Origin of the sequence: Kribbella sp. NPDC050124, assembly GCF_044460355.1 — a bacterium.
In the GTDB taxonomy this organism is placed as follows: domain Bacteria; phylum Actinomycetota; class Actinomycetes; order Propionibacteriales; family Kribbellaceae; genus Kribbella.
Map to the genome: position 1 here is coordinate 450,918 of NZ_JBITJU010000004.1, position 54,978 is coordinate 505,895.

Below are 54,978 nucleotides of genomic sequence, written 5' to 3' on the forward strand. Positions count from 1 at the left end.
AACCGATCACGGTCGAACTCGAGCGTCGGGTCGCGATCGGCTTGTTCAGCTACGAGAAGCTGCCCATGGTCGAGGACCTGCGTAGGTCGACCGAACTGTTGGCCGCTAACGACGTCATCGCTGCGTTGGCTGGAGACAAGCTGGCCGAGCGCTCCCTGCTGGACGACGACCGAGACTTCGCTGAGGTCACAATCGACGACCTCGCACCCGCAGACGAGATCCTGGTTCAGGACGCAGACTCGTCCCAGGAGCGAGCAATCGCCGCAGCGTTGTCCGGACGCAACGTCCTGATCGAGGGGCCTCCGGGAACAGGTAAGAGTCAGGCGATCGCCAACATCATCGCCGGAGCAACTGGACGCGGACTGAAGGTCTTGTTCGTCGCTGAAAAGCGTGCCGCCATCGAGGCAGTGACTCAGCGACTGGCCGCTGTCGACCTCGATGGACTGGTGCTCGATCTTCATCAACAGAAGCTCAATAAGCGGCAGTTGGCGCAGCAGCTGACGCAGAGCTTGGATCGAGCCGCGCTTGAGCCTGCAGTTCGCATCGACGAGAGTTCGGCCAGGTACATCGACCGACGGCAGCGAGTCGTCAGATACGCGCAAGAGCTCCATTCCGTCCGGCAGCCGTGGGGATTGTCTGCGTACCGGACTCTTGAAGCGTCCTTTACTCTCACGCCCGGAGTGCAGACAAGACTGCGGTTCCGTGGCAGCGGACTGCGAGTCTTGAGCGCCGAGACGATCGACATTGTCACCCGCGATCTTCGCGAGTACATCGAAGCCGGGGGCGTCCGGGTACAACGTGGGGAGTCGCCCTGGTCACGTGCGATCGTACGGACGACGGAAGACATCGAGAATGTGCTGGCCGAACTCGATGGTCTGACGCGAACCACCTTGCGTCAAAGCACGCGGGACATGGAATGGCTCTTGCAGGAGACTGGTCTCGTCCGTCCATCGGCGGTATCGGAATGGCAGGATGTTCTGGAGCTCCTAGGTTCGATCGAGCGATCGGTCGCCGATTTTGGTGAAGATGTCTTCAAGACCGACCTGCACTCGTTATACCTCGCAACCGCGGACAGATCGGTGCGGAAGGCGGAGGGCGCCAAGCTGTCGTTTGGCACACGCCGCAAGTTGATCAAGCAGGTCCGGTCGATGTCCCGGCGCGGCGTCAAAGCACGGCGTGACCTTCATCGCGAACTCCTGGAGCTTCGCCGCCACCTCGAACGCTGGCGGGAGCTCGCCGGCGATGAGAGCACACCGATGACGGTCAACCGTCTCGGCGAGATCACCTCGCACTATCGCGAACTCCGCGATCAGTTGGCTGCAGTCGCGCTTTGTACTCAGGTCATGGATCTCGACCAGCGGCCCGCCGAGGATGTTGAATCGCAGCTCGCCGAGCTGGATTCGGACCAGGACACGCTGTGGCGGGTGCCGAGGCTGACCGAGCTTCGCGAGGGGTTCGAGGGCATCGGCCTTGGACCGCTGCTCGCGGAGGTCGCAGAGCGCCGTGCCGACGCGGACGAGGCGGCGGCGATCCTGCGCTACGCCTGGATCCACTCCCTGCTCGATCAGTTCAAGATCGATTCTGGTGTGCTCCGGGAGTTCGTGGCGAAGAGCCACGATCGAACAGTCGCCGAATTCGGGGCGGCGGATACCGGACTACGCGACCTCGCGCCACGCAGGGTACGGCGCGAGATCGCGCGGAGGTTGAGCGAGGCCTGCGACGAACACCCTGACCAGAGCCAGCTCGTCCGGGCGCAGGCTGCCCGCAAGACCGGGCATATGGCATTGCGCAAATTGGTGGAGGCGGCGCCTGACGTCCTCCTGGCGGTTCGGCCGTGCTGGGCGATGTCGCCCTTGCTGGTCAGCAAGACGCTACCCGCTGCCCGACTCTTCGACATCGTGATCTTCGACGAGGCGAGCCAGATCCTTCCGCAGGATGCGGTCACCTCAATCGTTCGCGGACGTCGGATCGTGGTGGCCGGCGACGATCGACAGTTGCCTCCATCGTCGTACTTTCAGCGCGTCTTGGCCGGTGCAGACGAGGAGAGCGAGGACGATGATGGTACTGGAGGGCTGACATCGTACGAGTCGATTCTGGCCAGGCTGACCAGCCTGCTGCCGAACCGGCACCTGCTCCGGTGGCACTACCGCAGTCGTGACGAGCGCTTGATCGCCTTCTCGAATCACGAGATCTATAACGATGATCTGGTCACGTTCCCAGGCGTGCTCGAGGGTGCGCCGATTAGCCTGGACGTTGTCGACGGGATCGCGCAGCCGGGACAGGACGGGTCAGCGCCGGCCGAGGTCGACAAGGTGGTCGAGCGGATCCTTGAGCATGCCGAAGATCGTCCCGAAGAGAGCCTCGGCGTCATCGCGATGAGCCAGAAGCATGCCGATCGGATCGACATGGCGCTCCGGCAAGAATTGAAGGACCGGCCCCAGCTGGCAGAGTTCTTCGGTGACACGGCGGGTGTGTCCCGGCGATTCTTCATCAAGAACTTGGAGCGGGTACAAGGCGACGAGCGGGACGCGATCATCTTGTCGATCGGCTACGCGAAGCGTTCCGACGGCAGGGTCTTGCGTAATTTCGGTCCGCTGATCAAGGAAGGTGGACAGCGCCGCCTGAATGTCGCCGTGACTCGGGCCAAACGCCGGATGACTGTCGTGTCGTCATTCTCGGCCGCAGATCTGGCGCCGAAGGAGGAGCCGACCGGCGATGAGCTATTGCGGCGGTTCCTTGAGTTCGCAGCCCTGGGCGGCGACCTTGGCCGGGTCGGTCGCCTGGTGCCCGTCGAGCTGAACGGACTCGAGGCGAGCATCCAGAAGGCCTTGGTGGAGTCAGGCGTGCCCGTCTATCCGCAGTGGGGCTTCTCGGACGGTTACCGCATCGACTTCGCCCTCGGTCATCCGGAACAACCCGGCCGAATGGTGCTCGCAGTCGAGGCCGACGGCGAGAAGTATCACCAGGCCCACAGCGCACGAGACCGTGACAGGCTCCGGCAGTCGCACCTAGAGAATCTGGGCTGGAAGTTCCATCGGCTCTGGTCAACAGCTTGGTTCGCGAACGCGGAGACCGAGCTGGAGAAGATCCTTGAGAGCTGGCGGCTTGCGATGAAGGAGCCGGAACCTGTCGGGTCCCCCGCGCCGGACATCCAGCCGCCGGTGCCGCAACCCGTCTCCCCCAGCCGCTCCCTGGCCAAGCCGTGGATTCAGCCGGGGGCCGACATCACCGACTACACGGAACAACAGCTTGTCGACGTCTTTCGCTGGCTGCTGTCCGACGAACTACACGTCATCAGAGAGGTCCGGATCGAGCAGGCGATGCGGGAGCTTGGGTTCAAGCGCCGAGGCAAGCGAATCGTCGGCCGCCTCACGGAAGCTCTCGAAGTGGTCATCAACGAGGGGAAGGGACACGCATGACGACCCGATCGCTGGACGGCCGGACCATCGAACGCCTCGCAAAGGTCATCATCGATTACGAAGGTCCGTACGAGCGACGCGGCCATGAGCTGGAAAGTCTGCTGCGGCGTTCGGCCTGGGAGGACCCGCCGGAGTACGACGGCACACCGCGAGTTCCGTGGCTGGTCGAGCAGCTGACGGAGCGCAACGGTACAGCCGACGTCGAACATCTTCTCTGCCGAATCTGTGACCCGATCGAGTACGACGCCGGCGCCGAGGTTGCGCAGGTCTTTCATGCGCTCGTCAACGGCATCCTTGAGCCAGAACAGCTCGTGATCTCGTATGTAGGTCATCGGCCGGTCCTGGCACAGCTGTCCGGAGACGGGACACATCCGGTGTTCACCGAGCCGGAAGAGATGGAGCGGCGGTTGCGATCCATCATCGCCGACGATGCCACGGTCACGGGGCTGCTCCGACGACTCGGCGAGACCCGGATATGCGAGGCCAACGGCGCCTACACGTTCGCGATCATTGGTATCGGCAGTTTGGTGGAAGGAATTCTGCACGCCGTCCTGACTGAGCGGGATCAGGAATTCCGGAACCGTGAGATCCTCGTCGGAGGGCGCGACCGGCGGCGGCGTGTCGAACCAGAGCGAGCGTCAATGGAGTTCTTGATCGACCGAGCGAAGGCACTTGGCTTCATCCAACTCGACGCTACCAAGTTCATGCACAACGTGCGCGACTTCCGAAACTTCGTCCACCCGCGGAAGGAACTCGCCGAGCAGCCGGGCTTCGACCGGGACAGCGTGATGTTGTGCTGGGGGCCTGTCCGCGCGCTGCTCAACGACCTAGAGGAAAAGCTGTCCGCGACCGCTCCGGCGGTCGCGGGCTGATCGCTCGCAATCCCACGGAGCATTCCGGATCGGAGTGCTCCGTGGTGATCAGCGTCGTGTATAGCTGACGAACGCGAAGCCGTCGTGTGGGTCACGAGCGGTCTCGAGCCAGGTGTTGGGGGTGAGGGTGGGGAAGGTGACGTCGCCGGTGGGGGACTGGGCGACCTCGGTGAGTTCGAGGCGGTCGGCGTACGGGAGGGCCTGGCGGTAGATCTCACCACCGCCGGCGACGTAGAGGTCACCGTCGTACTTGAGCGCCTCTTCGAGGGTGTGGACGACGTCGACGCCCTCGGCGGTCCAGTCGGGTTGCCGGGTGACGACGACGGTACGGCGGCCGGGCAGCGGGCGGCCGATCGAGTCGTAGGTCTTACGGCCCATCACCAGCGTGTGGCCGAGCGTGAGCGCCTTGAAGTGCTGCAGGTCCTCGCGGATCCGCCACGGCAGGTCGTTGTCCCGCCCGATCACGCCGTTGGCGCCGACCGCGGCGATCAGAATCACGGTCATACCGCGATGGGCGCCTTGATCCCGGGGTGCGGGTCGTAGCCGACCAGCTCGACGTCGGCGATCTCGTAGGCGTCGATCGCGTCCCGCTGGTTCAGCTTCAGGGTCGGCAGCGACCGGGGCTCGCGAGTGAGTTGCAGCCGGGCCTGGTCCAGGTGGTTCAGGTACAGGTGCGCGTCGCCGAGCGTGTGGACGAAGTCGCCGACCTCAAGCCCGGTCTGCTGCGCCACCATGTGCGTGAGCAGCGCGTACGACGCGATGTTGAACGGGACTCCGAGGAAGATGTCGGCCGACCGCTGGTACAGCTGGCAGGACAGCTGGCCACCGGCGACGTAGAACTGGAACATCGTGTGGCAGGGCGGCAACGCCATGTCGTCCACGTCGGCGACGTTCCAGGCGTTCACGATGTGCCGGCGGGAGTCGGGCTTGTTCTTGATCGACTCGATCACGCCGGCGATCTGGTCCACGTGCCGGCCGTCCGGGGTCGGCCAGGACCGCCACTGGTACCCGTAGACCGGGCCGAGCTCACCGTCGGCGTCGGCCCACTCGTCCCAGATCGAGATGTTGTTCTCGTGCAGCCACTTGACGTTGGTCGAGCCGCTGAGGAACCAGATCAGCTCACCGATCACCGAGCGCAGGTGCAGCTTCTTCGTCGTCACCGCCGGGAAGCCCGCGCGGAGGTCGCACCGCGACTGGTGCCCGAACACGCTCAGCGTGCCCGTGCCGGTCCGGTCCGTCTTCTCAACCCCGTTGTCCAGCACGTGCCGAAGAAGCTCCAGGTACTGCTGCATGCCGCCAACTTACAGCCCTGGCAGACTCACGACGTGGAACAGGTGCTCACTCTCGTGGTGCGAGTCGAGAAGAACGCGCGGCCCGCGCAGACGGATGCGCTCGAGACGGCGGCTCGGGCGGTGCTGGCGATCCTTGCCGACGAGCGGTCGGTCGGGGAGGGGGAGTGGGCCGAGGCGATGCACACCTGGCAGGACGACCGGATCCGGAAGGTGGTACGGCGGGCGCGCGGGGCGGAATGGCGTCGGGCCGAGGCGTTGCCGGGGATCACGGTGCACGGCTCGACCGCGGAGGTCCGGGTGTTCCCGCCGGTGCCGCTGGACGCCGTACCGAAGGATCTCGCGAAGCTGCAGGTGACCGGGACGGACTTCGAGGATCCGTCAGAGTTGCCCGGCGTTGCCGCTGATGAGCCGGTCCTGTGGATCAACCCCGGACTGGAGATGTCCAGTGGGAAGGCGATGGCGCAGTGCGGTCACGGTGCGCACCTCACTTGGCTCGCGCTACCTGCGGCCCGCCGGAAGGAGTGGGTGGCGGCGGACTTCGCGTTGGCGGTGCGCACCGCCACCCCTGAGCGCTGGCAGCAACTGTTGAGGAGCGGACTCCCCGTGGTCCAGGACGCCGGCTTCACCGAGGTGGCCCCGGGCTCGCGGACCGTCATCGCGGCTCACCCTTTGCTGACGCGATAGTGCAGGTGGGTGACCCGGTCGCCCTCGACGACCTTCGGGTTGTCCAGCAGGACATGTTCGCCGACGTAGTCGCCGAAGAACTTCACCCCGCTGCCGAACACCACCGGCGCGAGGTTGTAGGCGACCTCGTCGACCAGGCCGGCGGCCAGAGCCTGACCGGTCAGGTTGCCGCCGGTCAGCGCGATGTCACCGTCACCGGCGAGCTCTTTGGCCTTTGCGATCGCGTCCTCGATCCCGTTGACGAACGTGTACGGCGCGTCCGGGAACGGCCAGTCGGTGGGCGCCTCGTGGGTCACCACGACCACGTGGTCGCCGACCGCGGGGACGCCGTTCCAGCCGTTGGTGATGTCGAACAGCCGGCGCCCGATCACGCAGACCCGGATGTTCGGCCAGGTCGCGTTGAGGTAGTCGGCGCTCGCCTGGCTGACGTGGAACGGACGCCCCGGATCGGTGCCGTAGACCTCGACGGGGCCGTTGTAGTACCAGTCGAACAGTGCGCCGACACCGTCCTCGGTGTCCGCGACGAAACCGTCGAGGGAGACGACGGCGGAGGCTATGACGTTGCCCATGACACCTTCTCCTTCTTGACTCGGTAGGTGAGATGCTGCGCGGCCGGTGTGGAGACCAGTCCGATCAGATCCAGCGAGTACGTCGGCGCCGCGTCGGCCGGGAACAACCGGGTCCCGTCACCCAGGACGACGGGCGCCACGTGCAACCGCAGTACGTCGGCCAGCCCGGCGGCGAGCACCTGGTGGCAGATCTGCCCGCCACCCATCACGTAGACGTCCTTGTCGCCGGCCGCCTCCCGGGCCTGGGTGACGGCGTCCTCGACAGAGCCGACGAACCGGAACCGATCGCCCAGCCGGGTCTTCTCCGGCGCGGAGTGGGTCACCACGAAGATCGGCGGATTCACTTCGCCGGTCGGCTTCGCGCCGTACCCCATCTCGTCGTTCCAGCCCTGCGGAGCGTCGATGATGTCGAACAGGTTCCGGCCCTGGATGACCGAACCGGTGGCCGCGAAGGCTTCGTCGAGCACGTTGCGGTCCTCGGCGGTGCCGTGGAAGACCCACTCGTGCAGCGCCTCGCCGCCGTCGCCGAGGCCGTTGTCGAGGCTGACGTTGGGCCCGGTGACGTAGCCGTCCAGGGATACCGAGATGTCGACGACGACCTCGGTCATGATCAGCCCTCCTTCGTGACGAGCTCGGCCAGCCGGTCCATCGAGTCGCGGAGGCCGACCTCCATGCCGGACGCGACGAACTGGTCGCGGCTCTGCACCGAACTGAACACCGACCGGGTATGCAGCCGGACGCCGGTCTCGGTCGGCTCGTAGCTGGCCTTCTCCAGGCAGACGTCGCCCGGCGCGCCTTCCCACTCGAAGGTCTGGATGACGAGCTTGTCCTGCTCGACGGTGTGGAAGACCCCGCGGAAGGCGTACTCACCGGACTCGTCGTGGTGGATGTAGCGGTAGCTGCCGCCGGGGCGCACGTCGTACGTCTCGACCGTCATGTCGAGGCCGCGCGGGCCCAGCCACTCGGTCAGCAGATTCGGGTCGGTGGTGACCTTGAACAGCTGCGCCGGGGTGGCGTCGAACTCCCGGGTCACCTCGACGAACGGGGTGCCTTCGGGGGCGCTGATGGTGGTGGCGTTCATTGCTCCTGCTCCTTCACGGTTTTCAGTACGGCGTCCAGCCGGCGGAACCGGCGTTCGGTCTCGAGCCGGTACTCGTCGATCCAGCTCGTCAGGGCCTCGAGAACGGCCGGCACCAGGTGACAGGGACGGCGTTGGCCGTCCCGGGTCCGGGTGATCAGCCCGGCGGTCTCGAGCACCTGGATGTGCCGCGACACCGCCTGCTTGGTGATCGGGAACGGTTCGGCCAGTTCGTTCACGGTGGCCGGGCCGCGGGACAGCCGCGCGATCATCGCTCGCCGGACCGGGTCGCCGAGCGCGGCGAAGGCCTTGTCAAGCTGGTCGTCGTCAACCGTCATCTTTATCAACCATTTCCTTGATCAACCGATATGTTGAATATAGGGAAGTCGTTGGCCTGGCGTCAAGGGTGCGGGTTTAGCAACTTTGGTTGACAGGGGCGGGTTGTCAACTTAAGTTGCTTACATGACCGAGTTGGTGGATCCCGAGGACCCCGCGGCCGGCCTGGCCGCGGTGGTGGCGTTGCGCCGGCTGGCCGACCGGCTGGAGGACAGCCAGGTGGAGCAGGCGATGCGGGCCGGCTGGAGCTGGTCCGACGTGGCCGAGGTGCTGGGGGTCACCCGGCAGGCCGTTCACAAGAAACACGCCAAGCGGCTGATCGCCGCGGGCGTCGCCCTGAGGAGGCGCTGATGTCGTCCGACGCGAAGGACGTTCGCACCATCCTGGTGCGTGGTGCGCGGGAGGTCGCCCGCAGGGACGGGTCCCGGACCATCGAGGCCGAGCACGTGCTGCTAGCCCTGGCCGCGATGGAGAACAACCCCGCCGCGCGGCTGCTGGCCGACGCCGGGCTGACCGAGGATGTGATCCGGGCGGCTCTCGATCGCGAATGGGAGCACAGCCTGGCAATCGCCGGGATCGCGGTCCGCATCGGCTTGTTGCCCGAAGCAACACCCGACCACAGCCGCGACCCCCAGATCGGCGAGTCGGTCCGCCTCCTCCTCAAACGCGCCCTCGACGCCGAGCCCAAGGTCGGCGGAACCCGAATCGGCTCCGTCCGCATCCTCGCAGGCATCCTCGACTCCGACCGAAACCGAGTAGCCCGAGCCCTGACAACCGCAGGCATAGACCGCGCCGCCCTCCGCACCCGAGCCGCCGAAGCCTTGGCGGAAGGCGTCCGCTGATGCGCAGTCAGCAGGTCAACAATCGACTTGTCGAGTGTGGGTTGGTGGCGGGACCTCTGTTCGTACTCACGTTCTTGATCGAGGGCGCCCTCAAAGGTTCAGGGTATGACCCGATGCGCCACCCGGTGAGCTCGTTGGCGCTCGGCGAGCACGGGTGGGTGCAGACCGCCAACTTCCTGGTCTGCGGTCTGCTGACCATCGCCTGCGCCGTCGGCCTCTGGCGGTCCGGCTTGCGCGCCGGCGCCGTGCTGATCGGGATCTGGGGCCTCGGCCTGGTAGGAGCCGGCATCTTCGTGACCGACCCGGTGAGCGGGTTCCCGGTCGGTACGCCGGACGCCGTGGAGTACACCACGATCGGCGCACTCCACGACGGCTTCTCGCTGCCCGCGTTCCTCGCGCTCGCGCTGGCCCAGGTCGTGCTGTCCGGCGGCCGTGGTTGGAAGTGGCGGGTGTATTCGTTGCTCAGTGCAACCGCTTTCGCCGCGACGTTCGTGCTGGCCGGCACCGGGTTCGACCAGACCGAGTCGCTGGTCGACGTGGCCGGTCTGTTCCAGCGGCTCGCCGTGACGATCGGCTGGGCCTGGCTGTTCGCGCTGGCGTTGCGCGTCCGGCGCCGTACCTAGACCGTCTCGAACCCCGCCATCATCGCCATGTCCTCGTGCTCGAGGTTGTGGCAGTGGATCAGGTATTTGCCTTTGTGGGCGGTGAACTTGACCAGGACGTCGACCACCTCGGCGGGCCGGATGTCCACGGTGTCCTTCCAACCGCCGTCGTACGCGCCGCGCCCGCCACCGCCGCGGCTCAACACCTGGAACGGTGCGAGGTGGACGTGCACCGGGTGGTGGACGTCGGTGACGAAGGTCCAGATCTCGTACTGGTCCAGCTTGACCTGCGCCTGCATCACCCCCGGGTCGAAGGCCTTCCCGTTGATCGTCCAGCCCTTGTGACCACCGGCGTCGCCCCGGCTGAACTTCCACCTCCGCTTCACGATCCCGGCCGGCTTGGGCAGCACGGCGTACGACGAGAGCCTGGCCGGGATGCTGCTGTCGTCGGTGGCCTTCCGGGCGACTCTGAACCGCAGGACGTTCGCGTTGCCGTCCAGCTTGTTGACGATCGTGACCTCGTCACCAGGCTGGTACGGCGAGAAGTCCACGATCACGTCGAAGCGTTCGGCCGGCGCGATCACCAGGGTGTCGTGCTCGATCGGCGCGTCGAGCAGTCCGCCGTCGCTGCCGATCTGGACGAACTTCGCCGGTCCCTTGTCGAACGCGAGCTCGTAGCGGCGCGCGTTGGCCGCGTTGAGAATCCGGAATCGGTAGCGGACCGCGTCCACCTCGTGCACCGGCCACGGTGCCCCGTTGACCAAGGTGACGTCCGCGACAACACCTTCCATGTACGCCGACTCGACGCCGGGTCCATCGGGTCGTTGCGGGTACAAGAACGAGCCGTCCTCGGCGAACGCGCGGTCCGCGATGACGAGCGGGATCTCACGATCGCCCGCAGGCAAAGGCAAACGGTCCTCCTCGTCGTCCCGGACGAGGTGGAAGCCGAACAGACCGCGGTAGACCTGAGGCGCGGTGTAGTCCATCCGGTGGTCGTGGTACCAGAGCGTCGCGGCCCGCTGCGTGTTCGGATACGTGTAGACGCGACTACCTGTCTTCACGTCGCCGCCGGGCATGGCGTGGTGGCCGCCGTGACCTTGGTGGCCGCCGGGCGGCATGATCAGGTCCAGTGGCCAGCCGTCACTCGCAGCCGGGGTGTGTCCGCCATGCAGGTGTACGGCGGTCGGCACGTCGAGCTGGTTCACCTGCTCGATCACAGTGGTCCGCCCACTCCGTACGTCGAACGTGGGCCCTGGCAGCAGGCCGTCGTACCCGAGGATCTCGGTCTTGAGTCCTGGGAGGATCTCCAGACTGGCTTTGCGTTGTACGACGCGGTAGTAGTCGGCGCCGGCCTCGGTACCGATCGGTTTCTTCACAGGTGGGATCGGGAGCGGCACCTGGAACGGTTCGGGGAGCCTGGCCTGGCTGCGCAGGAGCTCGCCGGCTTGCGACGGTGACGGGTCGAGGCCGCAGTTGGTCAAGGTGAGGGCGGCGCCGGTGCCGCCGGCAACGGCCAGGAATCCGCGGCGGGACAGCTTCATCGAGAGGGCTCCTTTCGGCTGCGGCGGGCGGCCGGGCGGAACGACCAGACGGTCATCCACACGACGGTGACGACGATCGCCGTACCGAGCGGGACGTGGACGGCGAAGTTCTGCAGGTAGCCGAAGGTCAGTTGGACGAACTCGGCGAGGAACAGCACGACGGTCAGCAGCAGCGGCCAGATCCGGCCGCCGCCGGCCAGCCAGTACAGGATCGCGGCGACGAACTGGATCATCGAGACCATCCACAGCGTCGACCCGATCGGTCCGTGCACGCTCATCGCGTCGACCTCGCCGGACAGGAAGTACCCGGCCAGGATCGGTTGTGCCACCACCAGGCTCGCGTGCAGAAGCAGGACGATCCGCAGTGTCCACAGGGATGCGCGTGGCCGCCGTACCGTCATCGGGTCACCGCCTGCTGGCGACGGGTCCAAAAGGCGAAGGCGACCACGGTGCCCACGAGGGTGATGCCGAGCGGGATGTGCAGGGCGAGGTCACGGCTGTACCCCATGCCGATCTGGACGCTCTCGCCAGTCAGCACCAGCAGCGACACCAGCGGCGCGGCGAACCGGCCGCCGGTCCGCCACCAGAGCGTTGCTATCAGCAACTGAATGACCGCGATCGACGAGACCGCGAGGCCGAGTGGCTCATGGATCCGGATCGCTCCGCCGGAGCCGTTCAGGTAGACGCCGGCCAGGATCGGCTGCAGGCAGATCGCGATCGCGTGGGTCGCGGCGACCAGTCGGAGGGCGGCAAGGGACTTCATGGAGACAGACAATAGTAGCCTGGCTACATGTAGGACAATCAGGTATTGCCCTGAGTGCTACGTAAGGCGGCCCAAGGGTGCGACGGTGATGCCGGCGCGCTCGCAGACCCAGTGCGGGTCGGGGCCGAGCTCGGGCTCGATCCGCAGCTCGTGGTCGTTCAGGTCGTCGCATGCGGTGCAGCGCGGCCAGCGGACGCCGGAGTCGACCAAGCGGTCCTGGACGTCCTGTGCGACCAGCCCGGCGATGTGCTCAGCGCCGTCCGGCCACTGGTCCAGCCACCACTGCCGGCCGGCCACCGCGTCCTCGAGCACCGACACCATCACCGCATCGTCGAATCCCCGCGCGGCCAGGTCGTGCAGCACCATGGCTCGGGCAGTCAGCAACACCCCAGGCTCGTTCATCGGTTTGATGGCGTGGAAACCCCGTCGTTCACGGCGGAGAGGGAACGCCATCTCCTCCCTTCAGGTTTTGTCGGTCGAGTCGGGTAGTGTTTTCACCGGTTGCGATAGCCAAGTAACCAGTAGTACCAGCAGTAACCGCGGCCGGGCGGGCCGTGGCAGCGCGGGGAGCCTTCTTGCGCAGTAAGGCACGGCTGTGAACCGCGAACCTCAACCCGCAACGGTTGGAATCCCCTGCCTTCAGGTGGTGGGAGGACGTCAACGCCCTTCAGAGTGCCACGCCGTACCGACAAAACCCCACGCCGCAGCGGGTGCGGCGTGGGGTTCTGTGGTGTTCAGTTCGCGGTGCAGGCCGGGTCGATGCGGTTGGCCAGCCGGAGCTCGCGCTCCGCGGCGGTCCGCAGTACGGCGCTGATCCGGGACCGGACCGCGAAGGTGCGGCGCGGGGTGGGCTCGTCGTACGGCTGCTGGGGAGCGTTCGGGAGAGCCGACTGCGCCAGGTTGCGGGTTGCCTCGACGGCGGTGTTGCCGGGCATGAAGTACGTCATGGTTCTGCTCCCTCCTGAGAGCGTGTTCGGTCGGCCGGCGGCCGGGCGGCCGTCGGAGATCGTGGGGGATCGGCCCGGGAACCCGCTGCGGGTCCCAGGTGTTTTGTGTGGTTGTCAGCTACGTGGCGCCGGCCCGCTGCTGGAGCGGACGACCAGCTGAGTGGGCATCAGCACCTGCCGTTCGGTGGTCGCCGGGTCGAGCAGGATCCGGCCGACGGCGCGGCCCTTGTCCCTGATCGGCTGGCGGATCGTGGTCAGTCCGGCCTGCTCGGCGGCCGGGATGTCGTCGAAGCCGACGACGGTCAGGTCCCGGCCGGGCGTCAGCCCGCGGACCTTCATCGCCTCCATCGCGCCGAGCGCCTGGACGTCGCTCAGCCCGACGATCGCGGTCGGCCGATCCTGGGAGTCGAGCACGTACTCGGCGCCCTTGAGGCCGGAGCTGATGGCGTTGTGACCGCCGGACACCAGCCGCAGCCGCGCGTCCGGCATCCCCTTCTGCAGGCCCTGGATCCGCAGCTCGCAGTCGGTGCAGCCGATCTCGTCGAAGTCCACATCGACCGCGGTGTCACCGGCCTGGTCGCCCTTGTCGTCGACCAGTACGACGACGTCGCGGTGACCCAGCCGGGCCAGGTGCTGGCCGAGCTTCGCGGCTGCTTCGACCTCGTCGATCGCGACCCAGGACAGGTCCGGGTGGTCGCCGCGATCGGTCGAGACGGCCGGAATCCCGCGGGCGTGCAGGATGTCCACCGCAGGGTGGCCGCCCGGTACGCAGAAGATCGCCGCCGCGTCGATCGCCGCCTGCTGCACCGCGTTGCTGCCGCCGACGAGGTCGGCCGAGCTCAGTGGCATCAGCAGGAGACTGGTGCTGAACTCCTCGGCGACCTCGGCCAGTCCGGCCAGGAAGCCGACCGCGTACGGATCCGAGAAGGCGTACGCCAGCTTGTCGGTGAACAGCACCCCGATCGCACCGGCCTTGCCGCTGCGGAGTGCCCGCGCGGACGCGTCCGGACCGGCGTAGCCGAGCTCGTGGGCGGTGGCCAGGATCCGCTCGCGGAGCGTGGCGGACAGCTGGTCGGGCTTGTTGTAGGCGTTGGAGACGGTCGACGGGGACACCCCGACGGCCTGGGCGACGGTCTTGAGCGTGACGCCTGCCATGTCTCGTCTCCTCTCGCTTCGGCTGCTGGTGGGGCAGTCTTCTGGATCGTTCTTCTAAATCGTTCTAGAAAAACGATACAGAAGACCCTGGAGGAGTGCAACCGCAATTTCCGGCCAGGCTCCAGGAACATCCCGCCTCGGGCCGGGACAGCCGGACAGGAGGTGTCCGGCCTCGGGCCGCACACAGACCTTCGCCTGAGCGGGGAGCGGGCGACAGGCGGTGAACACCTCCTGTCCGTCGGTACCTGATGCGGGATGATGGCGGGCATGGGGTCGTTGCTGGAGGTCATCGCGCTGCATCCGGCGGACGCGGAGGCGGCGCAAGAGGGTGGGGCGGACCGGCTGGAACTGTGCGCGGCGATGGAGGCCGACGGGTTGTCACCGTCGGTGTCGACGGTCAGCGCGATCCGGCGGTCGACCGATCTGCCGCTCCGGGTGATGCTGCGGCTGTCCGACTCGTTCACCACGAACGGCGCCGAGCTCAACCGGCTGACCGCGATGGCGCAGTCCTATCTGTCGGCGGGCGTGGACGGGTTCGTGTTCGGCTTCCTGACCCCTGACAACCAGGTGGACGTCGACTCGGTGGCGGCATTGGCCAGCACGTTCGCTGGTACGCCGTGGACATTTCACCGGGCGATCGACGCCGTACTGGAGCAACGGCCGGCTTGGCGTGCGCTGCAGACGCTGCCGGGGCTGGACTGTGTGCTGACTGCCGGGTCGTCGCTCGGGGTCGGCCACGGGTTGGATGACCTGTGCAAGCTGGCCAACGAGGAGCCCGCGGTGGCGAAGGTGATGATGGCCGGCGGCTCGTTGCAGCCGGAGCACGTGCCGTGGCTGTATCAGAGCGGCGTACGGCGCTTCCACGTCGGCTCGTCGGTTCGCCAGGACGGCTCGTGGACGAAGGCGTACGTGAACTCGCGGTTCGTCCGAGCCTGGCGCAATCTGCTCGACGCGCAGGACTCGCGCGGATGATCCTCATCGATCCACCGGCCTGGCCCGCGTGGAACAGAGTCTGGTCCCACCTGGTCAGCGACGAGTCGTACGACGAGCTCCACGCCTTCGCCCGCGCCGCCGGCATTCCGGCCCGAGGCTTCGACCGCGACCACTACGACGTCCCCAGCGACCGCTACGAAGACCTCATTGCCGCCGGCGCCACCCCAGTCTCCAGCCGAGAACTCGTCCGCCGCCTGATCTCCGCCGGCCTCCGCCACCGCAAGGGCACGTGAAACGGCCCCCAGTTGCTTGCGGCAACTGAGGGCCGTTGTTCAGTCGAGCAGCTCGGTCACCGTGCCGGCGGCTACGGTGTGGCCGCCTTCTCGGACGGCGAAGCCCAGGCCGGTGTTCATGGCGATCGGCTTCGACAGTTCTACGGTGAGGTCGACGGTGTCGCCGGGCATGACCAGGGTGAGGTCGCCCAGGTCGATGCCGCCGTCGACGTCGGTGGTGCGGAAGTAGAACTGAGGGCGGTAGTCGGGGCCGAAGGGGCTGTGGCGGCCGCCTTCGGCGGTGGACAGGGCGTGCAGTTGGGCGCGGAACTTCCGGTGCGGTTGCACGCTGCCGGGCAGTGCCACGACCTGGCCGCGACGGACCTCGTCGCGCTTCACGCCACGCAGCAGGACGGCCGCGTTGTCGCCCGCCTCCGCGGACTCCAGCGACTTCCCGAACGTCTCCATACCGATCGCTGTACTGGTGACGGTCGGGCCGAGACCGACCACCTCGACCGTGTCGCCGACCTTCAGCGAACCACGCTCGACCGCGCCGGTGACCACGGTGCCGCGGCCGCTGATGGTGAGCACGTTCTCGATCGGCATCAGGAACGGCTCGCCCAGCTCACGGTCCGGGGTCGGCACGTAGGTGTCGACCGCGTCCAGCAGCTCGCCGATCGCGCCGGTCCACTGCGGGTCGCCCTCGAGCGCACGCAGTCCGGAGACGCGCACGACGGGTACGTCGTCGCCCGGGAAGCCGTACTCCGACAGGAGCTCACGGACCTCCAGCTCGACCAGGTCGAGCAGCTCGGGGTCGTCCACGGTGTCCGCCTTGTTCAGCGCGACCACCAGGTACGGAACGCCGACCCGGCGCGCGAGCAGCACGTGCTCCCGCGTCTGCGGCATGGCGCCGTCCTGCGCGGACACGACCAGGATCGCGGCGTCCACCTGGGCGGCGCCGGTGATCATGTTCTTGACGTAGTCGGCGTGCCCGGGCATGTCGACGTGCGCGTAGTGCCGGGTGGCGGTCTCGTACTCGACGTGCGAGATGTTGATGGTGATGCCGCGCGCGACCTCCTCCGGCGCCCGGTCGATGCCGTCGAACGCGACGAACGAGTTGACGCCCGGGTCGCGCTCGGCGAGCACCTTGGTGATGGCGGCGGTCAGGGTGGTCTTGCCGTGGTCGACGTGACCCATCGTGCCGATGTTGAGGTGCGGCTTGGTCCGCACGAACTGGCTCTTGGCCATGAAAAGTCCTTACGTGTCAGAAGATTCGTGTGAGCCAGGACCCTCCGGGCAGCCCTCCGCGGCTGTCACCCGCACGGAGGGGGCCGGTGAGCGACCACCCTCCTCCGCGGGTCCTGCTCAGCAGGAGGAGGGTCGGCTTCGCGCGCCGGTGAAGGTTGCTGAATCGACTGACGTCGCCCACGTGGGAGCGCCCGTCAGGCCGGTGCCTGACAGGTCGTGCTCGAGAACCACGCGGTACATGTCCATCACGGTAAGAAGTAACGCTGCCTCAGGCAACAGAATTCCCGGGCCTCAGTTCAGGGCGAAGAGGCGGGTGCCGTCGGAGAAGACGGGGCGGGCGCCGGCGACTGCGACGGCCGGCTTGTTGCAGGTGACTTCTTCGGACTGGGCGACGGACTCGGCGGTGGGGCCGGCCAGGATCGGGCGGGGCTGGATGCCGGTGGTGCCGATCATCACCGGGGAGCAGCTGCCGTTGGTCTGCGGCATCAGCGTGACCACGCGACCGTCCGGAAGGAGGCCGAACCCGTCCCGCGGGTACTCAGGCTGCTGCAGCTTCGGTGGTACCTCCAGCAAGTGGTGCCACTGCGGCGTCCCGTCCGCCGGGCTCACTGCCGACACGTCGTACGTCTGCGCCTGGCCGGGATCGGTGGCGTTCCGGCACGTCACCAGCGCCAGCGATGCCGGGGTAGCGGCGAGTTGAGCGTCACAGGACGCCGACCCGAGCCGCGGTCGCGGTGTGCCAGGCACCGGCGTCGTCCAGATGATGCGGCCCTCACCAACGTCGATCGCCCACTGGTTGAGTGTGCCGCCGGCAGCACCGGTCCAGATCAGGCCGGAGACCTCACGGGTGTCCGGTACGGCGACCAGGTCGCCGACCCACGCGGACGGGTCCAGCTCGGCACTCAGGTCGAACCGCGTACCCAGGTCGACCTCCCACCGCTGGTCGCCGTTCTTCAGGTCCAGACCGCGTACGACGGCACTGTTGCCACCGCACGCGTCGACGACCACCGCCTGGTCGCCCATCAGCTCGCCCTGCGTCACGTTGCACCGCAACTGGGTCCGCCAATGCGTCGGACTGCTCACGCCATGCGCGACGACGTAGTTGTCCTCCGACACCAGCAGCTGGTTCGCGTCGACCGCGAGTGCCGTGCCGTCGGTGTGGACCTCGGTGAGCACCTTCCCGCTCACCGCATCCAGTACGGCGTACGTCGGCAGGTCGATCCCACTCGGTGCATGGGTCCCGCCGTACGGCAGGTGAGCGGCAAGGGTGCGGCCGTCACTGGAGACCAGCAGACCCTGTGAGCCGCTGGAGGCCGCGTCGTCGACGTCGGCCCGGGAGTACCGCCACCGGATCTGGCCGGTGTTCGCGTCGGACATCACCACGCCGTCCGGGCGCAGTTCGGCGACGCCACCCGCCGTACCGGCGATGGCGCCGGTGGCTGGCACCTCGCGACTCCAGGCGAGTGCGCCGTCAAGCTGGACTGGCTGTTGCTCGGGCTTGGTGGTCGTGGTGGTGCTGACTGTGTTGGCGGTCTCCAGCCGAGCCTGGACGAACGGCTCACCGGCGGACACCACGATCCACGCGAGCAGTGACCCGCACACGACGGTCACGCCGAGGCTGAGCAGGCGCGGTGGAGCCTGTGCGTACGCCGGGGCCAGCCGCAAGCGCCGGGCCAACGCCAAGAGCGCGCCGGCGAGCACCAGGGCGACCGAGGCGAGCAGCAGGTAAGGCCAGCGCTCCGACATCGCCGCACCGGGTTGTGCAGCCGGCCAGCGCCACCAGCACAGGCCGACCGCGATCACACCGACGACAGCGAAGGCCAGTGCGGGCATCGTGACGAGTCGCGGCTGCGCGCGGCGAAACCATGCACACGCCAATCCGGCCGACAACGCCGTACCGGCGATGGGGGCCCAGACCGGGAAGCCGGAGACCTGCTCCGGGTCGGCGGGCCACTTCGCCGCGGCGCCGAGGCCACGGCCGAGCAGTACGGACGAGGCCACGACCGCACCGAGGGCAGCGCCGAGGTACACGATCGGGATCAGCCCGCCGATCGGCCGGGCCGCCTTAGGGACCCAGGACTCGACCTCCCGGGCGATGTTGTCCCGGGCCGCCTGTTCCCAGCCCTCGTGGCCGCGCTGTGTCGCGTACAAGCGGGTCTCGGCCAGGCCCTGCAGGAACGACATCCGGCCGCGGGCGAACTCCCGGTCGCCGATGTGCGCGTACTCCTGCCGGATCCCCTCGGCGTACTCGTCGTACCGCTCGGCGGGCATCCCGAGGATGCGCAGGTCGGCGTCGCAGAGCACCGCGCCGTTCGCGTCGTCAGGAGCGCAGTCGTGCTTGGCGGTCAGCCGGACCAGCCGGCCGATCTCCTCGACCCGTACGGCGTCGACGCCGTACGCCGCCAACTCGAGCTCGGCCAGCTGGGCCGAGACTTCCTCGTTCTCGCCGGGGTCGGCCTTCGGGTCGTAGATCGCGTCGTGGAACCAGGCGGCCAGCCGGACCGTGTCGGCGTCGTCGGCCTGGTCGGCCAGCTCGTCGATGGTGGCCAGCACCTCGCTCAGGTGCCGCTGGTCGTGATAGTGGCGATGTTGCTCTGCGTAACGAGCCAGCAGGTCGTCGCCCAACGGCTGCGCGTGCGGCAGCAGGCGATTCCACTGGTCGCGCAGGTCCATGGCTGGGAGTCTTGCACCCGGCGGGAGCCTGCACCGACCGATCCGGCGCTTACGGATAGTCTCGTGGCCAAAGCGATATCGGCTCGTCACCTGACCAGTGCGATGGGTGCGTGCGGCATCGAATCCCAGCAGTGCAATTGCGGTCCAGGTCACATCGACCCGGCTGGTCAGGCCGATCGGGTGGCCGGCAACGAGAGGGAGGACGGATGCGATTCGGCCTGGTAGGCACCGGTCCGTGGGCGCGGCTGACGCACGGTCCCGGGCTGCTGGCAGCCGCGGACGCCGAGTTCGCCGGCGTCTGGGGACGCGACGCCGGTAGAACCGCCGCGATCGCCGCCGACCTCGGGGTCACGCCGTACGACGACTACGCGGAGTTACTGGAATCGGTCGACGCGGTCGCGTTCGCCGTACCGCCGAAGGTGCAGGCGTCGATGGCGCTGGAGGCTGCCGCGATCGGCAAGCACCTGCTGCTGGACAAACCGGTCGCCGACTCGCTCGACGACGCCCGGGCGCTGGCCGACGAGGTCGCGAACGAGGGGATCGCGTCGGTGGTGTTCTTCACTCACCGGTTCGAGCCGCCGATCCGGGAGTTCTTTGCCGAGGTACAGGCCAAGGGCGGCTGGAAGGGCGGCTGGTCCCGGATGCTGGCCGCTCTCGATGAGCCGGGCAACCCGTTCACGGACTCGCCGTGGCGGCGGGAGCAACGAGGTGCGCTCTGGGACGTCGGTCCGCACGCCCTGTCCAACCTGACGGCGATGCTCGGCCCGATCGCCGGCCTCACCGCTGTCGGTGGGGAGGGCGACCTGGTGCACCTGGTCGTGACGCACGAGTCGGGCGCGACCAGTACGGCGAGCCTGTCGCTGACCGCCCCGCCCGCAGGCAGCAACTTCGAGACCGGCATCTGGGGAGAGTCCGGTACGGCGATCCTGCCGCTGAGCGACACGCCCGCAGTCGACTCGTTCCAGCTGGCCGTGCAGGAGCTGGTTGCCGCAGCCGAGTCCGGCGAGTCGCACCCGGTCGACGTCGCCTTCGGCACCCGGGTGGTCGAGCTACTGGCCTCAGCCGAGGATCAGCTCAACGCAGCGCGATGACGGTGTCGGCGCCAGACGTGAGGACCAGGTTGCCGATTGCTCGGGCGTCGCGGCTGCAGGAGATGCCGGTGGGGAGGCGGACCTGGCGGAAGCCGGTCCGGCTGATCACGTTGGCCCAGCAGGCGTCGGAGCTGCGGCTGAGTGAGATCACCCGGCCGTCGGCGGTGACGGTGACCTTCGCCCGTGGGTTGACCGGTGCTGCGGTCTGCCAAGCCGTCTTTCCGGTGGCGGCGTCGATCGCGGTGACCAGCGTCTGGCCGTTCTCCATCTTCCGGGTCGCCGGGCAGTCCACGACGATCAGGTAGCGACCGGCCGCGTTCATCAGCGTCCGGCAGGCCCAGGTCCGTGGCACCGACCACCGCCACTTCGTCTCGCCGGTCCGCGGGTCGATCGCGGTCAGCGCATCGGGCAGGTCGGAGTCGCCACCCGGCTCGGCCACGACCACCAGACCGGCCACGACGACCGGCCGCCGGTACGTGTCACCGGACTGCTTGGTCCACAGCTTCTTGCCGGACTTCAGGTCGAGGCCGACCATCTCGTCGTCCTCGTCACCGCAGCTGCGGCCGAGGAAAGTGACCACAGTGTCGCTGGTGGCGACCGCTCCGATCCCGGTGCAGCGGCCCGGCTCGAACGTCCACCGGTCGCGCCCGTCCGGGTCGACGCCGCGCAGCTTGTCGGAGCCACGGGACACGCGCTCGCCGGTCAGCAGCGGCTCGGCCTGCTGGATCAGGTGGTCGCGGGTACGGCCCGGCCAGGCCGCCTTGCGCTCACCGGTGTTCGCATCGAGCAGCAGGTAGCCGACGTCCGCGAACTGGGCGAGCACGTAGTCGCCGTTCCCGGTCGCCACGATGTTCGGCTTCTCGTCGGAGTCGGAACGGCTGTAGCGCCAGCGCAGTACGCCGGTGGCCGCGTCGAGCATCTCCACCACACCGGACTGCCTGGGTACGGCGATGCCGTACCTGGTGCCGATCGCCTCCTCGGCGCCGGAACCGAGCATCGTCTTGCTGACCCACGCGACGGTGCCGTCCAGTGTCGAGGCGGTGGCCTTGCCGGCTGGGCGGTTCGCGTTCTCAACTCGCTCGTTCGAGCTCAGCACGTAGTTGCGGGCCAGCGGCTGGATGATCAGCAGCAGAGCCACTGCGACCACGGCTGGGACTACCAGCCAGGCCAGTTGCTGCCCGACGTTTCTGGGCGGGAGGAAGCGTGCGGATCTGGTGCGGAGGAGTGAGCCGACCAGGGCTGATGCACCGGCTGCCAGGAGGAGCAGCAGGGCTGAGATGAGCAAGGGCACGCGGAGGCCGACGCCGACTGCCGGGTTCACTCTGGGCATCTGGGCCCAGGCGATGAGCAGTCCGGTCACTGCGGCGGCTGTGACGGCGCCCGAGATGAGTAGCCCGCGCTGGCTGGCGCTGCGGGCGCAGCGGAAGAGCACGGGTGCGCTGAAGAACGCTGCCGCGGCCAGTACGACAGGAGGCCAGCCGATCGCATCCTCGGCCGCAGGGACCTGCCAGGAGGCGCCGGACGCGGCGATGGCGACGACGGCGGACGCGATTGCGGTGAAGGTGGCAGTCGCGGTGAGTGCAGCCTGCTGCCAACCACGCCAGGGTGCGGGGAGCTCGCTGTCCAGTCCGGCCAGCTCTGTCTCTAGGTTGATGCGTGCGACCGGGCTGAGGCGTTGCCGGGCCAGCTGGGTGCGGTAGAGGTGGCCGTCGAGCAGTTGGCGGACCTCGTCGTACCGGTGCTCGAGTGCGGACCTCCGGTCGGCGGCGTCTCGCCGTACCTCTGCGGTGTGGACGGCGTACCGGCTGGGGTCGGCGGCGAGGATGGCGTTGACGGCGTCGACCAGTACGTCGCCGTTGGCGTCGCGGCGGGGTGGTGCGTAGGAGTCGGGCGGTGGCGCGGCCAGGTCGCCGGTGAGGCGGATCAGGCGAGCGACCTCGGCGATGCGGATGGGCGGTACGCCGTACTGCGGTAGGAGCTCCTCGGCGAGTCGAGCGGAGGCTTCGGCGTCCTCAGCCGGGGTGCCGCCGGGCTCGTGGACGGCGCGGTGGAACCAGGCGGCCAGTCGCACGGAAGTGGGGTCGGTGGCGAGCTGGATGAGTGAGTCCAGCGCGGTGAGGACGATGTCGAGGTAGTGGTCGCGATAGGCGCGGCGGTTGCGGTCGACGTACCGGGCGACCAGCTCGTCGGCCAGCTGGTCCGAGCCGGGCACCAGCTGGTCCCACCTCGCACGCAGCTCCACCACTGCAACAGTCTGCCAGCCACACCCCCACAGCAAACGCTCGATCTCCCCACCGAGACCTTGCAGGCACCCGTCGGTTGCCCCGCTGGGCGCGGCTACTGGCGGGCGGTGAGGATGCCGGTGAGGAGGCCGGGGTAGAGGATGTCCAGGTCGTCGCGGCGGAGAGTGCTGATGCGGCGGGTGCCTTCGGTGTGGGTGGTGAGGACGCCGGCTTCGCGGAGGATGCGGAGGTGGTGGGCGCGGGTGGAGGCGGTGACGGGGAGCTCGATCTCGCCGCAGGCGATGCCGTCGGGCGCGTCGGCCAGGGCGCGGATGATCTGCAGGCGGACGGGCTCGCCGAGGGCCTGCAACACCGCCTCGACCCGGATCTCTTCCCGGTCCGGCTGGGGTAGGGCCTTCCTCGTCATGCTCCCATCGTACGACGTCGGTCGAACTTCGATGAACTTCGTAGTACGATCTTCATCGAACTAATCGTCCTCGTCCGGAAGGTCCTCGATGTCCGCACGGATCTACCTGCTCGGCGCCGGTGCTTTCGCGGTCGGCACCAGCGCGTACGTCGTGTCCGGTGTACTCCCCGACGTCAGCTCCGAGTTGCACGTCTCGCTGACGGCCGCGGGCCAGCTCGCCACCGCGTTCTCGCTGTCGTACGCCATCGGCGCCCCGATCCTGTCCACGCTGACCGGCCGGTGGGAGCGCCGTACTCTCCTCATCGCCGCCCTCGTCCTCGCCGCGCTGGGCAACCTGATCGCTGCCGTGGCCACCAACTACCCAGTGCTGATCGTCGGCCGGGTCGTGGCGGCCTTCGGCGCCGCGGTCTACACGCCCGCGGCCACCCTGTTCGCGACCGGCCTGCTGCCACCGGAGCAGCGAGGTAGAGCGGTCGCCATCGTCTTCGGAGGCCTCACCTTCGCCCTGGTCCTCGGCGTCCCCGCCGGCACACTGCTCGGCCCGACCCTCGGCTACAAGGGCGTCTTCGCCCTGATTACCGTCGTCGCCGTACTGGTCGCCATCGCCGAGCGCGCCGCCCTGCCGAAGGTGGCGGCGCCACCCGTGGTCAGTCTCCGGCAGCGGTTCGCCGGCGTGACCGACCGCCGGGTCCAGACCGTGCTGGCGATGTCGGTGCTCGGGGTCCTCGCCGCGTTCAGCGTCTACATCTACGTAGTCCCGTTGCTGAAGCAGACCGTGCACCTCGGCGGCAGCGCAGTCGGGATCCTGCTGCTCGTCTACGGACTCGGTGCCGTCGTGGGCAACCTGATCGGCGGCCGGGCGACCGACCGCTTCGGCAGCCTTCGGACCCTGTACGGCGTCCTGATCGGCAGCATCCTGATGGTTGGAACGCTGGACCTGACCGCGACGACCGTGGTCGGCGCGGCGGCAGCGCTGTTCCTCTGGGGCATGTTCACCTGGGCCTTCAACCCGCCGATCCAGAACCTGCTGCTCGAGCTGGGCGGCGGCCTGCTGATCTCGCTGAACGCGTCGGCGATCTACCTCGGCGCCGGACTGTCCGCAGTGGTCGGCGGCCTGGTCATCGAACTGGCCGGAATCACCTACCTCCCACTGGTCGCCGCCGTACTGGACCTGGCCGTGCTGGGCCTGCTCGTCACCCTGCGGCGCGACCCGGCGCTCCAGCGGGTTGAGCACCTGGACGAGGAAGAACCGGTCCTCGCCGTAGTTGCCGACCAGTAGGGCTTGACACCGACCTCGCTCTGACGCAGTGTTTCACCGATCCGCCCGATCGGTGAATGGATGATTCACGTGCGCGAGCCCGCCCCACCGCAGCCGCCTGCTGACATCGCGGATCGGGTGCGGGCCGCGCTGCCGCGGCTGACCGGTGCGCTGCGCCTGGTCGCCGACACCGTGCTCGCGGAGCCGGAGCAGGTGGCCGAGCTGTCCACCGCTGCGCTCGCGGAGCGGGCCGGGGTGTCCCAGGCCAGCGTCACCCGGTTCGCGCAGGCGATCGGGCTGGCGAGTCATCAACAGCTCCGGATCGCCGTCGCGACCCAGCTCGGCCGCGCGACGGTTCCCGGCTGGAGCACCGACCTCGGCCCGGTGATCACCGACGACGATCCGCTCGCCCGGGTCGCCACGGTGGTCGCGAACGCCGACATCCGGGCCATCACGCAGACGGTCGACCAGCTCGACCTCGAAGCCCTCGACCGGGCCGCGCACGCCCTCGCCGCGGCCCGGCGGATCGACGTGTACGGCGTGGGCGGCAGCTCGACCATCGCCGCCGAACTCGAAATGCGGCTGTTCCGGATCGGCGCCCAGGTCCGCGCCTGGCCGGAGATCCACGGCGCCGCCACCTCCGCGGCCCTGCTCACCGCCGCCGACGCCGTCGTCGCGATCTCCCATTCCGGTACGACGGCCGAAGTCCTGGAACCCGTCGAACTCGCCCGCGAACGCGGCGCGACCACGATCGGCATCACCAGTGATCCGCGATCCCCGATGGCCGGCGTGGTCGACGAGGTGCTGACCACCGCCGTACTCGAGACGTCGTTCCGCAGCGGTGGTCTGGCCGCGCGGCACTCCCAACTGGTCGTCACCGACTGCCTCTACATCCGGGTCGCGCAGCTGACCTCGGACCGCGCCGGTCAGGCGATCGACCTGACCGCAGACATCAGCTCGAAACACTCCGTCCGCACTCGCCGCTCCCGAGGAGACAGACGATGAAGTCCCGCCTGATCGCGGGTGTGCTCGGCACGGTCCTGCTTGCCGCAGGCCTGGTCAGCACCCCGGCGACCGCCCAACCCGCCACCCCGAAGACCGTCCCCGCCCTGACCGGCTGGCAATCCGCCGCCGGCTCCTTCCAACTCGGCCCGAACACTCGTGTCACCGTCGACACCCGTGCGTACGACGAGGCACTCACGTTCACCGATGACGCCGCGGAGCTGACCGGCCGCCGCCTCCCCGTGGTCCGTGGCGGCACTGCCCGGACCGGTGATCTGGCCATCGACCTGGATCCTGCGCGCACCGACCTCGGCGCCGAGGGCTACGAACTGACGGTCGGAAAGACCGTCCGCATCACCGCCAGGACCGACACCGGCGCGTTCTACGGCACTCGAACGGTTCTCCAACTCCTGAAGGCGAAAACGATCCCGGCCGGCCGCGTTGTCGACGTACCGGAGTACGCCGAGCGCGGGGTCGGTGTCTGCGCCTGCCTGATCAACGTGTCGACGGCGTGGTTCGAGCGGCTGGTGAAGGATGCGGCGTACCTGAAGCTCAACCAGTTGTGGGTCGAGCTGAAGGTGAAGAGTGACACGCATCCCGAATCGGTCGAGTGGGGCTACTACACCAAGCCGCAGCTCGCCGCCCTGCAACAGCTGGCCGACAAGTACCACGTGACGATCGTGCCCGAGGTCAACTCGCCCGGGCACATCGAGCCCTGGATCCGCAACCGGCCGGATCTGCAGCTCACCGACAGCTCCGGCCAGAAGCAGGTCAGCCGGCTCGACATCACCAAGCCCGAGGCGTTCGACTTCCTCACCGACATCATCGACGAGAACCTGAGCGTGTTCCGGACCCCGTACTGGCACATGGGCGCGGACGAGTACATGCTCGGCTCCGACTACGCCCGCTACCCGCAGCTGCTCGCCTACGCACGAGAGAAGTTCGGGCCGGACGCCGTACCGCAGGACGCGTTCGTGGACTTCATCAACCGGGTCAACGCGCACGTGAAGGCCAAAGGCAAGACGCTGCGGATCTGGAACGACGGCATCACCATCGCGGCCACGGTTCCGCTGGATCGCGACATCGTGGTCGAGCACTGGCTGGGCAGCGGGGTGAAGCCGAGTGCGCTGCTCGCCGAGGGGCGCAAGGTGATGAACGCGGCCTTCGCGCTCTACAACGTCCGGGGCGGCTTCAAGACCAACCCCCAGCAGCTGTACACCTCCGGCTGGTCGCCGCTGAAGTTCGACGGCGAGACGGTTGCCACTCGCAACGGGATCACCGGCGCCAAGATCACGCTGTGGCCGGACAACGGCTCGGGGAACACCGAGAACGAGATCGAGGCCGAGGTCCGGATGCCGCTGCGCTTCATCGCGCAGGCGACCTGGGGCGCCCCGCAACCGGACCCGGACTACGCCACCTTCGCCGCCCGCGCGGATGCGGTCGGCCGCGCCCCCGGCTTCGACAACGTCAACCGCGTACCGGTTGCTGCAGGCACCTATTCGCTCACGACAGGCGGCAAGTTCCTCGGTGCCGAAGGCGAAGGCGAGCAGCTCACATTGAGTGGGACCGAGTCGGCCTGGGACCTCACCCCGACGACCGACGGCTATTACAGCCTGAAGAACCTAGCGTCCGGTCGCTGCGCCGAGTCCCGTCTGGGCACCCGCTATCTCAACACCCCACTGCAGCCCGGTACGGCGATCACAGGGCAGACCTGTGACGCCACCAACCGACTGCAACGTTGGCAACTCGCCAAATCGGGTGACCGGATCACGCTGATCAACGCGATCACCCGGATGGTGGCGACGTTCGACGGCGCCGGCTTGGTCCAGCAGATCCCGGACGGTCACAGCCCTGCTCCGCTCACGCTCACCCCGGTGATCAGGTCGACTGCTGTCGTCGACCGCCAGACGATCACCCCGGGCACCGCCGCCACGATGACCGTGACCATCGCCAACACGACCACGTCGACCGCGACCGGTATCACCGTGACGCCATCGGCTCCGGCCGGCTGGACCGTTGCTCCGAGCAATCAGTCGCTGCAGTCTCTTGCTCCGGGCGCCTCGAAGGACCTGGCGTTCACCGTGACCCCACCCGCCGATGCCCCGGCGTCCACGGTCGCTCTCGGCGCAGTCACGTCGTACACGCAGGAGCGTCAGCACCAGCTCGCGACGACGGCTGGTGTCCGGCTGAGTTGTGTGCCGGAGGCGAGCAGCCCGGTGGCGGTCATGTACGTCGACAGCGAGGAGACCGCCGGCGAGGACGGCCGGGCGGTGAACGCGATCGACGGGAACCCGGCGACGTTCTGGCACACCGAGTGGTCCGCCAAGCAGCCGCCGCCACCGCACGAGATCCAGCTCGATCTGGGCGCGACGAAGTCGGTCTGCGCGGTGACGTACCAGACCCGGCTGAACGCGACGAACGGGCGGATCGCGGACTACGAGATCTACCTGAGCACCGACGGCACGAACTGGGGCCAGCCGGTGGCCAAGGGCACGTTCGCGAACAGCCCGGACGCCAAGTGGGTGCCGATCGCGGCGACCACCGCCCGCTACCTGCGGCTGGTCCAGTTGTCCGAGGCGAGCGGGAACCCGTTCGGCACCGCCGCCGAGATCACCGTCGACGCGAAGTGAGGGCGATGACATGCGAGCCGCAGCCGTCCTGCTCACCGCTGCGCTGGCGGCGAGCGCGTTGACCACTGTCCAGGCTCAGGCCGCCGATCCCGACGTACTGAACGTCTCGTTCGGTGGCTCGTTCTCCAGCGGCAACACGTACACGGCGGCGACCGGTGAGGTGATGGGTGGCACGGTCACCCGCCGATCGGGTGCGGAGTCGCTCGACCCGGCTCGCGGTGTCGTTCTGGCAGGCGGCGCCGACGGGATTCGCTTCCAGCCGAGTACGGCGCTCAGCGGCGGTGACGTCCAGCGGTCGTTCCTGATCGAGACCGCGTTCACACCGGACGCGACCCAGGGCTCGCTGGCCACGATCACGGCGATCGGCGGCGCGATCTTCGGCCGGTACAGCGGCGCAAACCTGCAGTACGGCTTCAGCGTCGAGAGTGGTGGGGAGTGGCGCGACGTCGTACAGACTGTGCCGGTGCCTGCTGCCGGCGAGCAGCACGTACTCGCGCTCGCCTACGAGGTGACGAGTGGCGGCGCTACGTTGCACGCGTTCCTCGACGGGCAGCAGTTGCCGGCCGCGGTCAGCACCGACGGCGCCGCGACCTGGCATCCCGACGCCGGTGCGGACATCGGGATCGGCAACGAGGTGCACCCGTCCGCTCTGCAGCGCGGCCTCGACGGCTCGATCCGGCAGGTGCGGCTCGCGACCTTCGCCGGAGCCTTCAACCCGGCCGACCTTCGACTGGCGAAGCCGGTGGTCTCGACGTCCAAGGTCGCGGTCGGGTTCGAGGGCTCGATCGGGGCTGACGGCAACTACCAGCCGGCGCTGGGGGAGAAGGCCGATCCGGTCCCGGTGGTCAACGGTGGTGTGGTGACCGAGCCTGGTCGGCTGCGACTGTCCGGCAATGGTGGAATCAGCTGGCAGGGAGCTCAGCTGGACGGCGGAGTGCTGGCGGAGACTGTGGTCTCGCCGGATGTGCTGCGCCCAGGTGTCGAGCTGATCGACCTGCTGGGACTTGCCCAGCTGGTCGTCGGCAGCGAGGACATCGAGCTGAAGGCCGGCGGCGAGACCATTCCGCTCGAGCTCGGAGCACCCGCGGTCAAGGAAGGCGTGCGCTACCACCGATTCGGTCTGGCGATCGAGAACGGCGACACCGTGACGGCGCTGGTCAACGGCGTACCGGTGAGCAGGACAATCGTCGGCCAGTCGAACGGCCGTGTGCGCTGGCTGGCCGGAGCTCGGGGTATGGCGTTCGGCATCGGCGTCAGCACCTTCCTGGGCAAGCCACCAGCGGAAGCGCAGACCCTGCAAGCACTCCCGTGCGTGATCGGCAAGCTGAGCCCGGCCCGGACGATGCCCGTCGCCGATGGGGAGTGCGTCACCTCGCTGGTGGCCAAGGCAGCAGCGATCCGGCCGGACGCGCGACAGGTCGCCTGGCAGCGGATGGAGCAAACAGCGTTCCTGCACTTCGGGGTGAACACGTTTACCGGCCTTGAGTGGGGCCACGGCGACGAGGACCCGAACCTCTTCCAGCCGACCGGTCTCGACACCGACCAGTGGGCTCGCACCCTGCGCGACTCCGGCTTCAAGCTGGCCATCCTCACCGTGAAGCACCACGACGGCTTCCTGCTGTACCCGTCCCGCTACAGCAAGCACAGCGTCGCCTCCAGCTCATGGCAGGACGGCCAGGGCGATGTGGTCCGGGCATTCGTCACGTCGATGCGCAAGTACGGCGTGAAGGTCGGCTTCTACCTGTCTCCCGCAGACGAGAACCAGTACCTGGACGGCGTCTACGCCAACGGCAGCGCGCACACCCCGCGGACCATCCCCACCCTGGTTCCGGGCGACAACCGGTCCGGCCAGGACATGCCGCAGTACACGCTGACCGCCTCTGACTACGGCGCCTACATGCTCAACCAGCTGTACGAGCTGCTGACCGAGTATGGCCCGGTCGACGAGGTGTGGTTCGACGGTGCGCAGGGCCGGATCCCGCCGGACAAGGTGGAGACGTACGACTTTCCCAGCTGGTACACCCTGATCCGTGAGCTCGCGCCGCAGGCGACGATCGCGGTCAGCGGCCCGGACGTGCGCTGGGTCGGCAACGAGTCGGGCCTGGCGCGGCCGGACGAGTACAGCGTCGTACCGACCATCACCAAGCCGAACGGCGCACCGGAGTACGCGCTCGGGTACGCCGCCTCCGACCAGGGCAGCCGCAAGGCGCTGCTGGCCGGGCGGGACGCCGGTGCGACCGAGCTGGCCTGGTGGCCGGCGGAGTCGGACGTGTCGATCCGCGAGGGCTGGTTCCACCACCCGGAGCAGGAGCCGAAGACGGTCGAGCAGCTGACCGACATCTACTACAAGTCGGTCGGCCGGAACTCGGTGCTGCTGCTCAACATCCCGCCAGACCGCCAGGGCCGGTTCGACGAGCGTGACGTGACCAGACTGGCCGAGTGGCGGGCGCAGCTGGCCGCAGACATGCCAGACGACCTCGCCACGCAGGCACGGGCGTCCGGTGACGGTGTGAGCCCGCAGGCGGCGATCGACGGTAACCCGGACACCTCGTGGCGCAACCCAGGGACCGGCACGCTCACGCTGACACTGCCCGAGCCCGCCACTGTGCGCCGGGTGTCGCTCGGCGAGGACATCAGGTCCGGCCAGCAGATCGAGGCCGGAGTGGTCGAGGTGCGCGCCGGCGACGAGTGGCAGCAGGTGGCCGCCTTCGGCGCGGTCGGACAGCGCCGGATCCTGGCTCTGGAGACGCCTGTGGAGACCAGTGCGGTCCGGGTCCGGATCACCCAGTCCAGGGCGAAGGTGAGGCTCGCAACAGTCTCCGTTTTCTGACTGGCACCCCGGTTGAGGCAGGCTTAGCGGCATGCGTTTCCTGGCCGCCCTGATGCTGCTCACCTCGACGATGACCGGCGCCGGCGACCCCAACTCCGTGGTCGAGGGCTGGAAGACCTCACCGGTCTACGTCGACCCGACACAGAGCGTGCTCGTGTCCGACGAGGAGGCTGGAAAGCTGGCCGAGCGGGTGCAGGGCTACGACCCGGCCATCCGGATCGCCGTCCTGCCCGAGGAGGCGCTCGACGACGGGCGGCGGGACAAGCAGATGTCCGCGCAGGCGTTCGTGGACACCGTCGCCTACAAGCAGGCGTCCGACGGGATCTACCTGGTCGTGTTCGGGGACCGGATCACCTGGGCGAAGGCGGTCGGCGTCACCTCACCGATCGACGGGGTTCTGGCCGAGGAACTGCGCGAGCACGGCCGCTCCGACCCAGTCGGCACGCTCAACGGGGTGCTGGACCAGCTCGACGTACCCAAGTCGTCCAGTGGGGTGCCGGGCTGGTTGGTGGCGTTTCTGATCACCGTGGGTCTGCTGCTGGCCGGCGGGGCGGCGGTGTGGTGGTGGCGGTTGCGTGAGGAGCCTGAGGAAGAGCCCGCACCGGAGGACCCGCAGCCGGACACGCTGGAGGAGCGACATGCGCTGGCGCGGGAGGAGGTCACCCGTTTCGGGGCCGAGCTCGACGCAGCCGGTCTGCCCGCGGACGGTCTCGAGGAAGAGGCTGCGACCGACCTGCAAGCGGCCAAGGCTGCGTACGCCGCCGCCAGCCGGGTGGTCGATGGCAAGCCCGACGACGATCAGTTGCGGGGTGTGCGGGCGACGGTTGGGTACGGCCGCTGGCGGCTGGCCTGTGCACAGGCGCGGGCCGAGGGCAGACCGGTGCCACCGTTCCGTGGACTCAGGCCGGTGCGGCGGTCAGGCGGTCTGTAGAACCGCAGGCAGGTCCTCGCTGTGCAGGATGGCCAGCGACGTGACCGCACGGGTCAGGCAGACGTAGAGGCGCCGCAGCCCGGTGCGCTCGTCGGCCTCACCGGCGACCATGCCGGCCGGCTCGACCAGGACCACGTGGTCGAACTCCAGACCCTTGGCCAGTGACGCCGGTACGACGTCCAGGTGCGCGTCGACGTCGTCCTCGTCACCGAGCACGGAGAACGGGATCCCCTTGTCCTCCAAAGCCTTACGGGTCGCCTTGACCAAGGCATCCGGGACGATCAGCCCGATCGAGCCGGGACGCGACGAGACCTCGTCGACGGTCGACACGGCCGCGGCGAGGCTGTCCGGTACGCGCGTGATGGTGAGCTCACCGCGCGACCGCCGTACCGCGGTGGGCGGCGTGAGGTGTGGAGCGATCGACGGCAGCAGGCGGGCGGCGTACTCGATCACTTGACCTGGCACACGGAAGCCTGCGGTCAGCTCTTCGGTGTGGGCGCCGGTCTTGCCCAAATGGCCGAGCGCCTCGTCCCAGGACGGTGTCGCCCACGGTGTGGTGCCCTGCGCGATGTCACCGAGGACAGTCATCGAGCCGGTCGAGCATCGGCGTCCGACTGCACGCAGCTGCATCGCCGACAGGTCCTGTGCCTCGTCCAGGACCACGTGACCGAGTGACGGCGTACGGTCGACCAGATCGGCGACCTCGTCGATCAGAGTGGCGTCAGCGACGGACCACTTCGCTGCACCTGCCGACCGGGGCGCCTTGTCCCAGTGCAGCAGCTCCTGCTCCTCAGCGGTCAGGATGCCGTCGGCGTGCTCGGCCAGCAGCTCCGGGTCGGTGAACAGCCGGAACACCAGCTTCGCCGGGTCCACAGCCGGCCAAAGCGCCTCGGCGTACTGCTTGACCGGACGGCTGCGCGCGACCGCGTCCTGCACCCGGTCGTCCGGCGAGTCACCGGCCGCCTCCATCCGCAGCAGGACGGCGTGGGCCAGCCGCTGCGGCAACATCGCCCGGCCTGCGCCGTACCGGATGCCTCGAGTCCGCAGCTCGTTGACCAGCTCCTCCGCCTGGTACGCCGCCACCCGCCAGCGGTGCGCCCCACGCGGCACGACCAGCGCCTCCTTCGGCAGCTGCACCTGCGACCACACGGCCCGGTGCAGCACCTCTGCCATCCGGGCGTCACCCTTCAGTACGTCGACCGCCGCCGGACCCGGCCCGGTGACGCGGACCCGCGCGACCAGCTCCTCGACCGTCGTCTGCTTCGCCTCGATCTCACCCAGCGCGGGCAGGACGTCACCGATGTAGCGCAGGAAGCTGGCGTTCGGCCCGACCACGAGCACACCGGCCCGGCTGAGCTGGTCGCGATACGCGTAGAGCAGGTACGCCGCCCGGTGCAGGCCGACCGCGGTCTTCCCAGTCCCCGGTGCACCCTGGACGCAGATGGTGTCGTCGACGCCGGCCCGGACGATGACGTCCTGCTCGGGCTGGATGGTCGCCACGATGTCGCGCATCGGGCCCGAGCGCGGGCGCTCGATCTCGGCGTCCAGGATGTTGCTGTGCTGGTCGGTCGGCGCGGGAGCGGTCAGGTCCTCGTCCTCGAAGGCGGTCATCTCGCCGTGCGTGAAGCCGAACCGGCGCCGGACCCCGACCCCCATCGGCTCGGTCCGGCTGGCCCGGTAGAACGGCACCGAGATGTCTGCTCGCCAGTCCACCACCAGCGGCTCGCCCTGCGCGTCGTTCACGTGCCGGCGGCCGATGTGGAAGATCTCGGTGGTCGGCTCCAGGTAGTCCAGCCGGCCGAAGAACAGCGGCACCTCGGGGTCGTCTTCGAGCTCCTTCATCCGCCGCCAGATCGCGGCTTTCAGGAACTCCTGGTTCACCCGGTCGGCACTGTGGATCTCCAGCGCCCCGGTCTTCTCCCGCATCACCGCAAGCGCGGCCCGGGAGCTCTTCAGGTAGTCCTTCTCGGCCTGGAGGGTGTCGGACGTATCAGGGGGCACAGCGAACCTCCGGCAAAGGGTGGGGGAAGCCCAGTTACGTTACTTGAGCACCCTGCGCGGGGAAACCGAATTTCGGGCTCGCAGGTCGTCGTGCAGACCGGGGCGGAGCAGCAGCGGCAGGCTGGCCGCGAGCAGGAGCAGGGCGACGATCCCGTCCAGCCAGTAGTGGTTCGCGGTCACCACGACCACCATGAGCGTGATGATCGGGTGCAGCAGCCACAACCAGCGCCAGCGGGTGCGGGTCACCAGGATCATCGACAGCGCGATCAGGGCGGCCCAGCCGACGTGCAGGCTGGGCATCGCGGCGAACTGGTTGGCGACGCCGCCGGACCGCTCGGCGCCGTACACCGACAGGCCGAACTGCAGGCCGGTGTCGACGAACCCGGGCATCATCCGCGGCGGTGCGAGCGGGAACAGGATGTGCCCGATCAGGGCCAGCCCGGTCACCGCCACGATCGTCCAGCGCACGTGGGGGTAGGCCTTCGGCCGCCAGATGCTCATCCACAGCAGAACGCCCGCGGTGAGCGGGGCGTGGACGCTGGCGTAGTAGAGGTTCGCTCCCTCGACCAGCTGTGGGAGCTTCAGCGCCGCATGCTGGATCGAGGCCTCGTTCGGCAGGTGCAGCCAGTTCTGCACGGCGAGGATCTCGCGGGCGTGGTCGAACGCGGAGCCGGTGTTCTTCGCGGCGAGCTGCCGGCCGGCGCTGTACACCCCGAACAGCGTCGCCAGCAGGATCGCTTCCCGTACCACCCGCCAGACGACCGGAGCGGGACTCTTCCTCGCGTCCCGCCCATCGTCTTCCCCATCGATCCCCACCCGTTCGAGCGCCTGCGTCCCCATAGCTTTCGACGGTACCTGGCGTTCGGTGGGGATTTGCCCAGGCGAAACCCTGGCGTTGCCCCTGGGCAAACCCCCGGACGACGGTTCGTGACGCACCCGTCACGCGGTTGGGATCAACCTTTCACAGCACCCGTCAGCACGCCCTTGGCGAAGTGGCGTTGCAGGAACGGGTAGATCAGCAGGATCGGCACGATCGAGACGACCAGGATCGCCATCTGGATGGACGCCTGCGGCGGCAGCAGCTCGGTGCCGAGCTCGGCGCTGCCCAGCTGGGTGTCGTTGATGACGTACGTGCGAAGCACCAGCTGCAACGGCCACAGCTTGCTGTCGTTCAGGTACAGCAGGGCGCTGAAGAACGCGTTCCAGTACGCCACCGCGTAGAACAGCCCGATCACCGACAGCACCGCCTTGGACAGCGGCAGCACGATGTAGCCGAAGGTCTTGAGCTCGCCGGCGCCGTCCATCCGGGCGCTCTCGGTGAGCTCACCCGGCAGGTTCATGAAGAACGCCCGCAGCACGATCACGTTGAACGCGCTGACCATGGTCGGCACGATCAGCGCCCAGATGCTGTCCAGCAGCCCGACGCCCTTGACCACCAGGTACGTCGGGATGATGCCGGGGGAGAACAGCATGCTGAACAGGATCACCAGCAGGATCGGCCGCCCGGCCGTGAACGAGGGCCGGGACAGCGCGTAGGCGAGCAGGCACGACACGGTGAGGCTGAGTGCCGTCCCGACCACGGTGACGAAGACGCTGACGAACAGCGCCTGGGTCACCACGCCGCCGGCGAACAGCGACTCGTACGCGGCGAAGTTGATCGACTCCGGCAGCAGCACCAGCCCGCCGGACTCGTTGATCTGCTTGTTCGGCGCCACGCTGGTCGAGATCACCCCGACGAACGGGATGATCACCGCCGCGCAGAACACCAGCAGCACGAGTCCCTTGAAGATCCGCATCGGCCAGGACGGCATCGGCACGCCCTGCACGATCTTGCGTGTCATCGCTGGTACACCCCTTGCTCGCCGAAGATGTGCGCCACCTTGTTCGCGGCCAGCACCAGGGCCACGCCGACCAGGCCCTTCACCAAGCCGACCGCGGCGGCCACGCCCCAGGCGCCACCGATCACGCCGTTGTTGTAGACGTAGGTGTCCAGGACCTCGCTGACGTCCCTGCCGACCGCCTGTTGCTGCAAGATGATCTGCTCGAAGCCGACGGTGAGCGAGTCGCCGAGCCGCAGGATGAAGAGCAGGATGATGATCCCGCGCAGCCCCGGCAGCGTGACGTGCCACAGCTGCCGCATCCGGCTCGCGCCGTCCACGCTCGAGGCCTCGTACAGCTGCGAGTCGATCTGGGACAGCGCGGCCAGGAACAGGATCGTCGCCCAGCCGGTGTCCTTCCAGATGATCTGCGACGTCAGCAGCACGTGGAACAACTCGGAGTTCCCGATGATGTCGATCGTCGCCAGGTCGTGTGATCGCAGGTAGTTGTTCAGCAACCCGCTGCCGCCGAGCATCTGCTGGAACAGCGCGACCACGATCACCCACGACATGAAGTGCGGCAGGTAGAGGATGCTCTGCGCGATCCGCTTGATCCGCTCCGAGAACAGCGAGTTCAGCAGCAGCGCCAGCAGGATCGGCGCCGGGAACACGAAGATCGACTGCAGGCAGGTCAGGATCAGGGTGTTCTTCAGCGCCCGCAGGAACGCCGGGTCGCCGGTGAAGATCACCATGAAGTTCGACCAGCCGGACCAGTCACTGCCCCCGATGCCGAGGAACGGCTGGTAGTCCTTGAACGCGATCACGTTCCCCAGCAACGGCACGTAGTGGAACGCGATGATCAGCGCGGTCCCGGGCAGCGCGAACAGCAGCAGCACCTTGTCCCGGAGCAGTCGCTGCCCCAGGCTCAGCCGCTGCTGTCGGGTGGTGGATCGCTGCAGCATCTACTTGCCTGCCGCCTCGGAGAACGCCTTCTCGAGCTCGCCGCGCATGGTGTCGCCGCCGGAGGACTTCCAGGTCTGGACCGCCGCGGTCCAGTCCGACACCGGCTTCTTGCCCTGCACGATCTGGGACTCCAGGTCGGTCATCGTCTTGGCCAGTTGGGTCTGCTTCTTCGACTGGGTGTCGGAGTACAGGCCGTACGACGCGTCGTACACGAGCCGGTCCGCCACCTTCTCCTGGATGGCGTGCTGGTTCTGCGGCACGTCCGGCTTGCCGGCCCAGTACAGCGCCAGCGCGGAGTCGCTGATGTACTGCAGGCCGATGCCGGTCTCGACCACACCGGTTTTGCTCGGCACCGGGTCCGTGCCCTGCAACGTGTAGTGGCGGCCGGCGACGCCGTACTTGCGGAACAGGTACTCCTCGGTGCCGAACGGCGCGGCCATCCAGTTGGCGACGTTCAGCAGCGTGTCGGCCGAGTGCTTGCTGTCCTTGCTGAACGACGTGATGTTGTTCAGCGCCGAGCCCATCCACGGCGCGCCCTGACCGCTGTCGAACCCGGGTACGTCGAGCATGTTCACCGAGAACGCGTCACCGGCGGTGTTGTCGGAGTAGTACTGGTTCCAGGCGACGAAGCTGTCGTAGTCGAAGGCCGCGATGCCGCCGTTGAACCACTGCTTGCGGGCACTGGCCTTGTCGTTGAAGGCATCCGGGTTGATCACCCCGGCCTCGACCATCTTGCGGCCCGCCTCGAGTGCCTCGAGCTGCGCCTCGTGCTCGTACATCGAGGTGAACTTGCCGCCCTCCTCCTTCCAGACGTTGGGAATCATCAGCATCTGGCGGATGGTGGACAGCGGCACCCGGGTCCAGGCCCACTTGTTCTGCTTGGCCGCGGTCATTTCCTTGGCCAGATCGAAGTACTCCTGGAAGTTCTTCGGCGCCGGGTCCTTGATGCCCTTCGCGGCCAGCAGGTCCGCGCGGTAGAGCGGCAGCGAGGTCCGGGACATGCCGCGCGGCACCGGGACGCCGTAGATCGCGCCGTTGAAGACGCAGCCCTTCCAGTACTCGGTCGGGATGTTCGCCAGGAACGGGTACTTCTTCACCGCGTCACCGGACAGCTGCTCGGTCAGGTCCATGCACTTGGCCTTGACCAGACCGGGGATCTGCACGGTGTCGACCGGGATGTTCAGGATGTCCGGCAGGTCGCCGCCGGCGATCCGGGTGGCGAACTTGTCCTTGTACTCGTCGTTCGAGGCCATGCTGATCTGCAGCTCGGAGCCGAGCCGCTGGTTGACCGCCTGCCAGAACTGGTTCTTGTCCGCCGCCGGCGGGATCGCGCCGGGGATGTTGGTCATGAAGGTGATCGGCTTGCCGTCGCCGGGCGCCTCGGCGATCGCCCGGACCGGGTTCGCCGGGTACTTCAGGAACCCGTCCAGGACGACGTCGGTGCCGGGCAGGTCGGGCTTGATGTCGCCGTACTTGGTGTAGGTCGGCAGTTTCACGGCCAGGTTGGCGGCGGCCGAGTCCTTCTTGTCCGAAGCACACCCGGCCAGCAGCGGCGTACCGGTGACCGCGACAGCGGCGGCGGCCAGGCCGCCGCCGAGGAATGTTCTTCTGCTGACTGGCATGAGGCCTCACTTCCATCGGAAGGCCACACCATGACATAGTACGTCCTATGTCTTCAAGGGTCGGTGCCGGGGAAATCGCGGCCGAGATCGTGTTCGATCCGGCCGGGAGCGGCTACCACACGTTCCGGATCCCGTCCGTGCTGGCGCGGGGCTCCTCCGTGCTGGCGTTCTGCGAGGGCCGGCTGCACGGGTCCGGCGACGCGGGCGAGATCGAGGTCGTGCTGCGGCGCTCCCTCGACGGCGGGCGGACCTGGCTGCCGCTGCAGGTGGTGTCTGCGGTCCCCGGCAAGACCTGCGGGAACCCAGTGCCGGTGATCGACCCGGCGAGCGGCGACATCGTGCTGGTGACGGCGCAGAACGGCGCCGACGCGGTCGAGATGTCGCTTGCCCGCGGCACCGATCCCGAGTCCGGGCGGCGGGTGTTCGTGCAGCGGTCCGCGGACGACGGGGCGACCTGGAGCCCGACGGTCGAGATCACCGCGCAGGTGAAGCCCGGCGACTGGGGCTGGTACGCGACCGGGCCGTGTCACGGGATCGCGCTGACGACTGGGCGTCTCGTCGTACCGGCGAATCACTCCTTCGTGCCGTCCGAGCCTGTTGACGACCTGATCCGGCTGAACGGTGGGCACTGCATCGTGAGCGATGACGGTGGGCACACGTGGTCGGTCGGGTTCGTGGATCGCAACGACGGGGCGGAGATCAACGCCAACGAGACGACCGTTGCCGAGCTTCCTGACGGACGGCTGTACTTCAACGCCCGCAACCACCAGGGCACCGGGCCGGCGCGGGTGCACGCCTGGTCTTCGGACGGCGGTACGTCGCTCGACGCGCCGTACGCCGGGATCCCGGAGATCACCGCGCCGGGGATCCAGGGGAGCGTGCTCGCGCTGCCCGACGGCCGGCTGCTGTTGTCGACGCCGGTGAATCCTTCGTCGCGCCGGGAGCTCACGGTCTTCGTCAGTGCGGACGCCGGGCAGTCCTGGCAGCCCGCTCTCGTCGTGCATGACGGGATGGCCGGCTACTCCGATCTGGTGCCGCTGCCCGACGGCCGGGTCGGGATCTTCTACGAGGCCGGAGAGACCTCGTCCTTCGCCACCTTGCGCTTCGCCCTATTCGCCCTCTGAGGTTGGGAGACCCCTTGACCGACTCCGCCCAGTTGACCGGCGTCGTACCGCCGCTCGTCACCCCGCTCACGCCCGAGTACGACGTCGACACCGCATCGCTGGCCAGGTTGATCGACCACCAGCTGACCGGTGGTGTGGACGGGGTGTTCGTGCTCGGCACCTCCGGCGAAGGCACGTTCCTGACCGACGAACAACGTCAGGTCGTGCTGGAGACCACCGTGACCGAGGTGGCCGGTCAGGTGCCGGTGCTGGCCGGTGTCATCGACACGTCGACCGCCCGTGCCGGCGCCCATCTGTCCGCCGCGTTGAAGGCCGGAGTGGACGGGCTGGTCGCGACCGCGCCGTTCTACGCGGCCACCCACCCAGCCGAGATCGAGCGGCACTTCGTCCGGCTGGCCTCGCTGGCCGGAGACACGCCGCTGTACGCGTACGACATCCCGCCGCGGGTCGGGGTGAAGCTCCCGGCGGCGCTGATGATCTCGCTCGGTCAGCGCGGGATCATCGCCGGGGTGAAGGACTCCAGCGGGCAGGAGACGAGCCTGCGTCAGCTGGTGCTGGACCGCCGGGACGCCGGGCTGTCCGGGTTCGCGGTCATGACCGGCTCCGAGGTGACGGTCGACTCGTCGCTGGCGTTCGGCGTCGACGGCGTCGTACCCGGGTTGGGGAACGTGGATCCGGCCGGGTACGTGCGGCTGTACGACGCGGTGGCTGCCGGGGATCTGGCCGCGGCGCGGGCCGAGCAGGAGCGGCTGATCAGGTTGTTCGAGATCATCGACGTCGCGGACCGCGGCCGGATGGGTGCGAGCTCGGCCGCGCTGGGCGCGTTCAAGGCCGGGCTGTACCTGCGCGGTGTGATTGCCTGCCCGGTCACGGCGTACCCGTCGATCCCGCTGGACGAGGCGGAGATCGAGGCAATCCGGCCCTTGCTCGAACGCGCCGGACTACACTGAACGGTTCCAAGTTTCTGAGGAGGCCGGCAGTGACAACGGGTGGGCTCAGCCGGGCACGGGGTGCGGCGGGGAATCAGTCCTTCATTCGCGACCAGATGAAGTCGTACATCCTGGAGCGCGGGCTCAAGGCGGGTGACCCGCTGCCCAACGAGCAGGAGCTGATGGCTCAGCTCGGCGTCGGGCGGCACCCGCTGCGCGAGGCGATGAAGGCGTTGCAGGCGGTCGGCATCATCGAGATCCGGCACGGCTACGGCACGTACGTCGGCGAGGTGTCACTGCAGTCGCTGGAGGACGGGCTCGCGTTCCGGATGTCGCAGTCGATGGCCGGCGACCTCCGGGACGTGCAGAACGTCCTCGAGGTCCGCCAGGCCATCGAGGTCGGCCTGGCGGACGACGTCGTCGCGCACTTCAGCTCCCACGGGTACGACGCCCTGGAGCCGATCGTCGAGGCGATGGAGGCCAAGGCCGCCGACGGCAAGTACTTCCCCGACGAGGACTGGGCCTTCCACCAGGCCCTCTACGAACCGCTGGGCAACGCCCTGGTCATCGACCTGCTCTCCGTCTTCTGGCGAACCTTCTCCCAGGTCGACGCCCGCCTCCCCGGCGCCCGCTACACCCCCGCCGACGCCGCCGCCTGGCACCGCGACCTGTTGGACACCTTGCAGACAGCCGACCCAGACGCCTTCGCCCGCTCCATGAAAAAGCACTTCAACGGGATTCACACTCGCCTCGGCGAATAGGGGCCGTGCAGCTCGACAGGACGTATATGCCCACTGAGACGCCGGTCAGCGCCGGCGGACGGTGAGTTGGAACCGGCAACCAAGGCACCTCCTGTCGAGCTGTCCCCCTGTGGACAACGCACGACACGAGCCGGCCGACTTGGGTCACCCTTTCTGGGATGGAATCGGTCGGCGAGGTTCTCGCGCGCCTGGGCGGATGGGCGACCTCTGCGGAGCTGGCGCAGGTGGCTTCCCGCCGGGCTGTCGCGGCGGCGCTGACGCGCGGCGAGGTGCGGCGAATCGCGCTAGGGATCTACGCGGTCCCCGGGCTGCCTGCGGACCAGGTGGCGATGCTTGCGTACGACGGTGTCCGCTCGCACCTGAGTGCTGCCACGGCGCTGGGCCTGCCGCTGCTGGTCGCCCCCGAGAAACCTCATATCACCGTCCCACCCAAGCGCCACCCCCGTCCGGGACCGCCTGCAGTCCTGCATTGGGCGGACACCGATTCCGACGAGCGCCGAAACCGGATCACCTCGGTCCAGCGGACCGTCGTCGACTGCGCTCGCATCCTCCCGTTCGCCGAGGCGCTCGCCATCGGGGACGCGGCGCTCGCTGCCGGAACGATCAGCCAGGACGAGCTCCTGGCCGCGACCGCCGCCCTGCGGGGTCCCGGGTGCCCGAACGCCCGAAGAGTAGCGGCAGCCGCGACACGGCAGGCCGGCAGTTTCCTCGAGTCCGTGCTGCGGGCTCTGCTCATCAGCGAAGGCATCGAGGGCTTCGAGCCGCAGGTCCTGGTCACGAACGGGTGGTTCCGGGCGCGAGTCGACCTGGGCCACCGCCAAGCCCGGCTGGCCCTGGAGGCAGAGGGGTTCGAGTTCCACGGGTCCAGGCGGGACTTCAGTGCTGACTGTCACCGCTACGACGAGTTGGTGGCAGCGGGGTGGTTGGTGCTGCGACTCACCTACGAACAGGTGATCGGTGATCCGGCTTGGGTGGTCGCAATCATCCGGTCGACGTTGGCGCAGCGTCTCGTGGGCTGACGGCGTACAGCTCGACAGGAGGTGTCACTCAGAACGGACTGGCTCCAGCCTCGCCGAGGCTGGAGCCAGCCGCCTGACCCAGACACTTCCTGTCGAGCTGCACAGCTCAGGCGAAGAGGTTCTCTGCGTCGACGATGGTGTAGGCGTAGCCTTGCTCGGCCAGGAAGCGTTGGCGGTGGGCGGCGAACTCGGCGTCTACGGTGTCTCGGGCGACGATGGAGTAGAAGCGGGCGGTGCGGCCGTCGCCTTTGGGGCGGAGGACTCGGCCTAGGCGCTGGGCCTCTTCCTGGCGGGAGCCGAAGGTGCCGGAGACCTGGATGGCGACGGACGCCTCGGGGAGGTCGATGGAGAAGTTGGCGACCTTGCTGACCACCAGCCGGGTGATCTCCCCGGCCCGGAACGCGTCGAACAGCCGCTGCCGTTCGCGGACCGTCGTCTCGCCCTTGATCACCGGGCACTCCAGCCGCTCGCCGAGCTCGTCGAGCTGGTCGATGTACTGGCCGATCACCAGCAGCGGCTCGTCCGCGTGATGCTCGGCGATCCGCCGTACCAGCCTCGACTTCGCCGGGGTCGACGCGGCCAGCCGGTAGCGGTCCTCCGGCTCCGCGGTCGCGTACACGAACCGCTCGGACTGCTCGAGGTCGACCCGCACCTCGACGCAGTCGGCCGGCGCGATCCAGCCCTGCGCCTCGATGTCCTTCCAGGGCGCGTCGTACCGCTTCGGGCCGATCAGCGAGAACACGTCGCCTTCGCGGCCGTCCTCCCGGACCAGGGTCGCGGTCAGGCCGATCCGCCGCCGGGTCTGCAGGTCGGCGGTCATCCGGAAGATCGGCGCCGGCAGCAGGTGCACCTCGTCGTACACGATCAGGCCCCAGTCCCGCGCGTCGAACAGCTCCAGGTGCGTGTAGACGCCCTTCCGGCGGGTCGTCATCACCTGGTACGTCGCGATCGTCACCGGGCGGATCTCCTTGCGGGCACCGGAGTACTCGCCGATCTCGTCCTCGGTCAGGCTGGTCCGGCGGAGCAGCTCGTCCTTCCACTGCCGCGCGGACACCGTGTTGGTGACCAGGATCAACGTGGTCGCGGACGCCTGCGCCATCGCGGCCGCGCCGACGATCGTCTTGCCGGCCCCACAGGGCAGTACGACGACGCCGGAGCCACCGTGCCAGAACGAGTCCACCGCCTGCTGCTGGTACGGACGCATGTCCCAGCCCTCGCGGACCAGCTCGATCTTGTGTGTCTCGCCGTCGACGTACCCGGCGAGGTCCTCGGCCGGCCAGCCGAGCTTCAGCAGGGTCTGCTTGAGGTGACCGCGTTCGGACGGGTGCACCAGCACGGTGTCCTCGTCGATGCGCGCGCCCATCATCGGCTTGACCTTGTTGCTGCGCAGGACCTCTTCCAGCACCGGCCGGTCGGTCGTCACCAGCACCAGCCCGTGCTGCGGGTGCTTCTCCAGCCGCAGCCGGCCGTAGCGGTCGAGGGTCTCCGCGATGTCGACGAGGAGCGAGTGTGGGACGGGGTAGCGGCTGTACCGCAGCAGTACGTCGATGACCTGCTCAGCGTCGTGTCCGGCGGCCCGCGCGTTCCACAGCCCCAGCGGCGTCAGCCGGTAGGTGTGCACATGCTCCGGCGCCCGCTCCAGCTCCGCAAACGGCGCAATCGCCTTCCTGCAGTCATTCGCGTCCGGATGCGCGGTCTCCAACAACAATGTCTTGTCCGACTGCACGATCAAGGGACCGTCTGTCACGCCCTACTCCTATCGTCGCCCCGACCTTCCATTGTGCCTGAGGCGATCAATCCACGACGCGGGCGGCGGCAATGCGGTGCAGTGCGTAGGTCCTCGGCTGGTCGGCGCCTTCGTCGTAGGCGGTGAGCCAGCCGTCGGCTACCCGGACGGGTTCGACGATGCGTTCGGAGCTGGTGCCGTTGTGGTCGACGTAGGAGATCCAGGTACGGGTGTGGGACTCGGCGGCGTTGGACAGGACGCCCATGGTTTCGGCGGGGGCGGTGGGTTCGATCAGGCCCTCGTCGGTTGGGCGCTCGGCAGCGATGCGGTCGCCGGCGCGGACCTTCTCGATGACGGCCTTCACCTGGTCGTCGGACAGGTCGAGCGGGCTGTCGACGAAGTCCCGGCTGGTACGGCGACGTGGAGTCTCACCCCGCCGGGTCGCCGCTGTGGTCACGTGCACCACCCCGTCGAACGTCTCCGCGAGCGGCGCGAGACCGGCCTCGCGCAACCGGCTCAGCACCATGTCCGGCGGCGACGGCGACACCACGACCGTCGGCGCCAGCCGGCGGAACCGGATCCCCGGCAGGTTCGAGTTGAGCAGATGGGTCAGCACGTCCTCGTCATCACACCGCAGGTACGTCGACGCCGTGCCAAGCCGGAGTACGCCGTGACGCCGCGCAACGTCGTCGATGAGGTACGTGAGTGGCTGGGGGACCGGTGTCCGGGAGTGCTCGGCCAGCCACTTGTGCAGTTGGTCCGCGGTGCGTCCGAGGTCGAAGGCACGCCGTACTGAGCTCTCACTGAACCTGTAGACGCCCGCACCACCGTGCGACTCGACATCGGCCATCGCAGACAGCTCGTCCTGCACAGTGCGGACCAGTGGACCAGGAGCGACTGCGGTGAGGTCTGCTTGCAGCAGTACTTCGGACACTGGCTCGGGGACCAGCGGGCTGATCGCCTCGGCCAGGTCCTCGGCAGTCGGCTCTGCCCCGAGCAGCGGGCGCGCATGCTGTGCCATCGCACCAAGGCCGGTTAGACCGAGCAGTGCGGCCTCAGTGACCGTCCACTCGACCAGCTCGTCCCGGAACTGGCCACCACGCCGCGGCCGGTGCCAGGCGACCCAGGTGACCACAGACTCCGTCGCAGGCGCCGTACCAGCTCCTGCCTCGGCCAGGGCTCGCAGGGCGAGCACTCGGATCTCTGGGGCCAGCAGCCGTTCCAGGTCGGGCGCCAGCGCGTTGATCAGCCGCTCCCGCGCCGCAGCCGTCGCGCCACCGCTGTCCCGCCTGCCGATCAGCCCGATCGCTCGGAGCCCGGTGAACCATGCCATGACGAGCTGCGCCCACCGGTGTGCGAGATCCAGCTCCAGCCAGTCGTCGTACGAGCTCGTCGGCAGCCAGAGCTCACTGGTGCCGACCTCCACTGCCGCAACGAGCCCGGCAGCGTAAGCGATCTCCAACACCGCTGCGGCCTGCTGCTCGTCCGCACCGATCTTGCCGGCCAGGCTGCGCAGCTCCCGGACGCCGACACCGCCAGTGCGGAGGACAGGCGGCGGTTCCGTGCCGAGCTGCTCGAGAGCACGATCGACAAGGCGCACCAGATCAAGCGCCGCACCGGCCGCTGCCCGATCGCCGATCGCCGCCGACACCCGCTTGCCGTCCAGCGGCGGCGGCACCGGTCGCGTCGACGCAAGCACCCGCCCGCCACGCAGGTGCAGCCCGATCTGCCGCGGCAGCACCACGGTGTTGGCATCCTTCGGTACGACGAGACCGCGCGCGAGCAACCGCTCGACCGGAGTCCGTGCCGACGCGATCGTCACTGGACGCTCTGCCTTCTCCACCGAACCGGTCGGCGGACCCCATGTCAGCTTGTCCAGCACCGCCCGCGCGTCCGGACCGGCCTCCTCGATCAGCTTGTCCAGATCACCGAAGTGCCGCGTGGTGACCGGCCCGAGTCCAGCAGGTGTCGGCCCGAGCAGCTCGTGCACCGCACGGATGGGCCGCAGGTCGTCCTCGCCACCCCACACCAGCGCCAGGTCGAGTAACTCCTCAACCCGAGGCCGGACCACCTCAACAGGCTGGTCCACGCCGGCCGCCAGGGCAGCCAGCCCGACCGGCTCAGGCAACGCCGACAGCGACTCCAGCAGATCGACACCGAACTCATCCAACCGATTGATCGCCCGCGCAGCCGACGCATTCGTCGTCGCCCGAGCCGCCAACTGCCCGGTGTCCGCCGGAATCGGCATCGCCAGATCAGGCCGCCGCTGCAGCAACCGCCCGAGCGCAGAGTCATCCCAGGTACGCAATGCCTCAGCGAGGGTACGCGGGCGGCTCCGCTCGGTCGTGCTCATCCCTATTACGGTACGCCCATCGGGAACTACTCTGCGGCCGCGGCGGTGCCGATGCGGTGGAAGCCGACGCGTTCGTAGACGGCGGCGACGGCCCTGGTTTCGGCGGAGAGCAGGATCAGGTCGATGCCGTTGGCGAAGGCGTGCTCGGCCAACGTGCTGGTTACGGCGGCAGCCAGGCCGCGGCGGCGCATGGCGGGGAGGGTGCCGACGCCGACGATCTCCGTGGTGGTGCCGACCGGTTGGTGCTGGCCGCTGGCGACCATGCCGTCGTCGGTGAAGGCGGCGGCGGACACCGTCACACCGCGCTGCACCCGGTCCAGGATCGCTCCGATCAGGTCGTCGGCCACCTCGGCCGCCTTCGCATCGCGCTCCTGCGGTCCGGCTGCGCCGACCGCCGTACCCGGGTCGCCAAATGCCAGTGACGCGACCGCCCGAGCCTGGCGCAGTACGGCGTCATCCGCCGGCAGGATCTCGCAGCGCGCATCGGCCGGCGCCGGCCGGAACTGCGCGTGCTCGAGCACGAGCAACGGGTGCTCGACCACAGCCAACCCGGCCTCCGCGGCCGCCGGACCGAGCGACGGGCAGGTCTCGACCACCCACTCGAAACTCAGCGGGATCCCGAGCTCCTCGCACCGCGACCGCAGTACGTCGACATCGTCGGGCTTGATCGTGGCTCCGGCGCCCGGTACGGGACGCGCGTAGTACGGCCAGACCGTCGTACTGCGGAAGAGGGTGAACGGACCGACCTGCTCGGGCACGGCGCCGGACAACGGGACCGCGTGGAGGTAGTCGTCGACTCTGCTGATCATCGGGACGCAGTGAATCACCCGAGCGCGACCCGGCGCCAGAGCATGTCGAACTTCGCACACCGGCTCCGACGTCACCGACAACGCCTTGAGGAGGACGACATGCAGACAGTGACTTCGACCGACGGTACGACGATCGCCTACGAACGCCGGGGCAGCGGCCGACGGCTGATCCTGGTCCCGGGTGCGCTGTGCGACCGCAGCGCACTGCGACCGCTGGCCGACGAGCTGGCCGGCGACTTCGACGTGGTGACGTACGACCGGCGCGGTCGCGGTGACAGCGGCGACAAGACGCCGTACGGCGTGCTGCGCGAGGTGGACGACATCGGCGCACTGTTGACAGCCGTCGGCGGTACGGCGGCCGTCTACGGGCACTCGTCCGGCGCCGGGCTTGTCGCGATCGCCGCGGGGACTGGGCTGCCGTTCACGCACTTGGTGCTGCACGAGCCGCCGTATGGTCCGGACGACGTGGACACAGACGAGGACGGCGCGGAGGTGATCGAGCTGATCACGCAAGGGCGTCGGCAGGAGGCGGTCGAGCTCTTCCTCATGATGGCGGGCATGCCCAAGGAGGCCGCTCTGGAGACCGCGGCCGCGCCCGGCGTCGCCGACCTCGCACCGACCCTTGCGTACGACTTCGCCGTGATGGACCACGCCGCACCGGGCGGACGGGTGCCGGTCGACCTGCTCGCCAAGCTCATGCAGCCGACCCTCGTCGTCGCCGGGACCGCGTCAGCGCCGTTCATGGTCGACGCGGCGCACCGGATCGTCAAGGAACTGCCGGCCGCGTCACTGTGCGAGCTGGCCGACCAGGACCACGTCGTACCGCCGGAGCTCCTCGCTCCGGTCCTCAGCGAGTTCCTCAGTCGGCGATGATCTCGATCGACACCCTGTCCGGGTAGAAGGCCAGGTACTCGCGGATGTCGGCGACCGCGTCGTACGGCTGCTCGTAGGTCCAGACCGCGTTCACCCCGGTCGAGCCGGCGGGCAGCACGCTGTAGTACGACGCGTCGCCCTTGTACGGGCAGTACGTCTGGTGCTCGGTGCGCTCGAGCAGCGTGAGGTCGACGTCGTCCCGCGGGATGTACTGCACCGCGGGGTAGCTCGCCTCCTGCAGCGACAACGCGTCCCGGGTGTCCGCGATCACCCGGTCACCGGCCTTCACCACCACCCGGTCGGGGTTCTTCGCGATCGTGATCGGGTGGTCCGGACCGGGAATCTTCTGCAGAGCCATCAACGTCTCCCAAGGGCGTGGTTCACCGTCAACTTTTCAACAACCCCGGAGGCTGCCGCGGCATTCCCGCTACAGCTGTTCGAGTTCGACCACCAGGCACGGGCCGCCGTCGAAGGCGCCGCCGTCGATGCCGAGGACCAGGCCGTCGGCGTACGTGAGCGGCTCGGTGAGGTTCGCCGGGTCGATGCCGAGTTGGTCGGCGATGATGCTGTGGCCGTGCACGATCCGGTGGCCGCCGAGGTGCTGGAGCAGGATCGACGCGACCCGCGACCCGCCCGGACCGCGGAACGCGTACCGCGACGTCATCCGCCGCCACACTTCCCACCAGACCACGATGTCGTCGCTGTGCAGGTCGGCGCTCGCGGCGGCGTTGATCTGGTCGATCGTGTCCCCCCACTCGACGTACTCCGCGGTGTCGGAGTGCATCAGCAGGTGCCCCGCGTCCAGCCCGAGCATCGGCCGGTCGAGCAGCCACTCGACGTCGTCGTCGGTGAGCAGCTCCTGGTCCCGGTCCTGGCCGCCGTTCAGCACCCACGAGCGCTCGAAGCTGCGGGTGGTGATCCCCTCGTGCGGGACGAAGGTGTCGCCGAACTTGTGCATCCCGAGCGCGAGGATCTCGTGGTTGCCGAGCAGCACCCGGATCGCGTCGTCCGGCGCCTGCTCGATCAGCTTGCGGACGAAGCGCAGTACGCCGATCCCGTCCGGGCCACGGTCGAAGAAGTCGCCGAGGAACCACAGCCGCGCGTCCGCCCCGGACCAGTTGCCGTCGGCATCGGTCAGCCCGGCCGCGTGCAGCGAAGCCTGCAGCTTCTCGGGGTGACCGTGGATGTCGCTCACCGCATAAACAGAGGTCATGTCATCCCCGGAAGGTGAGGACGATCAGTACGACGTTCAGCACCGAGACGGCGGTCGCTACCAGGCATGCGGCGAGAGTAGTCGCCCACCGGTTGACAAGGTCGCCCATGACGCGCCGGGACGCGGTCAATCGGACCAGCGGCCAGAGCGCACACGGGATGCCGAAGCTCAGCACCACTTGCGAAACCACCAGTGCCCGGCTGGGATCGATGCCGATCGCAAGGACCAGCAGCGCCGGGATCAGCGTGACCAGCCTCCGGACTGCCAGCGGGACGTGGCGACGCCAGAAGCCGTCCAGGATCACCGAACCCGCGTAGGTGCCGACCGACGAGGAGGCGAACCCGCTCGCCAGGAGGGCCAGCGCGAACAACAGCGCGGGCACCTCGCCCAGCCGGACCCCGATCGCACTGTGCGCAGCGTCGAGGGAATCGGCGCCGGTCCCGTCCAGGGCCGCCGCGGCGACCACCACCATCGCGAGGTTGACCGCGCCGGCCAGCGCCATCGCGACGGCCACATCCATCCTGGTGGCTCGTAGTACCCGGGCCTTGCCCTTGGCCGTACCCAGCGTCTTCCAGTGCCGGTCGGTGACGAGCGCCCCGTGCAACCAGATCGCGTGCGGCATCACGGTCGCGCCGAGCATGCCGGCCGCGAGCACGAGCGACTCGGTCCCGTCCAGCCGCGGGACCAGACCACCGAGTACGCCGGTCGCCGACGGCTCCGACTGCACCGTCGACACCACGAACCCGAGCAGCACGACCGCGAGCAGCCCGATGATCGCCGCCTCGAACGGCCGCTGCCCGCGCCTCGACTGGTAGATCAGCAGCCCGAACGACACCGCTCCCGTGATCACCCCGCCGAGCAGTAGCGGGATCCCGAAGAGCAGGTTCAGCGCGATCGCACCACCGACCACCTCGGCCAGGTCGGTCGCGATCGCCACCAGCTCGGCCTGCGCCCACAACCCGGTCGACGTGGACCGCTTGAAGTGGTCCCGGCAGAGCTGCGGGAGTGTCCGCCCGGTCGCGATACTCGCCTTGGCGGCCAGATACTGCACCAGGACGGCCATCAGGTTGGCGCCGACCACCACCCAGCACAGCAGGTAGCCGTACGTCGCCCCGGCCGCGATGTTGGTCGCGAAGTTGCCCGGATCCACGTACGCGACGGCCGCCACGAACGCCGGTCCGAGCAGCAACAGCCCGGACCGGCTCAACTGCCGTTTCAGCGGCGCCGGCGCGTACATGAAAGAAGTCTCCACGACAGCGCCAAAGGCGCAACCCCGCCGGTCAGGTGCCGGTCGTGGAAGTCCCCAGCACCTTGCTCGCCTTCGCCGCCGCGTCGGCCACCGGCTCCTCGATGTCAGAGCTGTCGAAGTTCATGCTCAGCAGTACGTCGCCCAGCCCGGCGAACGCGAACGTCACCTCGAGCCCCGCCAGCGGCCCGCTCGCCGCGGAGAACCGGACCGCGACCGGCGTGGTCCCGGCCTTCGGCGCAGCCACCTCGGTGACCGTGACCGTCGAACTGCCGGCGCCTTCGATGCTGAGCTTGGCCTTGCTGCAGGCCTTCACCGCCGCCTTGACGGAGGTGAGGTAGGCCGTAGTCGCCGCGGCCGACGGCATCGCCTCGAGCGTCTCACCGACGAACGGGCCGTTCTGACCGCCGGAGAATTCCCGGGTCACGCCGACCTTCGCGCCGGGCGTCGAGTCGGCGTTGAACAACTGCACCAGCTTCGCGCACTTGGCGTTCGTCGACGACAGCTCAGTCCCGTCGTCACCCTCGGCGGCGGGATCGATCGCGAACCCGGCCGGCAGGTCCTCCAGCGCCAGCAACGCCTTGGTCAACGTTGCCTTGGTGCGGGCCACCGGAGCCTTGGAGGGCGGCGCAGTCGTCGGTACGGCGCTCGGCGTACTGCTGCTCGCGGTCGGTGTCGGGGTCGGCGTCGCGGCCGAGCCACTGCCAGTGTCGGAGGAGCCGCCGCAGGCGACCAGGGTCAGTAAGAGGACGGCCGGGACAACGGCTCGCTGCAATACCATGAGTTCCCTCCCCAGGAAAGTTGCAGGGAGTCTAGACCGGAATCCGGTCCATCACGCCCAGGAGAACTGAACCTGTAATGAGACCTCAATCGCCTGGTCGCCCGGGCTGATGCTGACCGCCGCGTCGAAGCCGCCACCCAGCATCTTGCCCTGAGCCTGCTCACGGATCGGGAAGTAGCCCTGCGTCTCGGAGATCGAGGTGACCGAGCCCAGCGAGTAGCCGGCCAGGGCGGCGAGTTCCTCGGCCTTGGCGTAGGCCTGGCGGAACGCGAGTTCGCGGGCCCGGGTGAGCAGCGGGCCCTTCTCCTGGATGTCGAACTGCAGGTAGTCGAGTCCAAGGCTGTTGCCTGCGGCATCCACCGCCGCGTTGAGCAGCCGGCCGAACCCGGTCAGGTCGGTGGTGGTGACCGTCAGGCTGTGGGACGCGTGGAAACCACTCGGTGCCGACATCTCCTTGTACTGCGGGTGCACCTGGACCGAGCTGGTCGCGATGTCGGCCGCCTCGACCCCCTGCTGTCGCAGCGCCGCGATCACCGCGTCCGTCCGCTGCGCCACTTGCGACACCGCGGTCGCCACGTCGGCCGCGTCATGGCCGACGCTCAGCGTCATCCGCAGTACGTCCGGCGCCGCACTCACCTGTCCCGACCCGACAACGCTCACCCCAGTGTCCATACCGGCAGTCTGTCACTACTGGACATCTGGTGTCGGCCAACATGTCACTTGGCCGCCGCAGACTGCATCGTCACATTCACGCCCAAGGAGACGCTGATGCGCCGAAGGATCCTCCTACCCACTGTCCTCGCCGGGGTTCTGCTGACCGGCCTCACGACCGCCAATGCCTCGCCCAAGGACTCCGACGTCACCCGGGCCTTCGAGGCGACCACCCGCAGTACGGCGTGGACTCAGGTGGCCCGGATCCCCTTGCGGTTCCCGACGTACCACCCACAGGGGTTCGCGCTCGTCGGTGACCGAATCTTCCTGTCCAGCGTGGAGGTGACCGAGGCGCCGGTGCGGTATCCGCAGCCGGTGGACGGGTACGACAGGAGCCCGGGCAAGGGGGTCGGGCACCTGTTCGTCCTGGACCGGCAGGGCAACCTGCTGAAGGACATCAAGCTCGGCGAGGGTACGGCGTACCACCCGGGCGGCATCGACTTCGACGGGAAGGACGTGTGGATCCCGGTCGCGGAGTACCGGCCGAACTCGCGCGCGATCGTCTACACCGTGGACCCGAAGACCTACCGGGTCACCGAGCGCTTCCGGGTGCAGGACCACGTCGGCGGCGTCGTCCGCGACCGCACCACCGGCAAGGTGCACGGCGTCAGCTGGGGTTCCCGCACCCTCTACGACTGGACGCCCACCGGCCGCCGGCTGGAGTCCGCACCGAACGAGAGCCACCTCCTCGACTACCAGGACTGCGACTACGTCGCCCGCGGCAAACAACTCTGCGGCGGCGTCACGGGTCTCCCCGCACCCACCGGCACCTACGACCTAGGCGGCCTCGCCCTCCTGGACCTCGAGTCCAACCGCATCCTCCACGAGATCCCCTTCCCGTACTTCAGCCCCACCACCCGCCACAACGCCACCCGAAACCCCGTAGCCCTGGAAACCACCCCCACCAAACTCCGCCTCTACACCGCCCCCGACGACGGCGAAGACACAGGCGGCACCGAAATCCAAATCTACGAGTCCCCACTCAGCTAGCGCGGGGGATTATTCGGGCGGGGATGTTGTGGTGGTGGCAGAGGGCGAGGAGGGCGGTGCCGTCGATGAGTTGGAGGGGTTTGCCGGCGGCGAACTGGTAGCTGGAGGGGCCGAAGCCGCTGGTGGTGATGAGGATGCCCCGGGTGGCGCCGGCGTCCACGACGGTGCCGAAGAGGTCGCGGACGGCGGACGGCGGGACGGTGCGGGTCCAGAGCTTGGCCTGGACGACGAACTTGCCGCCGGTGATCGGCCGCTGGTCGTAGGCCACGCAGTCGATCCCGCCGTCGTTGCCGCGGCGGAACAGCCGCGTGTCCAGGCCCATCCGGGTGAGCAGGTTCTGGACCAGGTGCTCGAACGCGTCCGGGCTCAGCTCCAGCAGGTTCGGCCGGCTGTCGAGCTCGCTGATCACGTCGACCGGTTCGATCGCGCGCGGATCGGCGAGGTCGAACTCGAGCACCGGCTCCACCGGCTGCAGCTCCTCCGGATGCCGTGACACCTCCGCGGAGAAGTAGTGCCGCACGCAGGCGACCGGATCGAGCTGGTCCAGCACGAGAGCCTGGAACTGTTCCTTCGTCGCCCGCAACGTGATCAGGCACGGCCGCACGGTCTGCCCGGTCGGCAGGTCGACGGACTCGACCATCCCGTTGAACACCACCGTGTCGACCACGCCGTACCGGTCGCTCCCGAACACCAGGTGCAAGGCCCGCAACGCCAACTGGGCAACGAGCTGCTGGTACAGCAGCCGCATCTCCTGCGACGGTCGCGGCACCGCCACCACGGCTTCCTTCGAACGGTCATACAAGTACGACGCCTCGGCCGGTATGACGTCCACGCCCGGAAGCTCCCACTCGACCGCGAGCAGCGTCGACTCGGGGACGTAGCCGACCCGGCGCCGGCGGGGGAAGTCGAGCGGCTCGGCCACCCGATCGAGCGCCTTCTGGAAGTACTTGGTGACCGCAGCCCGGTCTCGGCCCTCGACCGCACGCTGGTAGGCGTCGACCCGGGCGTGCTGCTCCGAGGTCGCCTCGTCGAGCCGGCGCTGTTGCTCGACCTGGTCCCGCAGCGCGCGAGCCACACGCTCGCGCCGGTTCTCCTCGGCCGCCCGGTGCCGTTCGATCGCCTCGGCGAACCGGTCCTCCGCGTCGGCGAGTCGACGCGCGAACCTCCGGTCGGCACCCCACCAGCGGAAGCGGCGTGGTGAGTGGGGCACGAACGCATCCCAGACCGGTCCGGGATGCGCCTCGAGATCGGCCGGCGACCCCGTCGGCGGCGCCCGCCGAGGGGCCCGTTTCAGCGTCTGCAGATCGGTGCCGTCGACATCGATCGCGAGCGCGCCGGCCAGCACGTTGCCGAGGGCCCGGACGCGCTCGACCACCGCAGCGGTCCGTTGTGCCGCCTCGGCGGTACGTCCGGGCGGAGGGTCGCTGCGGGCGTAACCCTGGACGGTTCGGCCCATTGCCTCACACACCTCTCCCCGCCAGCGTAACCGGCTCGCCACACTCAGCGACTGAAATCACGCAGAGTTGGTCACCAAATTGCTTGCTGGCCACACCTTGTTCGCCCGCACCCGAACAGGTGCTCCAATATTACTCAAGGTGAGCGACAGGCGGCCAGGGGTTGTCGCACTGTTACAAGGGCGTGACGATTGAGCCCATGAGCAGCCTGCCTTCCTACGCGTCCGGGGTGTCCGACGTTCCGTTGCTGGGCGAGACGATCGGCGCCAACCTCAGACGCACGGTGCGCAGGTTCGGCGACCGGGATGCCCTGGTGGAGGTCCAGACCGGAAGGCGCTGGACGTACGGCGAGTTCGGCGCCGAGGTCGACGTGGTCGCGCGCGGCCTGCTGGCGCACGGGATCGCGAAGGGTGACCGGGTCGGGATCTGGGCCCCGAACTGCGCCGAGTGGACGATCACGCAGTACGCGACCGCCACGATCGGCGCGATCCTGGTGAACATCAACCCGGCGTACCGGACCCACGAGCTGGCCTACGCGCTGAACCAGTCCGGCGTCCGGCTGCTGATCTCGGCGACCGAGTTCAAGACCAGTGACTACCGCGCGATGGTCGACGAGGTGCGCCCGGACTGCCCGGCGCTGGAGGAGACCGTCTACATCGGCACCGGTGACTGGGACGAGCTCCGGTCGGCGGCGGACCGGATCCCGGTCGGCGAACTGCACGCCCGGGAGGCCGAGCTCACCTTCGACGACCCGATCAACATCCAGTACACCAGCGGCACCACCGGCTTCCCGAAGGGCGCCACACTCAGCCATCACAACATCCTCAACAACGGCTTCTTCGTCACCGAGACGATCGCGTTCACCGAGGAGGACTGATGCGCCCCGCGTTTTCCGGACAGCTCTTAACGGCTAATTCACGCTGCGAGCTGCCGTTCCAGATACTCGTCATGGACCTGTTGTGGGGTTCG

51 protein-coding genes (1 of these 51 cut by a window edge) are annotated in these 54,978 nt (G+C 68.6%); 21 read left to right on the top strand and 30 right to left on the bottom strand.

Going from position 1 to position 54,978, the window contains the following annotated elements; genetic code table 11:
* Together ACIBL3_RS14475 and ACIBL3_RS14480 are read left to right on the top strand one after the other, a co-directional pair.
* Window positions 1-3,419, top strand: the 3' portion of a protein-coding gene (locus ACIBL3_RS14475; RefSeq protein ID WP_396353754.1) for an AAA domain-containing protein. The gene continues 625 nt to the left of window position 1, outside the view; the window shows 3,419 of its 4,044 coding nt (coding positions 626-4,044); the start codon falls outside the window, past its left edge; its stop codon occupies window positions 3,417-3,419.
* Window positions 3,416-4,291, top strand: coding sequence for a hypothetical protein (locus ACIBL3_RS14480; protein WP_396353755.1), 876 nt, complete (start codon window positions 3,416-3,418; stop codon window positions 4,289-4,291). Before ACIBL3_RS14475 ends, ACIBL3_RS14480 begins: the two co-directional genes overlap by 4 nt.
* Before the next feature lie 48 nt (window positions 4,292-4,339).
* Here ACIBL3_RS14480 and ACIBL3_RS14485 read toward each other — a convergent pair whose 3' ends face one another.
* Together ACIBL3_RS14485 and ACIBL3_RS14490 are read right to left on the bottom strand one after the other, a co-directional pair.
* The gene (locus tag ACIBL3_RS14485; RefSeq protein WP_396353756.1) at window positions 4,340-4,795 is read right to left on the bottom strand and encodes a dihydrofolate reductase; all 456 of its coding nucleotides are present in this window, start codon (window positions 4,793-4,795) and stop codon (window positions 4,340-4,342) included.
* On the bottom strand, window positions 4,792-5,583 hold the full coding sequence (locus ACIBL3_RS14490) for a thymidylate synthase (RefSeq protein WP_396353757.1): 792 nt from the start codon (window positions 5,581-5,583) through the stop codon (window positions 4,792-4,794). The genes ACIBL3_RS14485 and ACIBL3_RS14490 overlap by 4 nt, the downstream gene beginning before the upstream one ends.
* A gap of 33 nt (window positions 5,584-5,616) precedes the next feature.
* On the opposite strand from ACIBL3_RS14490, the gene ACIBL3_RS14495 reads away from it, so the two are divergent.
* Window positions 5,617-6,267, top strand: coding sequence for a peptidyl-tRNA hydrolase (locus tag ACIBL3_RS14495; protein ID WP_396353758.1), 651 nt, complete (start codon window positions 5,617-5,619; stop codon window positions 6,265-6,267).
* On the opposite strand, the gene ACIBL3_RS14500 is transcribed toward ACIBL3_RS14495, so the two are convergent.
* The 4 genes from ACIBL3_RS14500 to ACIBL3_RS14515 are packed head-to-tail and all read right to left on the bottom strand — an operon-like array spanning window position 6,246 to window position 8,252.
* Window positions 6,246-6,836, bottom strand: a complete 591-nt coding sequence (locus tag ACIBL3_RS14500) for a dihydrofolate reductase family protein (protein ID WP_396353759.1) — start codon at window positions 6,834-6,836, stop codon at window positions 6,246-6,248. The genes ACIBL3_RS14495 and ACIBL3_RS14500 overlap by 22 nt on opposite strands.
* A complete protein-coding gene (locus ACIBL3_RS14505; RefSeq protein ID WP_396353760.1) occupies window positions 6,821-7,444 on the bottom strand; it encodes a dihydrofolate reductase family protein in 624 nt (207 codons plus the stop codon). Before ACIBL3_RS14505 ends, ACIBL3_RS14500 begins: the two co-directional genes overlap by 16 nt.
* 2 nt (window positions 7,445-7,446) lie before the next feature.
* Window positions 7,447-7,917, bottom strand: coding sequence for an SRPBCC domain-containing protein (locus ACIBL3_RS14510; RefSeq protein WP_396353761.1), 471 nt, complete (start codon window positions 7,915-7,917; stop codon window positions 7,447-7,449).
* Window positions 7,914-8,252, bottom strand: a complete 339-nt coding sequence (locus ACIBL3_RS14515) for an ArsR/SmtB family transcription factor (protein WP_396353762.1) — start codon at window positions 8,250-8,252, stop codon at window positions 7,914-7,916. Before ACIBL3_RS14515 ends, ACIBL3_RS14510 begins: the two co-directional genes overlap by 4 nt.
* A gap of 124 nt (window positions 8,253-8,376) precedes the next feature.
* On the opposite strand from ACIBL3_RS14515, the gene ACIBL3_RS14520 reads away from it, so the two are divergent.
* Genes ACIBL3_RS14520 through ACIBL3_RS14530 form a run of 3 tightly spaced genes read left to right on the top strand, consistent with a single transcriptional unit; the run spans window position 8,377 to window position 9,715 of the window.
* Entirely contained in the window at window positions 8,377-8,601 is a 225-nt protein-coding gene (locus tag ACIBL3_RS14520; RefSeq protein WP_132212221.1) for a hypothetical protein, read from the top strand.
* Window positions 8,601-9,092, top strand: a complete 492-nt coding sequence (locus ACIBL3_RS14525; protein ID WP_396353763.1) for a Clp protease N-terminal domain-containing protein — start codon at window positions 8,601-8,603, stop codon at window positions 9,090-9,092. Before ACIBL3_RS14520 ends, ACIBL3_RS14525 begins: the two co-directional genes overlap by 1 nt.
* Complete coding sequence (locus ACIBL3_RS14530) at window positions 9,092-9,715, top strand: DUF998 domain-containing protein (RefSeq protein ID WP_396353764.1); 624 nt, start codon at window positions 9,092-9,094, stop codon at window positions 9,713-9,715. The genes ACIBL3_RS14525 and ACIBL3_RS14530 overlap by 1 nt, the downstream gene beginning before the upstream one ends.
* Here ACIBL3_RS14530 and ACIBL3_RS14535 read toward each other — a convergent pair.
* The 6 genes from ACIBL3_RS14535 to ACIBL3_RS14560 form a co-directional block, all read right to left on the bottom strand.
* Complete coding sequence (locus tag ACIBL3_RS14535) at window positions 9,712-11,235, bottom strand: multicopper oxidase domain-containing protein (RefSeq protein ID WP_396353765.1); 1,524 nt, start codon at window positions 11,233-11,235, stop codon at window positions 9,712-9,714. The genes ACIBL3_RS14530 and ACIBL3_RS14535 overlap by 4 nt on opposite strands.
* Window positions 11,232-11,636, bottom strand: coding sequence for a hypothetical protein (locus ACIBL3_RS14540; RefSeq protein ID WP_396353766.1), 405 nt, complete (start codon window positions 11,634-11,636; stop codon window positions 11,232-11,234). Before ACIBL3_RS14540 ends, ACIBL3_RS14535 begins: the two co-directional genes overlap by 4 nt.
* A complete protein-coding gene (locus tag ACIBL3_RS14545) occupies window positions 11,633-11,998 on the bottom strand; it encodes a hypothetical protein (RefSeq protein WP_396353767.1) in 366 nt (121 codons plus the stop codon). The genes ACIBL3_RS14540 and ACIBL3_RS14545 overlap by 4 nt, the downstream gene beginning before the upstream one ends.
* Window positions 11,999-12,055: 57 nt before the next feature.
* A complete protein-coding gene (locus ACIBL3_RS14550) occupies window positions 12,056-12,400 on the bottom strand; it encodes a hypothetical protein (protein WP_396353768.1) in 345 nt (114 codons plus the stop codon).
* Between the two features lie 332 nt (window positions 12,401-12,732).
* A complete protein-coding gene (locus ACIBL3_RS14555) occupies window positions 12,733-12,945 on the bottom strand; it encodes a hypothetical protein (RefSeq protein WP_396353769.1) in 213 nt (70 codons plus the stop codon).
* 114 nt (window positions 12,946-13,059) lie between these two features.
* On the bottom strand, window positions 13,060-14,100 hold the full coding sequence (locus ACIBL3_RS14560; protein WP_396353770.1) for a LacI family DNA-binding transcriptional regulator: 1,041 nt from the start codon (window positions 14,098-14,100) through the stop codon (window positions 13,060-13,062).
* 267 nt (window positions 14,101-14,367) lie between these two features.
* Here ACIBL3_RS14560 and ACIBL3_RS14565 point away from each other — a divergent pair, with 267 nt between their 5' ends.
* Complete coding sequence (locus ACIBL3_RS14565) at window positions 14,368-15,072, top strand: copper homeostasis protein CutC (protein WP_396353771.1); 705 nt, start codon at window positions 14,368-14,370, stop codon at window positions 15,070-15,072.
* A complete protein-coding gene (locus ACIBL3_RS14570; RefSeq protein WP_396353772.1) occupies window positions 15,069-15,326 on the top strand; it encodes a DUF4031 domain-containing protein in 258 nt (85 codons plus the stop codon). The genes ACIBL3_RS14565 and ACIBL3_RS14570 overlap by 4 nt, the downstream gene beginning before the upstream one ends.
* Window positions 15,327-15,365: 39 nt before the next feature.
* Here the strand turns inward: ACIBL3_RS14570 and tuf are convergent, their stop codons facing one another.
* Both tuf and ACIBL3_RS14580 read right to left on the bottom strand, forming a co-directional pair.
* Window positions 15,366-16,553, bottom strand: a complete 1,188-nt coding sequence (gene tuf, locus ACIBL3_RS14575; protein ID WP_396353773.1) for an elongation factor Tu — start codon at window positions 16,551-16,553, stop codon at window positions 15,366-15,368.
* Between the two features lie 291 nt (window positions 16,554-16,844).
* Window positions 16,845-19,226, bottom strand: coding sequence for a hypothetical protein (locus ACIBL3_RS14580; RefSeq protein ID WP_396353774.1), 2,382 nt, complete (start codon window positions 19,224-19,226; stop codon window positions 16,845-16,847).
* Window positions 19,227-19,432: 206 nt separating this feature from the next.
* Between ACIBL3_RS14580 and ACIBL3_RS14585 the strand changes: the two genes are divergently transcribed.
* The gene (locus ACIBL3_RS14585) at window positions 19,433-20,317 is read left to right on the top strand and encodes a Gfo/Idh/MocA family protein (protein ID WP_396353775.1); all 885 of its coding nucleotides are present in this window, start codon (window positions 19,433-19,435) and stop codon (window positions 20,315-20,317) included.
* On the opposite strand, the gene ACIBL3_RS14590 is transcribed toward ACIBL3_RS14585, so the two are convergent.
* Together ACIBL3_RS14590 and ACIBL3_RS14595 are read right to left on the bottom strand one after the other, a co-directional pair.
* Window positions 20,301-22,562, bottom strand: a complete 2,262-nt coding sequence (locus ACIBL3_RS14590) for a PQQ-binding-like beta-propeller repeat protein (protein WP_396353776.1) — start codon at window positions 22,560-22,562, stop codon at window positions 20,301-20,303. The two genes, ACIBL3_RS14585 and ACIBL3_RS14590, sit on opposite strands and share 17 nt — an antisense overlap.
* Before the next feature lie 92 nt (window positions 22,563-22,654).
* Complete coding sequence (locus tag ACIBL3_RS14595; RefSeq protein WP_396353777.1) at window positions 22,655-22,966, bottom strand: ArsR/SmtB family transcription factor; 312 nt, start codon at window positions 22,964-22,966, stop codon at window positions 22,655-22,657.
* A gap of 88 nt (window positions 22,967-23,054) precedes the next feature.
* Between ACIBL3_RS14595 and ACIBL3_RS14600 the strand changes: the two genes are divergently transcribed.
* The 5 genes from ACIBL3_RS14600 to ACIBL3_RS14620 are packed head-to-tail and all read left to right on the top strand — an operon-like array spanning window position 23,055 to window position 31,617.
* Window positions 23,055-24,245, top strand: a complete 1,191-nt coding sequence (locus ACIBL3_RS14600; protein ID WP_396353778.1) for an MFS transporter — start codon at window positions 23,055-23,057, stop codon at window positions 24,243-24,245.
* A gap of 60 nt (window positions 24,246-24,305) precedes the next feature.
* Window positions 24,306-25,229 (top strand): MurR/RpiR family transcriptional regulator, encoded by a 924-nt coding sequence (locus tag ACIBL3_RS14605; protein WP_396353779.1) that lies wholly within the window; start codon window positions 24,306-24,308, stop codon window positions 25,227-25,229.
* Window positions 25,226-27,856 carry a family 20 glycosylhydrolase gene (locus ACIBL3_RS14610; protein WP_396353780.1) on the top strand — a complete coding sequence of 877 codons (2,631 nt, stop codon included), beginning with the start codon at window positions 25,226-25,228 and terminating at the stop codon, window positions 27,854-27,856. The genes ACIBL3_RS14605 and ACIBL3_RS14610 overlap by 4 nt, the downstream gene beginning before the upstream one ends.
* Before the next feature lie 10 nt (window positions 27,857-27,866).
* Complete coding sequence (locus ACIBL3_RS14615; protein ID WP_396353781.1) at window positions 27,867-30,686, top strand: alpha-L-fucosidase; 2,820 nt, start codon at window positions 27,867-27,869, stop codon at window positions 30,684-30,686.
* A gap of 31 nt (window positions 30,687-30,717) precedes the next feature.
* Entirely contained in the window at window positions 30,718-31,617 is a 900-nt protein-coding gene (locus ACIBL3_RS14620) for a hypothetical protein (protein WP_396353782.1), read from the top strand.
* Here ACIBL3_RS14620 and ACIBL3_RS14625 read toward each other — a convergent pair.
* The 5 genes from ACIBL3_RS14625 to ACIBL3_RS14645 form a co-directional block, all read right to left on the bottom strand.
* Window positions 31,603-33,618 (bottom strand): HelD family protein, encoded by a 2,016-nt coding sequence (locus tag ACIBL3_RS14625; RefSeq protein WP_396353783.1) that lies wholly within the window; start codon window positions 33,616-33,618, stop codon window positions 31,603-31,605. The genes ACIBL3_RS14620 and ACIBL3_RS14625 overlap by 15 nt on opposite strands.
* Before the next feature lie 39 nt (window positions 33,619-33,657).
* Window positions 33,658-34,458, bottom strand: a complete 801-nt coding sequence (locus ACIBL3_RS14630; protein WP_396353784.1) for a phosphatase PAP2 family protein — start codon at window positions 34,456-34,458, stop codon at window positions 33,658-33,660.
* A gap of 113 nt (window positions 34,459-34,571) precedes the next feature.
* Entirely contained in the window at window positions 34,572-35,459 is an 888-nt protein-coding gene (locus ACIBL3_RS14635; protein WP_396353785.1) for a carbohydrate ABC transporter permease, read from the bottom strand.
* A complete protein-coding gene (locus tag ACIBL3_RS14640; RefSeq protein ID WP_396353786.1) occupies window positions 35,456-36,397 on the bottom strand; it encodes an ABC transporter permease in 942 nt (313 codons plus the stop codon). Before ACIBL3_RS14640 ends, ACIBL3_RS14635 begins: the two co-directional genes overlap by 4 nt.
* Window positions 36,398-38,020 (bottom strand): ABC transporter substrate-binding protein, encoded by a 1,623-nt coding sequence (locus ACIBL3_RS14645; RefSeq protein WP_396353787.1) that lies wholly within the window; start codon window positions 38,018-38,020, stop codon window positions 36,398-36,400. It abuts the gene before it with no gap.
* A gap of 47 nt (window positions 38,021-38,067) precedes the next feature.
* On the opposite strand from ACIBL3_RS14645, the gene ACIBL3_RS14650 reads away from it, so the two are divergent.
* The 4 genes from ACIBL3_RS14650 (at window position 38,068) to ACIBL3_RS14665 (ending at window position 41,853) form a co-directional block, all read left to right on the top strand.
* Window positions 38,068-39,144, top strand: coding sequence for an exo-alpha-sialidase (locus tag ACIBL3_RS14650; protein ID WP_396353788.1), 1,077 nt, complete (start codon window positions 38,068-38,070; stop codon window positions 39,142-39,144).
* A 14-nt stretch (window positions 39,145-39,158) separates the two neighbouring features.
* On the top strand, window positions 39,159-40,094 hold the full coding sequence (locus tag ACIBL3_RS14655; RefSeq protein ID WP_396353789.1) for a dihydrodipicolinate synthase family protein: 936 nt from the start codon (window positions 39,159-39,161) through the stop codon (window positions 40,092-40,094).
* A gap of 29 nt (window positions 40,095-40,123) precedes the next feature.
* Entirely contained in the window at window positions 40,124-40,834 is a 711-nt protein-coding gene (locus ACIBL3_RS14660; RefSeq protein WP_396353790.1) for a FadR/GntR family transcriptional regulator, read from the top strand.
* Between the two features lie 158 nt (window positions 40,835-40,992).
* Window positions 40,993-41,853, top strand: a complete 861-nt coding sequence (locus tag ACIBL3_RS14665) for a DUF559 domain-containing protein (protein WP_396353791.1) — start codon at window positions 40,993-40,995, stop codon at window positions 41,851-41,853.
* 106 nt (window positions 41,854-41,959) lie between these two features.
* On the opposite strand, the gene ACIBL3_RS14670 is transcribed toward ACIBL3_RS14665, so the two are convergent.
* From ACIBL3_RS14670 to ACIBL3_RS14680, 3 genes are read right to left on the bottom strand one after another with little or no spacing between them, the layout of a single operon-like run.
* Window positions 41,960-43,600 (bottom strand): DNA repair helicase XPB, encoded by a 1,641-nt coding sequence (locus ACIBL3_RS14670; protein WP_396353792.1) that lies wholly within the window; start codon window positions 43,598-43,600, stop codon window positions 41,960-41,962.
* 46 nt (window positions 43,601-43,646) lie between these two features.
* A complete protein-coding gene (locus ACIBL3_RS14675; RefSeq protein ID WP_396353793.1) occupies window positions 43,647-45,932 on the bottom strand; it encodes a helicase-associated domain-containing protein in 2,286 nt (761 codons plus the stop codon).
* 26 nt (window positions 45,933-45,958) lie between these two features.
* Complete coding sequence (locus ACIBL3_RS14680) at window positions 45,959-46,741, bottom strand: GNAT family N-acetyltransferase (protein WP_396353794.1); 783 nt, start codon at window positions 46,739-46,741, stop codon at window positions 45,959-45,961.
* Window positions 46,742-46,840: 99 nt separating this feature from the next.
* Here ACIBL3_RS14680 and ACIBL3_RS14685 point away from each other — a divergent pair, with 99 nt between their 5' ends.
* Complete coding sequence (locus ACIBL3_RS14685) at window positions 46,841-47,614, top strand: alpha/beta fold hydrolase (protein ID WP_396353795.1); 774 nt, start codon at window positions 46,841-46,843, stop codon at window positions 47,612-47,614.
* Here ACIBL3_RS14685 and ACIBL3_RS14690 read toward each other — a convergent pair.
* The 5 genes from ACIBL3_RS14690 to ACIBL3_RS14710 form a co-directional block, all read right to left on the bottom strand.
* On the bottom strand, window positions 47,601-47,972 hold the full coding sequence (locus ACIBL3_RS14690; RefSeq protein ID WP_396353796.1) for a DUF427 domain-containing protein: 372 nt from the start codon (window positions 47,970-47,972) through the stop codon (window positions 47,601-47,603). The two genes, ACIBL3_RS14685 and ACIBL3_RS14690, sit on opposite strands and share 14 nt — an antisense overlap.
* Before the next feature lie 69 nt (window positions 47,973-48,041).
* Window positions 48,042-48,827: a metallophosphoesterase gene (locus tag ACIBL3_RS14695; protein ID WP_396353797.1), complete on the bottom strand. Its 786-nt coding sequence runs from the start codon at window positions 48,825-48,827 to the stop codon at window positions 48,042-48,044.
* A gap of 1 nt (window position 48,828) precedes the next feature.
* Complete coding sequence (locus ACIBL3_RS14700) at window positions 48,829-50,064, bottom strand: Nramp family divalent metal transporter (protein ID WP_396353798.1); 1,236 nt, start codon at window positions 50,062-50,064, stop codon at window positions 48,829-48,831.
* Window positions 50,065-50,107: 43 nt separating this feature from the next.
* Window positions 50,108-50,854: a hypothetical protein gene (locus tag ACIBL3_RS14705; RefSeq protein WP_396353799.1), complete on the bottom strand. Its 747-nt coding sequence runs from the start codon at window positions 50,852-50,854 to the stop codon at window positions 50,108-50,110.
* A 51-nt stretch (window positions 50,855-50,905) separates the two neighbouring features.
* The gene (locus ACIBL3_RS14710; RefSeq protein ID WP_396353800.1) at window positions 50,906-51,526 is read right to left on the bottom strand and encodes an SIMPL domain-containing protein; all 621 of its coding nucleotides are present in this window, start codon (window positions 51,524-51,526) and stop codon (window positions 50,906-50,908) included.
* A gap of 96 nt (window positions 51,527-51,622) precedes the next feature.
* On the opposite strand from ACIBL3_RS14710, the gene ACIBL3_RS14715 reads away from it, so the two are divergent.
* On the top strand, window positions 51,623-52,555 hold the full coding sequence (locus ACIBL3_RS14715; RefSeq protein ID WP_396353801.1) for a DUF6454 family protein: 933 nt from the start codon (window positions 51,623-51,625) through the stop codon (window positions 52,553-52,555).
* Here ACIBL3_RS14715 and ACIBL3_RS14720 read toward each other — a convergent pair.
* The gene (locus ACIBL3_RS14720) at window positions 52,548-54,011 is read right to left on the bottom strand and encodes a restriction endonuclease (protein WP_396353802.1); all 1,464 of its coding nucleotides are present in this window, start codon (window positions 54,009-54,011) and stop codon (window positions 52,548-52,550) included. The genes ACIBL3_RS14715 and ACIBL3_RS14720 overlap by 8 nt on opposite strands.
* A gap of 197 nt (window positions 54,012-54,208) precedes the next feature.
* Between ACIBL3_RS14720 and ACIBL3_RS14725 the strand changes: the two genes are divergently transcribed.
* Window positions 54,209-54,886: an AMP-binding protein gene (locus tag ACIBL3_RS14725; RefSeq protein ID WP_396353803.1), complete on the top strand. Its 678-nt coding sequence runs from the start codon at window positions 54,209-54,211 to the stop codon at window positions 54,884-54,886.
* Window positions 54,887-54,978 lie beyond the last annotated feature (92 nt).

What these genes read in the sequence shown, in the direction of transcription:
- ACIBL3_RS14545 (WP_396353767.1), bottom strand. Translation starts at nt 11,998, where the DNA reads ATGAAGTCCCTTGCCGCCCTCCGACTGGTCGCCGCGACCCACGCGATC.
- ACIBL3_RS14560 (WP_396353770.1), bottom strand. Translation starts at nt 14,100, where the DNA reads ATGGCAGGCGTCACGCTCAAGACCGTCGCCCAGGCCGTCGGGGTGTCC.
- ACIBL3_RS14505 (WP_396353760.1), bottom strand. Translation starts at nt 7,444, where the DNA reads ATGACCGAGGTCGTCGTCGACATCTCGGTATCCCTGGACGGCTACGTC.
- ACIBL3_RS14680 (WP_396353794.1), bottom strand. Translation starts at nt 46,741, where the DNA reads ATGATCAGCAGAGTCGACGACTACCTCCACGCGGTCCCGTTGTCCGGC.
- ACIBL3_RS14535 (WP_396353765.1), bottom strand. Translation starts at nt 11,235, where the DNA reads ATGAAGCTGTCCCGCCGCGGATTCCTGGCCGTTGCCGGCGGCACCGGC.
- ACIBL3_RS14555 (WP_396353769.1), bottom strand. Translation starts at nt 12,945, where the DNA reads ATGACGTACTTCATGCCCGGCAACACCGCCGTCGAGGCAACCCGCAAC.
- ACIBL3_RS14580 (WP_396353774.1), bottom strand. Translation starts at nt 19,226, where the DNA reads ATGGACCTGCGCGACCAGTGGAATCGCCTGCTGCCGCACGCGCAGCCG.
- ACIBL3_RS14490 (WP_396353757.1), bottom strand. Translation starts at nt 5,583, where the DNA reads ATGCAGCAGTACCTGGAGCTTCTTCGGCACGTGCTGGACAACGGGGTT.
- ACIBL3_RS14635 (WP_396353785.1), bottom strand. Translation starts at nt 35,459, where the DNA reads ATGACACGCAAGATCGTGCAGGGCGTGCCGATGCCGTCCTGGCCGATG.
- ACIBL3_RS14645 (WP_396353787.1), bottom strand. Translation starts at nt 38,020, where the DNA reads ATGCCAGTCAGCAGAAGAACATTCCTCGGCGGCGGCCTGGCCGCCGCC.
- ACIBL3_RS14540 (WP_396353766.1), bottom strand. Translation starts at nt 11,636, where the DNA reads ATGACGGTACGGCGGCCACGCGCATCCCTGTGGACACTGCGGATCGTC.
- ACIBL3_RS14720 (WP_396353802.1), bottom strand. Translation starts at nt 54,011, where the DNA reads ATGGGCCGAACCGTCCAGGGTTACGCCCGCAGCGACCCTCCGCCCGGA.
- ACIBL3_RS14650 (WP_396353788.1), top strand. Translation starts at nt 38,068, where the DNA reads ATGTCTTCAAGGGTCGGTGCCGGGGAAATCGCGGCCGAGATCGTGTTC.
- ACIBL3_RS14595 (WP_396353777.1), bottom strand. Translation starts at nt 22,966, where the DNA reads ATGACGAGGAAGGCCCTACCCCAGCCGGACCGGGAAGAGATCCGGGTC.
- ACIBL3_RS14600 (WP_396353778.1), top strand. Translation starts at nt 23,055, where the DNA reads ATGTCCGCACGGATCTACCTGCTCGGCGCCGGTGCTTTCGCGGTCGGC.
- ACIBL3_RS14725 (WP_396353803.1), top strand. Translation starts at nt 54,209, where the DNA reads ATGAGCAGCCTGCCTTCCTACGCGTCCGGGGTGTCCGACGTTCCGTTG.
- ACIBL3_RS14565 (WP_396353771.1), top strand. Translation starts at nt 14,368, where the DNA reads ATGGGGTCGTTGCTGGAGGTCATCGCGCTGCATCCGGCGGACGCGGAG.
- ACIBL3_RS14485 (WP_396353756.1), bottom strand. Translation starts at nt 4,795, where the DNA reads ATGACCGTGATTCTGATCGCCGCGGTCGGCGCCAACGGCGTGATCGGG.
- ACIBL3_RS14705 (WP_396353799.1), bottom strand. Translation starts at nt 50,854, where the DNA reads ATGGTATTGCAGCGAGCCGTTGTCCCGGCCGTCCTCTTACTGACCCTG.
- ACIBL3_RS14685 (WP_396353795.1), top strand. Translation starts at nt 46,841, where the DNA reads ATGCAGACAGTGACTTCGACCGACGGTACGACGATCGCCTACGAACGC.
- ACIBL3_RS14690 (WP_396353796.1), bottom strand. Translation starts at nt 47,972, where the DNA reads ATGGCTCTGCAGAAGATTCCCGGTCCGGACCACCCGATCACGATCGCG.
- ACIBL3_RS14700 (WP_396353798.1), bottom strand. Translation starts at nt 50,064, where the DNA reads ATGTACGCGCCGGCGCCGCTGAAACGGCAGTTGAGCCGGTCCGGGCTG.
- ACIBL3_RS14615 (WP_396353781.1), top strand. Translation starts at nt 27,867, where the DNA reads ATGCGAGCCGCAGCCGTCCTGCTCACCGCTGCGCTGGCGGCGAGCGCG.
- ACIBL3_RS14525 (WP_396353763.1), top strand. Translation starts at nt 8,601, where the DNA reads ATGTCGTCCGACGCGAAGGACGTTCGCACCATCCTGGTGCGTGGTGCG.
- ACIBL3_RS14520 (WP_132212221.1), top strand. Translation starts at nt 8,377, where the DNA reads ATGACCGAGTTGGTGGATCCCGAGGACCCCGCGGCCGGCCTGGCCGCG.
- ACIBL3_RS14610 (WP_396353780.1), top strand. Translation starts at nt 25,226, where the DNA reads ATGAAGTCCCGCCTGATCGCGGGTGTGCTCGGCACGGTCCTGCTTGCC.
- ACIBL3_RS14515 (WP_396353762.1), bottom strand. Translation starts at nt 8,252, where the DNA reads ATGACGGTTGACGACGACCAGCTTGACAAGGCCTTCGCCGCGCTCGGC.
- ACIBL3_RS14715 (WP_396353801.1), top strand. Translation starts at nt 51,623, where the DNA reads ATGCGCCGAAGGATCCTCCTACCCACTGTCCTCGCCGGGGTTCTGCTG.
- ACIBL3_RS14675 (WP_396353793.1), bottom strand. Translation starts at nt 45,932, where the DNA reads ATGAGCACGACCGAGCGGAGCCGCCCGCGTACCCTCGCTGAGGCATTG.
- ACIBL3_RS14620 (WP_396353782.1), top strand. Translation starts at nt 30,718, where the DNA reads ATGCGTTTCCTGGCCGCCCTGATGCTGCTCACCTCGACGATGACCGGC.
- ACIBL3_RS14570 (WP_396353772.1), top strand. Translation starts at nt 15,069, where the DNA reads ATGATCCTCATCGATCCACCGGCCTGGCCCGCGTGGAACAGAGTCTGG.
- ACIBL3_RS14480 (WP_396353755.1), top strand. Translation starts at nt 3,416, where the DNA reads ATGACGACCCGATCGCTGGACGGCCGGACCATCGAACGCCTCGCAAAG.
- ACIBL3_RS14665 (WP_396353791.1), top strand. Translation starts at nt 40,993, where the DNA reads ATGGAATCGGTCGGCGAGGTTCTCGCGCGCCTGGGCGGATGGGCGACC.
- ACIBL3_RS14640 (WP_396353786.1), bottom strand. Translation starts at nt 36,397, where the DNA reads ATGCTGCAGCGATCCACCACCCGACAGCAGCGGCTGAGCCTGGGGCAG.
- ACIBL3_RS14710 (WP_396353800.1), bottom strand. Translation starts at nt 51,526, where the DNA reads ATGGACACTGGGGTGAGCGTTGTCGGGTCGGGACAGGTGAGTGCGGCG.
- ACIBL3_RS14550 (WP_396353768.1), bottom strand. Translation starts at nt 12,400, where the DNA reads ATGAACGAGCCTGGGGTGTTGCTGACTGCCCGAGCCATGGTGCTGCAC.
- ACIBL3_RS14605 (WP_396353779.1), top strand. Translation starts at nt 24,306, where the DNA reads ATGATTCACGTGCGCGAGCCCGCCCCACCGCAGCCGCCTGCTGACATC.
- tuf (WP_396353773.1), bottom strand. Translation starts at nt 16,553, where the DNA reads ATGGCCAAGAGCCAGTTCGTGCGGACCAAGCCGCACCTCAACATCGGC.
- ACIBL3_RS14630 (WP_396353784.1), bottom strand. Translation starts at nt 34,458, where the DNA reads ATGGGGACGCAGGCGCTCGAACGGGTGGGGATCGATGGGGAAGACGAT.
- ACIBL3_RS14500 (WP_396353759.1), bottom strand. Translation starts at nt 6,836, where the DNA reads ATGGGCAACGTCATAGCCTCCGCCGTCGTCTCCCTCGACGGTTTCGTC.
- ACIBL3_RS14585 (WP_396353775.1), top strand. Translation starts at nt 19,433, where the DNA reads ATGCGATTCGGCCTGGTAGGCACCGGTCCGTGGGCGCGGCTGACGCAC.
- ACIBL3_RS14510 (WP_396353761.1), bottom strand. Translation starts at nt 7,917, where the DNA reads ATGAACGCCACCACCATCAGCGCCCCCGAAGGCACCCCGTTCGTCGAG.
- ACIBL3_RS14695 (WP_396353797.1), bottom strand. Translation starts at nt 48,827, where the DNA reads ATGACCTCTGTTTATGCGGTGAGCGACATCCACGGTCACCCCGAGAAG.
- ACIBL3_RS14530 (WP_396353764.1), top strand. Translation starts at nt 9,092, where the DNA reads ATGCGCAGTCAGCAGGTCAACAATCGACTTGTCGAGTGTGGGTTGGTG.